Source organism: Kitasatospora sp. NEAU-CNBT7 (assembly GCF_057220535.1).
The window spans coordinates 30691-76376 of sequence record NZ_JBXQQB010000037.1; the positions used below are offsets into that span (position 1 = coordinate 30691).

Below are 45686 nucleotides of genomic sequence, written 5' to 3' on the forward strand. Positions count from 1 at the left end.
TGCGGCCGGGCGGACCCGCGACCCGTGGCCGGGGCGGGACCCGTACTGACGGGCCCGTCCCGGCCGCGGCCGTACGGCTGACCACCCGGCCGCAGGCCGACCGGCGGGCTCGGCAGGGCCGGCTACGGACGGCCGCGGCAGATGCTGGTGCCCGGTGCGGTTCAGCGGCTGGGTCGTCCCGTCCGGGGGGTGTGAGGCGGCCTGCGGACTGCAACCGTGACAGGCGGCGGTGTTCGCGCCCGGCCCGGTGCCGTACCCGGCCGGGTTCCAGCGCGGTGCCGTGGCCGACGTGGAGCGCGGCGGGTTCGCGGGTCTGCCGGGGATCAGGCCCGTGAGGGAGTCGGCGATCACGTCGCCGGCGACGTGGCCGCCCTGGGCGGTGCGGACGGAGACCGATCCGGCGGTGTGCCCGGGTGTCCCGGCGGGCTCCTCTTGCTGCGGGGGTGGGGCGGGGGCGGGTGGTGCTGATCGGGTGCCCGTGGGCGGCGACGCACTCGCGCAGGCTGCGCCTGCGACGGGCGACGGGCGACGGCCGGCGCGGCGCGGTGCGGCGCAGTTCGGTGAACCGTCGGGCTTCGGGTCGCGTCCTCCCGGTGGGTGGCCGTGTCGGGCGGGCGCCGTGTACGGGGAGGAGGTGACGGATGGCAGGGGAGACGATCGGTGTCGGGCTGGCCGTCATAGCGGGTCTGGTGAGTCTGGGGGCCGGTGTCCGGGAGGCGTGGCTGCAGATGCGGCTGTCGCGCTCCGGGGTGCACGCCGTGGGGGTGGTGGTGGACCAGGAGCACACGTCGGGGGACGACTATTCGACCCCCGTCATCGAGTTCACCGACCGGCAGGGCGGATCCGTCAGGTTCCGGCCTCCCACGACGGGGACGGGGCCTGCCCTCGGAGCCCGCGTACCGGTCGCCTACCTGCCCGAAAGGCCGAAGAGCGCCCGGGTGTTCACCCGGGCGTACCGCCTGCACCGCATCGTCGGCCTGTTCTTCGGTGCCGCGCTCTGTCTGGGTGTCGCGGCCGGGTGCCTGTTCGTGCGCTGAGCCTGCTGCCTCTCCGGCTCTCAGCGCTCGAGCCGGTGCCGGATGTGTTGCGGCCGGGCCGCACCGAGCTCGAGACGGTTCTCGTCGAGGCCGTTGACGATCCGTAGACGGCCCTCGGCGAAGGTGAACTCCACCTCCACCGTGCCGGTTGCCAGGTCGTGCTCTGCCGGACGCCACTCGAGCAGCGCGACCTCGAGCAGTTCCTGGCCGACCAGGGGTTCGAGGCGTTCATCGCCGTGTGACCACCGCGGGGTGAGCTCGAACCACTCCCACCCGGTGATGGCGGCCGTGGTGTCGATCGTGTTCCAGCCGATCGAGAGCCGGTCGAGCTGCGTGTGGCAGACCTCCACCTGGAGGCCGTCGAAGTCGAGCACCACCGGGCAGTCGGCGAACCAGTCTCCGTCCTCGACGAAGCGGACCAGGGCGTACCCCGTCAGCGGCCTGCCGACGAGCGTCGCCAGCCGTGATCCGTGAGCTTGCCGAACCGCCTCGATCCCGGTCAGGAACGACGGCGTGAAACCGGAGATCCCCATGTCCACGGGGGCCGAGTCTTCCAGCCCGCGGCTCGATCGACCAGCAGTTTCCGGGAGCGGCAGGCCTCTCGGTGCCACCGGGCGGCTCGGATCCCACAGCGCGATCCGGTTGCGTGGCGCCTTCGACGATGCCGGGGTTCAGCACAGGGTCATGCCTGCGGGCAGGGTCCCGTACGAGGCCGTCGGGTGCAGGCGTGGGAGCCGGTCAGGTCGTCGGCGCGTGCCGCGTCGATGGTCCCGGTCGTTGTCGTCCCCTGTCAGCCCTTGCCGAAGTGCTGCGCGGGGAAGGCGCCTGCTGCTCGGAGGGTGGTGGAGAGCCGGTCCGCGAGTTCGGTGAGGCGTGCGGTGGCGGCCGGGCCCAGGTGGTCGTACGGGGCGGCGTCGAGGCGGTCGGTCAGTGCCTCGGCCTCCGCGCGCAGGGCGGTGCCCGCCCCGGTGAGATCGCCTGCTGCGTCCAGCAGGCCGCGTTCACGCAGCCGGTCCCGGGTGGTGTCCCACTGCAGGGCGGACCACCCGCGGGTGCGCATGAACAGGGCCGAGGTGGGTGCCGTGCCGGTGGCGTTGTGCAGGACCAGCGCCTCGATGCCGGACAGGCCGGCGATCGTCAGGGCGGCGACGTGGCCGTCACCGCGGTGTTCGCGCAGCAGCGTTGCGGCGTGCCACAGCGCCAGATGCGGTTGCTCGGGGACGGGGAGGTCGGCGTTGGCGGCGTACAGCGGCCGGGCCTCGCGGCGGCAGGCCTCGGTGGCGTGCAGGGCCAGCTGGGCCGCCTCGGTGATGGCCGTGGACGTGACGGTCTCCTTGCCGAGCAGCCGTCGCAGTGTCCGGTCCACGCCGCGCAGCCGTGCGGTGAGCACCTCCCTCGGCGTGGTCACGGCCCACGCGGCGGGGATGTACCGCCGTATGTGCGCGTGGTCGAAGTTGTGGAACGTTGCTGTGACGGTGCCCGCGCCGACGGCCCCGAGCGGTGCCGCGCGGCCGGCGAGGTAGGCCATGGGGCCGTGATCCAGGCCGAGTGCCGTGAGTGCTTCCGTGTGTTCCGATGCGAAGTACACCGATGCGTGCAGGGGGCTGACGGCGTGGTGACAGCGGCGGCGTGCGCTCGCCTCGACGGAAGTCATGCCGTGGCTCCGATCTCTGTGGTCAGGTGCGGTGGTGCGGACGGGGGCGAGGCGCATCAGGCTTCGGCCGTGGATCCCGTGGATCCCGTGGGTTCCGTGGGTTCCTGGGTTCCGTGGGTTCGTGGTCTCCTGCCGGCGGTGGTCGGAGAAGGCCGGGACCGCGAAGCCGCGGGTGGGCAGCCGGTCGGCGAGGCCCGCGCCGACCACCCGGACGAGTGCCTCGCGTACGACGGCCAGGCTCACGCCCTGCTCCTTGGCCAGGTCATGGGGTCTGAGGGCGTCGCCGGGGGCGTGGTACCCGCGCATGATCGCGTCCCGTCGTGTGTGTGGACCTGCTCGGGCCATGGCGAAATGATAGACGATCAGATTGATAATCGATTATCAGGTTGGGTGGTCGGTCCCGGGATCCCCACCGGTACCGGGAAGATCCGCCACCCCGGCCACCTGACCAGCCGGCCTGCGGAGGACCGGACCGCCTCGCCCTGCGCGGTGCTGGGGCTCAGTGCCGCCACCCTGCGCGTGGTGATCTCACCGGTCGCGCGGTCGCGCGGTCGCGCGGTCGTGCGGCCGCGGGACGGCGGGTCGGCCGGGGCCCTGTTCCTGCGCATCCGGGTCCTGCGGGGGAGACCCGACACGATCGTGGCCGCGCTCGTGGCGCGCGAGCACATCCCGTTCGTCGACGTCACCACCTCGGGGGACGAGATCCTCGCGGCCGCCCGCACCGAGCCGGGCCCACGCGACCCGCTGGTCGTTCGTCAACTTCCGTCCACGCAGGCGGTGACGTGGCCGGAGAGCGCCACGATCCTGCACGTCTTCCGGCTCACCTCCGAGTGGCCCCACCGGGTGCCGACCGGGCCCGAACGCGCGGCGGCCGAGCGCGGCGGCCCTGGCCTCGCGGACCGGCCACCCGGAGAGCACGGTGCGCCGCCGCCTGGCCCAACTGGCCGCCCAGGGCAGGCTGGTCACCCAGGCCCCGGTCGAGCCGAGCCGCCTCGGGCTGCCGATCGAGGCCAAGCTGCTGCTGGCAGAGTTCCGCCCAGCGGAACCGGTGGGTCCTGCCAGCCGGGCGGCCGGACCGTGCTGCGTCCTCCCACTCGCGCCCGTGGCTTCGGGTCTCGGTGCCAGGGCGGGGCCCGGCGTGGAACGGGCAGAGCTTGCTCCGTTCGGGTGAGGTTCGGGTTCGTCGGCGGGTGGGGATGGGCAGAGCCAGCGGTATGACGACTCCCACCACCAGGCGCCGCCGTCGCCGCCGTCCGGCCTCGCTCGCCGTGCCTGCTCCCGTCGCCCCGGTCTGTGCCGCGAGGCCGTCGGCCGCGGTCCGGCGGCGCGGCGCAGGCAGGTGCTGCCGGACCTGGTCCAGCGAACACATCCGTCCGGGCGGCCAGGTCGTCCGCACGGTCTGGCACGAGCCCGTCTGCCCGACCGGGGCCCGGCCGTGACCGACCCCGCAGGGCGGACCCCGACCGCCCGGTTCCGGGCGGGCAGCACGGTGGTGCACCGCGACGTCCACCGCGGCCGGGTCTGGACCGCGATGCCGCAGCGGGTCATCGACGACACCGGCGAGAACCTCCAACTCGCCTACTGGCCCGGCATCACCTCCCTCGCCCCGACCACCTGGATCGACTCCCTCGCCACCGGCGACACCGCGCTCCGCGAGAGCGGCCTGGACCACCTCGCCGCCGGCACCTGGACCCTCGCCCCCTACCGCTGGACCGGCACCGCGCTGCGCAGCACCTTCCTGGCCGGGGAGCACTTCTCGGTGCACCGGTTCCAGGACGCCCGCACGGGGGAGCCGCTGCACTGGTACGTGAACTTCGAACTGCCCCACACCCGGCGCCCGGCCGGGATCGACACCTTCGACCTGTTCGTCGACCTCGTGGTGGAGCCCGACCTCTCCGCCTGGTCCTGGAAGGACGAGGACGAGTACGCGCACGGCCGACGGCTGGGCCTGGTCGGCGACGACCTCCACACCCTGGTCGAGCAGGCCCGCCAACGCGCGCTCGGCCTCCTCCAGGGCCGGGCCGGCCCGTTCGCCGACCCGTGGACCGCCTGGACTCCCGACCCCGCCTGGCCGCTACCGGTCCTGCCCGACGGCACGGACGGCACGGACGGCGTGGACGGCACGGAGGGCACGGCTGCGCACTGACCCCCGCGGTCGGGAGCGCGGCGTCGCCTGCTCCACCCGGTGGGCCGCTTCTGACGGTGCTCGGCGCGGATGGTGAGCCGGCGCAGGAGGGCGGTGGCACTGACGCGGCCGCGCCGGCGGAAGGTGGTCTCCCGTACTGCCTAGCTCCGCGCGGTCGTTGTGTGCACCGTCTCACGGTAGGGCGCCAGGAAGGTGGTCAGTGCCGACAGCATCGCCTCCGGGGCCTCCTCGGCAGGGTAGTGGCCGCAGTCGGGGAGGACGATGCTCTCCACGTGGTCGGCGGCAAGCTTCATCGTCGCGCCGACCGATGCGCCCAGGTTCTGGGCACCCCCGATCGCCAGGACAGGAAGGGTCAGCCGTCGTGTCGTGCGCTGCTGGTTCTGTTCGATGGTCGTGTCGAGAGCACGGTAGAACTCGAAGCTGGCCCGCCGGGCTTCCGGGTCGGCGGCGAGGGTGTCGACATAGTGCCGGACGGCGTAATCCGGCAGTGCCTTCGCGGATTTCGTGGCGAACTGGTGGCCGAAGAAGAGGTGCTCCCGTCCGCTGATCAGCTGCTCGTTGATGCCCGTCAGCCGGTTGAAGGCGAAGTGCCAGAGACGGTCGTTGGCCTCCTGGCTGCCGAAGAGAGGGGGCGTGGGGGAGAGCCCGGGGATCGCGGCTTCGGCGACGGCCAGGCGGTCGATCCGGTCGGGGTGATCCGCGGCGAGGGCGTAGCCGGTCCACATCCCGATGTCGTGGCCGACCATGGCGAAGCGCCGATGCCCGAGCGCGTCCATCAGTGCCACCATGTCGCGGGCGAGGGTGCGGGTGTCGTACCCGGCCAGGGGTTTGTCGGAGAGCCCGACGCCGCGCGGATCGACCGCGACGACCCGGAAGTCCTGGGCGAGCGCGGGCATCAGGAGGCGCCAGGCGTACCAGGTCTGGGGCCAGCCGGCGAGCAGCAGCAGCGGGGGGCCTTCGCCGCCGGTGACGGCGTGCAGGCGCAGCTCGCCAATGTCGACGTACCGACTGGTGAAGGTGTCGGCGAATCGGTCCGGGAGGTTCGGCGCCCGGGAGGCGGAACCGGGGCCTTCGGGCAGGGGCAGGTGGTCCGATGGCAGTGTCATGATCATCCTTTGCGGCAGGGCTGTCGGGACCGACAGCGGAATCGGCGGCGTCCCGTCCGGCACTACCCGGTGTGCACGCGGGCCATGGGCCAGAACCCGACGCGTTGCGGGGGTCCGTCGACGGGCGGGACGACGGGGGTGTGGACGTCTGATGCGGTGTCATCGATCCTCGTGCGGCCTTCCGGTGGGAAGCGCCGGCTCACCACGCTAAGCATCTTGGATCGATCAGTCAAAGATAGTTTGACCGATCGATCCAAGATGGGGGTAGGCTCGCACCGGAGATCGCGGAACGAGAGGTGCACCCATGTCCGGCCGGAAGCAGTTCGACGTCGGGGCGGCCCTCGACCAGGCGATGCGCGTGTTCTGGCAGCGCGGATACGCGGACGCCTCGCTCGACGCCCTCGGGTCCGCCACCGGTCTCGGCCGCGGCTCCCTCTACGGCACCTTCGGGACCAAGGACGCCCTGTTCCGCCAGTGCCTCGACCGCTACGCGTCGATCTACGGCACGCAGTACGAGCAGGCGCTGACGGCGCACCCCGGTGATCCGGTGCGCGCGGTCGAGGCGTTCCTCGACGTCACCCTGCGCCGCATCGCCGACCCGAGGGTCCCCACGGGGTGCCTCATCGCCCAGTCCGCCACGCTGTCGCCGACGCTGAACGAGGAGCACAGCCTCCAGGTCCGTGGCCTGCTCGACACGCAGCGCCAACGGGTACGCGCAGCGCTGGCGGATTCCTCCGCCGACACCCGGACGCTCGACGAACTCGCCGTCTTCGTGGTCGCCGTCAACCAGTCGCTGGCCGTCCTGAGCCGCGCCGGAACCCCGGACACCGAGCTGCGGTCCGTCACCCGGCTCGCCTGCACAACGCTGGCGGACACCCTCGCCCGGGCAGCATCGAAGGACGCCACCATCGAACTCCCCGGGCCCGGGCCATCCATGCCGTGATCCCGGTAACGACCTGCGACGTTCAGGATCCCGAGAACCGCCGTGCGATCCTCCGGGCAGGCGGTCCTGCAGTACGACCGCTGACCGCAACTGGACAGCCCTGATCGACAGCAGCATCGTCGCCGAAGCCGCCGAAGCCGCCGAAGCCGCCGAAGCCGCCGAAGCCGCCGAAGCCGCCGAAGCCGCCGAAGCCGCCGGAGACGAACCGGGTGCCGGCGGTCCGGGGTGGCCTGGGCCGGGAGGCGCAGTGCGGGCTCGCGTCGGTTCGGAGGGCTGCGGCTTCTACGCGTTGTCGAGGAGGAAGTCGTAGTAGTCGGTCGGGCCGGCAAGGACCGCCTGGAAGTACAGGGGTTCGCCGTCGGCGTCGAGGGGCACCTCGTGGCCGGCGGTGCGGGTGAAGCCGAGGGAGAGCCTGGGGACGGTCCGGAAGCTCGGCTCGTCGTGGCGAACGGTCAGGCCCGCCTCCTCCAGCTGTCGCACCAGTTGGAGGGCAGGGGTACGGAACACGTCGGTGCCGCGGAACCGGACCGTGATCTCCTCCGGGCCGGGCCGGGGGATCCACACCTCGGCGGCGCGCAGCGTCCGGGCCTTCTCCAGGTGGAAGACGATCTCGAACTGCGGGTGCAGGGCGGTGATCCGCATCGGGCGGAAGGGACTGGTGGAGCCCTCGTTGGACACCTTGACCCGGCCGAGACGGGCGGCGGCGGTCCTGACGTCCTCGGCGGGCATGCCGATGGGGAAGCCGGTGATTCCGTTCGGCGGGTCGAGTTCGATGTCCATGGAGATCACTCTAGGAGGGTCGGCGCTGGGCGGTGTGGACCCGACCGGTCGCTGCCCCGACAAGCGCGTTCTGGCGGCAGGTACTGCGCTGCGAGCCGTGTTCGCCCTCTCCTACGCCTGTGTGAGGGCCTGCGCCGGAATCTCGATGGCCCGGCGGTCAGGTCTCGTCATCGACGCCTCGGACCGGGCGGAGAACCAGTTCTCAGGACGCCGACGCAGGTTTCGAGGCCTCGGCTGCTGCTCCTGCCACCACGGCAAGGCTTGTTCGTCGGCGCGGCGGTGGAGTGGAAGACCTCTCGCGCGACCCTCCCGGTGCTGGTCCCCGTGGCCGCGATGTGTTCCCGGCTGGACGGATCGCGCAGGACGATCTCGTAGCCGCGAGCGTGTTCTCCTCGCTGTCCAGCCCGCTGAGCAGAGTGTGTATCCCGGCTTCGGGACGCCCTTCTGGCTCTCGACCTCTTGTGCGGGGACGAGGACCTTGACCCGATGTACTACCAGGAGCTCATCGACTCTTCGCCGGCACGCGAGTTCCGCAGCACTCCGGCCGCCGTCCATGATGTGCACGCGAATCTGTCGATCGGGAACATGGACTTCGACGAGTTTGCCGAGGAGGCGCTCGCCGACCCCGAAGGCATCCTTCGCCCCGCGAGATGACGCCGTCGGCGACCGACCGGAAGCAGGGCCGGCGGGTGACCCCGAGGCCGATTCAGTTGCGGCGGATGCGGAGGTGGGTCTTCGCGCGCGGCGCACCGGCAATACGGTGGTGGTGGTAGGAGAAGGTGGGCTGCTTGGATCGGGAATGGAGAACTCGATCTGGGACGCACTACTGCCGGAGGTCCGGTGATGTGCGAGCGCGAGGCAGAACTGCGGTGCTGAACCGGGTATCGGGGGCCTCAAAATCGAGTGCGAGAGTTCCGGTCCGGGTGATACAAGGTCTGCGTGACTGAACATCTCGACTTCCCCACCCTGCTGCGCATGCTCGACGAGCGGTCCGCCGCGTTTCGCGCCGCCGTCGCCGCAGCCCCCAGCCTGGACGCCGACGTCCCCTCCTGCCCGGGCTGGACGCTGTACGACCTGGCGAACCACCTCAGCGAGGGGGACCGCTTCTGGGCCCACATCGTGCGGAACACCGCGCCGGGCGACGAGCGGCCGAGCAAGGACGGGCTGGCGGCGCCCAGGGAGCGCGAGGCCCTCATCACCTGGCTGGCCGACTCGACGGAGCAGCTGCTCACCGCTCTGCGCGAGACCGGCCCGGACCGGGGCTGCTGGGCCTGGTGGGAGCCGCTGGCCTCGCCGCACACGGTGGCCGCCGCGGCCCGCCGCCGCGTCCCGGAGACGCTGATCCACACCTACGACGCCCAGCTGGCCTCCGGCACCCCGCAGGAGCTGCCGACGACGGAGGCGGTCGAAGCCATCGACGAGTTCCTCGCCACCGTCTGCACCGTGACGGTCCCGTGGACGGGCGAGCCCGCCACCATGGACTACCACGCAGCCGAGGCCGGCACCTGGCGCCAGACGGTGGACGCCGCCGGTTCCCGCTTCACCCGCCTCACCGCGGCGGAGGCCGCCGACAGCAAGCCCACCGCCGCTATCCACGGCACGGCGAGCGAGGTGGCCCTGCTCATGTACATGCGCATCCCGGCCGGTTCGGTGCGGGTGGAGGGCGATGCCGACCTGCTCCAGCAGCTGCAGAACTGGGGCTGAGAGGACATCATCTCGCCCGGAGCGTCTGCGGGTGCAGACGCTGCTGCTGCGATGCCTGCTGCGATGCCGGCGAGGCCGCGGAGTGGTCGGCCCTGCGTTCGTAGCGGCGGTGGAGCCGGCGGGAAGCCGCCGAGCCGGGCGACAGTGCGCTCGCCCAGCCGGCAGCTCCTCCGCTGCCGGTCCCTCGCCCCTGGTCCATGGTCCCCGGTCCGACGGGCCTTCGGCCGGGCGCCGGCCGGATCAGGAGAGTGTCGGGATGACCGCCTGGACCTTGGAGGCGACTTCCTGCGGCAGCGCGACGTAGCCGACGGAACCGATGGACTGCTGGGCGGGGGCGCTGCTGGTGTAGGTCAGGAAGGCCTTCAGGGCGTCCAGCGACGCGGACTTGTTGCCCTTGTCGCAGACGACCTCGTAGGTGACCAGGACGATCGGGTAGGCGTTCGGCGCCGTGGTCGCGTAGTCGAGGTCGAGGGTCAGGTCGCCGTCGGTGCCGACGACCTTGGAAGAGGCGAAGGTGGTGGCGGCGTTCGCCGCGGTGGCCTCCACGGGGGAGGGGGCGCCGGTGGAGATCTGCGCGCTCTTGAGGTTGTTGGTCTGGGCGAAGGAGAGCTCGACATAGCCGATCGAGTTCTTGACCTGCTTCACCTGGGCCGAGACGCCCGCGCTGCCGTTGGCCGACTGGCCGCCCTGGCCCGCCCAGGCCTTGCTCGACGGGTAGGGCCACGCGCCGTTCGACGTCGCGGCGAGGTAGGCGGTGAGGTTGGCGGTCGTGCCGGAGTCGTCCGAGCGGTGGATGCTCTGGATATCGGCGTCGGGCAGGTTCACGCCGGGGTTGAGGGCGGCGATCGCCGGGTCGTTCCAGTTGGTGATCTGCGAGTTGAAGATCTTGGCGATGGTCGGGGAGTCCAGGGTCAGCTTGTCGACGCCGTCCACGTTGTACACGATCGAGATCAGTCCGGCGACCATCGGCAGGTCGATGGCCCGGCCGCCGGTGCAGACCTGCTTGGAGGCGTCGACGTCGGCCGGTTTCAGGGCCGCGTCGGTACCGGCGAAGGCGACCTTGCCCTCGTTGAACTGCTGGACGCCGGCGCCGGAGCCGACCGCGCCGTATGTGACGGTGACGGACGGACAGGCCGCGCCGAAGGCGGCCTTCCACACGTCGATCGCATTGCCTTGTGCGGTGGAGCCGGCCCCGAGCAGCTGGCCGGACCCGGCGCAGGCGATCGAGGTACCACTCGCCGGCCCGGAGGGGGCCGCGCTCGGCGAGCTCTCCGACCCGCAGGCGGAGGCGGATGCCAGAACGGCGAGCGCGGCGGCGGAGGTCATGAAACGGAAGCGGAAGGTAGCCCGTCGGGGCATGGCGGTCTCCAGGACGACGTCAGCGGCGGACGCAGCCATCATCGACGCGCGCCCGCACACTCCGTCCCCGACATGCCGTCACCTCCCTGCTCTCACCCGCCCGGGGGATCGGTGACACGAGAGACGCACCGGCCCTTGCGCGCGCCGGCCGCTGGTCCGGACGCGGATCGGGATCGACACCGTGGACCTGCTCGGGTCGACCAGGTGGTCGAGCCCGACTCGTCCTCGGTCGCGTGGACAGACGAGGACGGGCAGGCGCACGTCCGCCGCCGCCTCGGCTTCACCGCCGCCGACGACCACCGGGCGGTCGAGCACACCTGCGGGCGCGCCCTCGGCCTCCTCCAGGAACCGCAGCCACGTTTCCACTGCTGGACCGGCGACGACCGCGTCGACCGCACGAAGCCCTGCCCGGCATGCTCGGTCTGCTGTACGGCGCCTCAAACGCAGAGGTTCGCAGGCTCCAGATCACCGACATCGACCCGCTCGCGCAGACCGTCCGACTCGGCGAACGTCCGCACCCCGTCCCGCTGGATCCTGCTTCCTGGGCTGTGCTCCAGCGATGCCTTGCCCACCGAGCGGCATGGACGATGGCCAACAACCCCCACGTCAGGCCCTGGTCGTCCTTCAGCAGGTCGACGTCCGGCGCTTGCGGTGCGGACGACACCCCTGTGGTCCGACGCCGGGCCGCCGCCCTGACGGCGCTCGGTGGCGTACCGGGTGGGGTGGGTTTGGTGTTCGGGGTGTGTGTCGGTGTAGGCCGGGGGGCGTGGCGGCTTGTGTCAGGGCGTGTGGGAGGGGGTGTGGGTGGTTTTTGTCAGGGTGCTGATCACGGTGGAGAGGACGAGGGTCACCGCCAGGCTTGCGGCCGCGACCATGGCGACGCCGATCAGGTAGAGGCCGGTGGAGTCGTCGGACCAGTCGTAGGAGGCGGCGGCGGTCAGGCCTGTCGTGGTGCCGAGGACGGCGTCGGTGCCGTGGTTGCGGTAGGCCGCCCAGGCCACGGGTGGCAGGAGGGTCAGTACCAGGGCGATGACCTGCCAGGGTTGGTAGGGGCCGGTCTGTGATCCGTCGGGGTGGACGTCGTAGTGCTGGTCCCAGCCCAGCCAGGCGGCCCATGCCGCGGCCGCGGCGAGGAACAGCAGGAGGGACAGTACGGGGTTCGGTGGTGTGGGGCGCATGGTCCAAGCGTGGTGGTGTGCCCGGGCCCGGGACCAGAGTGCGCGTACTCATGACGTACGGCGGTTTCCTGTGATCGGTGCCGTCCTGCTTGTGCGGCAGGTGGTGGCGTTGTTGCTGCCGGTCGTCGTGTCGGCGCTGTCCTCGTGCGGGCCGGATGCCGGACGGCGGGCAGGGTGTTCGTTGTCGGTGGGGTGCGCCTGCGTTTCGGGGTGTGTGGTGGTCCAGTAGCCGTGTTCGGGTGGGCGGTTCCTCGTTTTCGGGGTGTTGTCGGGTGTGGGTGGTGGGTGGCTGTTCAGGTGAGCGGCTTGGCGAGTACGGCCTTGCGGTGGCTGAAGGTCTCGATGGAGTACCGGCCGTGGTAGCTGCCCATGCCGCTGGCGCCGACGCCGCCGAAGGGCAGGTCCAGGACCATGACGTGGGCGACGGGCAGGCCGTGGGCGAGGGCGCCGGAGGAGGTCTCGGCGGCGATGCGGTGCCGCGTCGTGTCGGAGTCGGTGAACACGTACAGGGCGAGGGGCTTGTCGCGGTCGTTGACGAAGTCGATCGCCTCGTCGAGGCCGGCCACGGTGACGACCGGCAGGATGGGGCCGAAGATCTCCTCCTGCATGACGGGGGAGGCGGGGTCGACGTCGGCCAGGACGGTGGGGGCGATGTACCTGTTCGTGCGATCGCCGTCCCCGCCGACGACGGTGCGGCCGGAGTCGAGCAGGCGGGTGAGGCGGTCGAAGTGGTGTTCGTTGACGATTCGTCCGTAGCTCCCGGAGGTTGCGGGGTCGGTTCCGTAGAGGTCTTCGACGGCGCGGGTGAGGGCGCCTTCGAGGGCGGTGGCGGTCTGCGGGTCGGTCAGCACGTAGTCCGGGGCGATGCAGGTCTGTCCGGCGTTGAGGAACTTGCCGCGGGCCAGCCGCTGTGCGACCACGCCGAGGTCGGTGCCGCGGTCGACGAAGGCCGGGGACTTGCCGCCCAGTTCCAGGGTGACGGGGGTGAGGTGTTCGGCGGCGGCCCGCATGACGATCCGTCCGACCGTGCCGTTGCCGGTGTAGAAGATGTGGTCGAAGTGTTCGGCCAGCAGCGCCGTCGTCTCGGGGATCGCGCCTTCGACGACGGCCACGGCGGTGGTGTCGAGGTAGGCGGGCAGCAGCCTGGCCAGGGCCGCGGACGTGGCCGGGGCCAGCTCGCTCGGCTTGGCGACGACCGCGTTCCCGGAAGCCAGCGCGCCGACCATCGGGGCGAGCAGCAGCCCGGCGGGGTAGTTCCACGGGGCGATGATCAGTACGACGCCCAGCGGGTCGTACTGGGTCCACGCCGACGCGTCCGGTCCCAGCTGCGGCGGGACCTCCACCGCCTCGCGGGCCAGCCACGTCCGGAGGTGCTCGAGGGTGTGGTCGATCTCGCGGATCGTGAAGTCGATCTCGGTGCGGTACGCGTCGGCGGAGGGCTTGCCGAGGTCGCTGTGCAGGGCGGCGGCCAGGTCTTCGCCGCCTTCGGTGAGCATCTCGCGCAGGGCGCGCAGCTGTGCGGTGCGCCATGGGAGGGGCTTGGTGCGGCCGGTGCGGAAGGTGGCGCGCAGCCGCGCGACGATGTCGGCCGGCGACTCGGAGCCGATGTGGTTCATGGGGACCTCGCTGGGGGTGCGGCGCGGCCGGGGTCGGCCGCGCAAGGGGGATGAAGGGGAGTGGGTTGCTCGTGCAGCCCTTCGATCGGCCGCCCTGGCCGGGCGTCGTTCGATGTGACGAAGACTTGACGGGGTGCTGTCCGCTTCCGGGCCGGCGGTGGCGGGCGGTCCGCCGGGTGGTGGACCGTGCCGACAAGGTGACGGGGTGACGGGGTGACGTGCCGTCGGGGTGGCCGGGTGGCCGGGTGACGGCGTTACACGGTCTCGTCGTCGGCGGGCCGGGCCGGTGCGACGGACGTCTGCAGGGGGGCTTCCTCGATGAGGAGGCAGAGCAGGAGGGCGAGGAGTGCGCAGGGGGCGGCGTAGAGGAAGACGTCTGCAATGCCGTGGCCGTAGGCGCCCTGGAGCCAGGTGCGGACGGGGGCGGTGAGCTGGTTCATGGCGGGCAGTGCGCCGCTGCCCGTGGCGTGGGCGGCTTCGGTCTGTGCTTCGCGGGTGAGGCCGGTGATGGTGGCGGTGGCGTGGTGGGCGATGCGGGAGGACATCAGGGAGCCGAGGACTGCGACGCCCACCGCGCCGCCGAGTGAGCGGAAGAAGGTGATCACGGAGGAGGCGGCTCCGAGGTCGGCCGTGTCGACCTGGTTCTGGGTGGACAGGACGAGGTTCTGCATCATCATGCCCACGCCGGCCCCGAGCAGGGTCATGGGGAGGGCGAGCTGCCAGTAGGGGGTGTCGTGGCGCATCAGGCCGAGCAGGCCCAGGCCTGCGGTGAGCAGGACGCCGCCGGCCACCAGCCAGCCCTTCCAGCGGCCGGTCGAGGTGATGAACCGGCCGGAGAGCGTGGAGGAGACGAACATGCCGGCGATCATCGGGGTGGTCATGATGCCGGACATGGTCGGTGACTCGTCGCGGGCGAGCTGGAAGTACTGGGAGAAGAAGACCGATCCGCAGAACATGCCGACGCCGACGAGCAGCGAGGCGAGCGAGGCGAGGGTGATGGTGCGGTTGCGGAACAGGCGCAACGGCATGATCGGGTTCGCGGCGCGGGTCTCGGTGACGATGAACAGCAGTGTGAGCAGGGCGGTGGTGCCGACCATGGTGAAGGTCTGCCAGGACAGCCACCGGTATGCGTCGCCGGCGAAGGTCACCCAGATCAGCAGCAGCGAGGCGGCCGCGGTGACGAGGAACGCGCCGGTCCAGTCGACCTTGACCTTCTGCCGGGTGACGGGCAGGTGCAGGGTCCTGTGCAGGACGGCTATGGCGATCAGTGCGAAGGGGATGCCGACGAACAGGCAGTAGCGCCAGCCGTGTTGGTCGGCGTCGGTGATGACGCCCCCGAGCAGCGGGCCGCCGGCGGTGGCGATGGCGATGGTCGCGCCGGTGTAGCCGGAGTAGCGGCCCCGCTCGCGCGGGGAGATCATCGCTGCCATGACCACCTGGACCAGGGCGGTCAGACCGCCCGCGCCCAGGCCCTGCACCACCCGGGCGCCGATCAGCATCGCCGGGCTCTGCGCCAGACCCGCGATGACCGAGCCGGCGATGTAGATGACCAGGGACGTCTGGACCAGTGCCTTCTTGCTGACCAGGTCGGCGAGCTTGCCCCACAGCGGGACGGAGGCGGTCAGGGATAGCAGGGCCGCCGTGACGACCCAGGTGTAGGCCCACTGGCCGCCGCCGAGGTCCTTGATGATCGTCGGCAGGGCGTTGGTCACGATGGTCGAGGACAGGAGTGCGGCGAACAGGCCCACCATCAGGCCCGAGAGCGCCTTCATGATCTGGCGGTGCGTCATGGACGCACTCCTGTCGCCGCCCCCGTGTCCGGGCGCGCCCTTGGGCTCCGCGTGGATGTGCACACCGGCCGGTGCGATCGTTGCCATGGTCTTCCTTCTCCGACGTCCCGGATCGACCCGAAGCGCGGATCCGCGCTTCTTCGTGCCGGGCGCGTTCGCCCGGCCCCCGACCGACCGCCCCTTTTGCGGTGCGTCGTTCGGACGTGACCGAGACTCCAACGGAAGACTGTCCACCTTCCAGGCCAAATACGGGCGATCGGCTTCCACCCGTGTCCACTCGTGCCCACCCGTCGGCGGGTGTCGGTGGCCGGTTCGGATTCCCCGTGCGCGGCCGGTTGGTTGGGAGCATCCGGCCGCGGATGTCACGGCACGTGGGTCGCCGACGGGTCGGCAGGTCGATGTGGTGCTCGCGGAGGCGCGTTCGCCGATTCCCCCGGTTGGCCGTGGGTCTGCGCACTGCCCGGGCCGCTCGGTCATCGGCGCAGTTGCCGTGGGCGCCGGGTGGCGGCCCGCCGGCGGGGCTTGCCGGGCCGCGCGGCGGTCAGCGGGTGTCGGTGCGCCGTTCGAGGCGGGTACCGCGGCGGAGGGTGATCGACATGAGGTCGCTGGGAGCGTCCAGTTCCAGGCGGTGCCAGCGGCCGCGGGCAACGATCACAGCGGCGCCCGCCGGCAGGTGCACTGCCTCACCGGATTCGCCGGGTCCGGCGGGACGGAAGTGGAGCCGCGCGCCGCCTGCCAGGCAGCACACCGCCTCGTCCGCCTCCGGGTGCATTTCCCAGTGATCGGCGTGGACGTCGGCATCCGTCTCGACGTGGAAGGTCGCGATCTGCCATGTGCCCGGGTCGCTGCTCGTCATTCGGCGTTCGGCGGCCCGGACGTCGCCGTCGGGGTGGAACAGCAGCGCCGAGGCGAACAGGTCGATGGGTGTCGTCGTCATGACGGCGTTCCTTCCGGTTGGTTCTCTGCGGGGGTGGTGGCTCGCAGGATGGTGGTCGTGGCGCGGTGGCGGGGGACTGCGGCGATGGCCACGGCTGTGGCGAGCAGGAAGAGCGCGGCGGCGACGGCCAGGCCCGAGGCGTAGCCGTCGTTCAGTGCGGCGGGGCCGGTGGCCGTGCCGGTGCGGTGCGCCGCGACGGTTGCGAGGACGGCCAGCCCGACGCAGGCGCCGAGTTGGCGTGAGCTGTTGAAGACGCCTGCGGCCATGCCGGCCTCGCGGGGCGTGACGCCTGTGGTCGCGGCGGCGGCGACCGGCGCCAGGACCAGTCCGGTGCCGATGCTGGTGAGGACGGACGGGCCGAGTACGTCGGTGAGGAAGCCGCCGTCCGCTCCGATCGTGGCGAACCAGGCCAGCCCCGCGGCGGCCAGCAGCGCGCCGGGTACCAGTGCCGCGCGAGGGGAGCGGGAGGAGGTGATGCGGGTCGCGGCGATGGTGCCCACGATCAGGCCGCCGGAGAAGGGCAGGAACGCGGCACCGGTGGCGGCGGCGCCCATGCCGAGGACCTGTTGCAGGTAGAGGGACACGAAGTAGAAGGCGCTGAACTGCCCGGCCGCCGCGAGGAACACCAGGACGTTGGCGCCGGCGACCTGGCGGCTGCGCAGCAGCCCGAGGCGCAACAGCGGTGCGGGGGTCCGGGATTCGGTGACGACGAAGGCAGCCAGCAGGACGGCCGAGGAGGTGAGGACCAGCAGCGTGGCCGGGGAGGTCCATCCGACGGTGTCGGTACGGACGACGCCGAACACCAGCAGGCCGGTTCCGCCGGTCGCCAGGACGGCGCCGAGCACGTCCTGATCCTTGTGCCGGGCGGCGGGTGCGTCGGCGGGTACGCCTGCGGGGACCAGCAGGAGGGCCGCGGTGACGATGGGCAGGTTGATCAGCATGACCCACCGCCAGCCCGCGTACTGCGTCAGCAGCCCGCCCGCGAGCACCCCCAGTGCGCCGCCCACCGCGTTCACCGCGCTCCACACCCCGAGCGCGCGGGTGCGCCGGGGGCCCTCGGGAAACGTGGCGGTCAGCATGGCCAACGCGGCCGGGGCGGCCGCGGCGGCGCCGAGGCCCTGGCCGGCCCGGGCGGCGACCAGGTGCCAGGGCGCCTGGGCCAGGCCGCCCGCCAGCGAGCACAGTCCGAAGACCGCCAGGCCCAGCACGAAGAGCCGGCGTCGGCCGTAGAGGTCGCCGGCCCGGCCGCCGAGCAGCAGAAGTCCGCCGAGGGCGAGCGCGTAGGTGTGCACGACCCAGGAGAGGCCGAGCGGGGTGAATCCCAGGGCGAGGCGGATCGCGGGCAGCGCGACGTTGACCACCGACAGGTCCAGGGCGAAGACGAACTGCGCGACGGCAGCCGCCGCCAGCACGGCGCCGGGGCGCCCCCGTAAGTTTCTGTACATGTACGAAAACTAGCGCCCGGTACGCCCCGCTGTCGACACCCGGGGGAAGATGGGGGACATGCCGCAGACGCCCGCACCGCACAAGACCCCCGGCCGACCTCCCCGGATCTCCCGCGAGGAGATCATCGGGACGGCCCTTCGGATCCTGGACGAGGAAGGCGTGGCCCGGCTGACGATGCGCCGACTGGCCACGGAGATCGGCAGTACGCCCATGGCGCTCTACCATCACGTCCGCAACAAGGACGAGCTGCTCGTGCTGCTGCTGGACGACTACGCGACGCGGACACTGCACCGGCCCGACCTGCCCGCCCACCCGCGCGAGCGGATCATCGTCGCCGCGGAGGCGATCCACGAGGTACTGGCCGCCTGCCCCTGGATCGTGGCGGTGCTGACCGCCGACGACCTGCTGTCCAGGACCGCGCTGTGGTTCGTCGAGCAGATCGTGGACGGGCTCGTCGACTGCGGGCTGACGCTCGACCAGGCCGTGCACGGCTACCGCGCGATCTGGTACTACACAGCCGGGGAGATCACGGTCCGGGCGGCAGCGGCCCGGCGACGCGCGCACGACGACCGGCCCGTCCACCGAGAGAGCGTGTTCGCCGGCCTCGACCCCGTCGAGGTTCCCCGGCTGGCGCAAGTCGCCGACCGATGGGAGGCGTTGACCGCCCAGGACACCTACTCGGACGGGCTCCGGGCCCTGGTGGACGGATTCGCCACCCGGTAGCGACACACCACCGCCACCACGCCGTCCCGACGGGCGGCGCGGCCGGGGGCGAGGACGCACCGACGCGAACCGGAAGGCGCCGGCCGGACAAGCCGCCACGAGCCCACCGCCGACGAGCTCCCGCGGTCACCCACCGTGACAACCGCAAACCGGCCGTCCGTGGGGAAGTTCCGGTGACCGCTGTGTGTTGTGGCGTGCCTGGCGGCGACCGGGTCGCCTGTCGGGCGCTGCCACCGCGGTCCCCGCGCCACCGCCACCACCACGACCGCCGGCGGGCCGGGTCTGCCGGGGCTCGCCCGTTCCCTGCCTGAACTCCCGGCCCGCGCCCGGGGAGCACCCCGCCTGTGAGCCGTGGCCCGGCAGCCCGGGCCGGGACGGTCGCAAACCTCGGTGGTGGTGGCCTCACGAGTCCGGGCTCAGGTCCAGGGCGCTGTGCCGTAAAACGCCTCGCTCAGGTGCCGATCGATCCGGCCTCCGGCGTGGGTGTCCGCGTCGAGGATGAGCTGGTGCTCCTGGCTCAGCATCAGCTCCCGGAACCCGCGCAGCTTGTAGCCCCGGTCCCGTGTCCAGAGGGAGATGAGCCGAGTGAGGTGCTGGGCCATGCCGTCCGGTATGACCATGAGAAGGGTGAAACGGTCCGGTTCGAGCAAGGAGGACTCCTGTGCGGGCGCGGTCTCCTGGGCGCTCCGACTGCACTTGGAGTCCAGGCCGAGCCAATTCGTCACTCTGCGTGGCCATTTCGCGGAAGTTGAGGCAGCACCGCTTCACGTGGACAGAGCTGGTGGACCCCAGGTGGAGTGCCCTGGTCGTGCCGCAGATGTCGAAGGCCGGGCGGTACGCCGCGATCCGCCAGGCCGTCGTCCGCGACGCCGGTGCGGCGATGTCCGCCACGGCCTCGTAGGAGGCCTCCAGGGTGGGCCAGTGCCGCAGGGCTCGGAAGCGGCTTCCGGGGATGTGCCCGGTGCGTGACGTCGGGACAGCTCTGGAGCCACGGGCGCTAGCCGGCCAGGAAAACCCGTTCACGGCTCCGCGGCCGAACGGTACGATCTTCGCCGAATGCACACCTGTGCGACGAAGTTCCGTAGAGAAGCAGGTCCATGGCCCACCCGCTCGTCATCGTCACCCTCCTCGTCCTCCTCATCAGACTGGGCCTCTGGCTGAACAAGCACCGCAAGGCCACCGCGGGCCACGATGCGCCCGCAGCGGGCTTGGTGCCGCGCGCCGGACTGGTCGAACTGGGCAGTGAACCCGCCGGGCCGGCGGGGCGGGCCGCGTTGGATGCGGCCAAGGCGGGGGACTGGCGACCCGTTGCCGCCTACCTCTCGGACGGTGACGGTGACTGGAGCACCCGCTACGCCCGGATGAACCCGTTCGGTGACCTCGCGGCCACCGACGACATCTGGCTCTGGCAGTGGCGCAAGGAGCAGCCGGACAGCCCCGAGGCGGCCCAGGTGCATACCGACGCCCTGGTCAAGCGGGCGTGGAGGATCCGCACCGGGAAGTACGCTTCACAGGTGACCCGCGAGCAGGCCATGGGCTTTCACCAGGTGCTGCAGGAGGCGGCGGCGGTGTCGTACGAGGCGATCCGACTCGCCCCGGCCGGGGACCCGAACGCCTGGGTGATGCAGCAGCCGATCGCGATGGGTCAGGGCTGGTCGCACGAGCGCTACCGCGCGCTGTGGGCGGAGATCGTGGCCCGCGAGCCCCACCACTTCGGCGCGCACACCGCCGCGCTGCAGTACTGGTGCGAGAAGTGGCGCGGCAGTAACGAGTTGATGCACGAGTTCGCGGACGAGGCGATCGCCGGAGCGCGAGCGGGCAGCCTGCTGACGGTGCTGAAGCTGCGGGCGTACTGGGAGCAGGTCCTGCGCGACAAGTCCGCGGCCTCGCTCTACCGTTCCGCCGAGTACACGGCCGCCCTGGACGCGGCCCTGGCCGACCTGGCGGCCGCCGACCCCGCCCACCCCGGCATCGTCCCGGCGAGTGGCTGGATCGCCCATGGCCTGATCGAGAATGGCCGCCCGACGCAGGCCCTGAGCCTTTTCCGCAGGATGGGCCGGGAGATCGCCGGCCCGTGGACCTACTACGGGAACCCGGCCGCGGTCTTCGACGCCGCCCGCATCAAGGCCGCCCGCGCGGCGGCCTGACACGGCCGCGCCGACTGGTCGCGGGGGCGGCCGACGCCCGCCGGACGGCTCTTGCGGGTAGGGCCGGTCCGCCACGGCCGGGGCCGGGTTCGCGGTCGTCCGACCGTTGCGGGCTCCCGATCGACGGCCCTCCGGGCGGAGGACCCTCGCCGTCTTCCGATCTCTTCTTCCGATCTCCTCTTCCGATCTCTTCTTCCGGACCCGCGCCGGCGGGCCACAGGGGCACTCGAGGGAAAGTGCCAGGTGAGCGGCTTGACGCAGAGGAGGTCCGATCCTGGCGGGAGCGGGCTGACGCGGCGCTGACGACGCTGACGCGGTCGTTCCGCCCGACACGGGGTTTCCCTGCCTGGCTGCAGCGCTGTGATGCCACGGCCGGTCCGGCGCCGGCGGGCGTTCTCGGTGCGGCCGGGGTCGGCGGCCCCTTCGGGGTGGCGACCAGGTCATGGGGGATCCCGCCGGGGCGGTAGCGGTGCGGCTCGGTGCGGGCAACTCGGTGCGGGTGGTTCAGCGTAGGCAGCCGGTGATGCGGACGGTGGTCTGCGTTCGGCCGGTGAGGCCGTCGGCGGGGTCGCGGGCGGTGAGGACGAGCGGGTAGGTGCCGTCGGCGAGCAGTGGGACGGTGAAGGTGGCGGTGGTGCCGTGGCCGAGGGTGAGTGGTCCGTCGGGCCCGATCAGCTGCCAGGTGGTGGCCTGCGGGTCGGTGATCGGCTGGTTGCCGGGCCGGGTGCGCGCGGTGCCGCTGAAGTGCTCCTCGCAGCCACGCCGTAGGGTGCCGCCGGTGGTGGGCTGCTCGATGGTGACGGCCGGTGGTTGCGGTTCGGGGTTCGCGGTGGGCGAGTTGCCCGGGGTGGTCGGAGTGGTCGGAGTGGTCGGTGGGGCTCCGGACGGGCTGTGGCTGCTGGGCCGGCCGGACGGGGTGCTCGGTGCGGCGGAGGGGCCGGGCGGGGGTGACTGCGGCGGGGCGGACTGCGAGGGTGAGGCCGACGGCGAGGCCGACGGCGGGGCGGAGGGCGGGAGCGTCGGTACGACGGTGGGTGGGGCGATGGTGCCGGGGATGTCCACGGCGGGCGGCGGTTGCGGCAGCCCGGTGGCGAGGTGGACCGTGCCCGGTTCGGTGGGTTGGGCGTCGATGGTGGCGCAGACGGCGGCGGCGACCAGGTGCTGGCTGTCCGGTGCGGTGGTGCCGCGCAGGAGCTGGTCGTCGGGGCCGTGCGGGTGGGTGTCGAAGTAGACGTTGCCGGTGGAGGTTTCGCGGTCGCTGTGCTCGATCCACACCGAGTCCTCGTACTGGGCGCCGGCCTGCTGCCGGTTGCGGCCGGTGACCTGCCAGTCCTTGACGGGGTGCCCGCCGGCGCCGGGGGTGGGCCCGGAGGCCGGGGCGTACAGCCAGCCGTCGCTGTGGAAGCGCTGGGCGCCGCCGACTGCCTTCTCGCGGAAGCTGTACCCGCCGCCCACGACGAAGCGGCCCTTGGGGCAGGCGACGGCGGCCGTGGCGGTTGCGCCGGCGGGAACGTCCACCGCGCCGGTCACGATGGTGGCGGAGGGCAGTTTGGCGCAGATCGGCCGGACGCCGACCGCGTAGTTGGCCTCGGGCGGCTGCGGATCGACGATCCGGGTCATGCGTTCCGCGCCGTCACTGTCGCCCAGCGGGAACGGGCTGGTGCTGAGCGCGGTCCCGGGGTTGGTTTTGGCCGCCCAGTAGCTGGGGTCACCGGAGCCGGTGTCGGCGGAGGCCGAGTTCAGTTCGGCCAGGGGTACGGGTGCCACCGCCCGTCCGGTGACCAGGCGGGTGGCCCGGAACTCCACGCCGAGCTGGATGAGTCCGGCGCCGTCGCAGTAGGGCCGTGCCAGCGACTTCGCCGTCAGCCCGGCGAACGGGCCCTGCTCGGTCAGGTCGCGGTCGCCGCTCCCGAGCTTGTCGCCGATGCGGTCCTGGAAGGCGTGCGCCTGCATGGTGTACTCGCCGCGCGGGGCGAACTCCACCGCTGCGTTGACGCACAGCACGTAGGCGGTGAGGGTGACGGAGGTGCCCCCGGGGTTGTACGCGGACACCAGCCAGGCGGAGCTGCCGACGAACTCGCTGGTGGTGGCGAACCCGTCGCCGTCGACGGCGTACCCGCCGCCGAGCGCGGTCTCGTGCTTGGCGCAGCCGGCCACCGCGGCCTGTTCGCCGCCGCCCGCCACCACGACCTGCGCACTGCGCTGCACCACCTGGAGCGCGGGGCCGTGGACGGCCCACCAGACGCCGGCGCCGGCTGCCGTCAGCCCTCCGGTGACGATCAGCGCGGCCGTCCGCCCGCCGATCCCTGTGCCGAGCTTCGCCAGGACCCCCGAGACCATCCCCGCCGCCTCCCGCCCGCACCCGTTCCGCAAGCCCCCTGCGGTGTGGGAACTGTAGCGCCGGTGTGACGCCGGGCACAGGGTCCGCGCACGGCGGTTGCGGAGGGCCGCACGTGCGGCCCGGGGCCGTGACCCCCGGGGCCGCCGTGCGCCCGTCTCCCGGCCTGCGCCGCACCGCCGTTGCGGGCGGCCCCGGGCCGGGTGGCCGGCGCGGGGGCGACCGGTTCGTGGTGCAGCTGCGGCGTGAGGAACGGGTGCGCGGCGAGGAAACCGGTGCTGGTGGCCGCAGCGGCGACCGTCGGCGGCGGCACGGGTGCTCTCCGGGGCTCGGCGTGCCCGCCGCCGGCTCCTTGGCAGGAGGTGGCGCCGGGCCGCACCCGCGGCCGCAGGCCAGCGCGGTCCGGCTCCCGGCGGGAGCGGGCAGCGTGAGGTGGAGGCCGGCGAAGCCCCGCCCGGGGTTCTCGGGGAAAGGATCTGACCACGGGTCGGCCCCCGCGGGGAGCATGCGGGAGGGGGCGGGAGCATCATTCCGGACGCGGCGGCGGCAGATGAAGTGACATGTGGCTGATCGCTTCAGAGGGCCGGTGAGCGGTCGGGCCGGCCGGGCGTTCGGTGTCAGGTGCCGGACGTCTCCAGAGGGTGAGGTCGCTGCTGGTGGCGACGGCGAGAGTGCGTCCGGACGGCGAGAAGCCGGCGGCCCGCAATTCCGAGTAGTCGGAGTCGAAGATGTGCCACCAGCCTTCGCCGTGCGGCCCGTCATGAGGCATGCCTCCGTCTTCGGACAGGAGGACGCGGTCGTTCGGCCACTCGGGACTGACCACCTCCAACGTCCAGCCGTCCCAGGTGGTGGTGTGCAGACCGCCCCCGAAGAGTCCCGCGATGCGCACCCGGGTCTCGGCGACGGGGTCGAGCCCAGGGCAGGAGAGATCCGGCTCCGCGTCCGGGGTGCTGCCGTCGGGGTCGGGATCACGGTCCCGGGCGAGCTTCTCGCCGGTGACGGCGTCGAAGAGCCCGTGGCCGTCGGCGGAGACCACCATGACCAGGTCGCGGCCGTCGTCGGGAGCGACGGCGAAACCGATGCCCAGCAGCCCGCCGATCGGGGTGCGCCGGTCCAGGACCGGGCACCAGGGAGCGGGCGGCGCAACGAGCGGGACGGACAGGAACCGTTCTCGCAGGCGTCGCTGGTAGTCGGAGATCAAGGTGCCTCATCGCCTTCCACCGGGAGGTCGACCGCCTCGTCGAGGCGATGGCGGGAAGCCTGCCGGATCCGTCCGAGGATATCCTCCGCGCTCGACCGGCCCACCGAAGCGCCCGGTCACATGAAATGCGACCGGGCAGGCCCCGGGCCCGGCGCCCGTGCCCGGCCTCCGTGCTGCTCACCGGCGGCCGCGGCCGCTCCCCGGTCCGGCCGACGGGAGACCTGCCGAGGTGCACCCGCCGCGACACGGGAAGTTGGGCGGCTTTGCGGCCATGTGTCAGGGGCGGGCGCGAGGATGGGCGTCACAGCGATCGAGGTACCGCGGTCCGGCGGGCGCACCACCCCGGCCGGTCGGTGGAGGTAGCACAGGGAGGCAGTGATGGACGTCGACGACCGCGGGCCGGAGCGCGCGATCCGGACGGGTGAGCCGGGGGCGGCGGTGCCCGGTCCCAGGGTGTTGGTGGCGGGGGCCAGCATCGCGGGACCCGCCCTCGCCCACTGGCTGCGCCGGCGGGGGGCGGAGGTGACGGTGGTGGAGCGGGCCCCGGGGCTGCGTTCCGGCGGGCAGGCGGTGGATGCGCGTGGGGTCGCCAAGGAGGTCATCGGGCGGATGGGCCTGGACGCGGAGGTCCGGGCGGCGTGCACCGACACCGCCGGCGCGCACACCGTGGACGCGGACGGGAAGGTGCTGGAGACCTTCCGCGCGGACGACGACGGTGGCGACGGGTTCATCGCGGACATCGAGATCCTGCGTGGAGACCTGTCCCAGGTGCTCTACGACGACACCCGCGACGACGTCGAGTACATCTTCGGCGACCGGATCACCGAGCTCGCCCAGGACGCGGACGGGGTCGACGTGGTCCTCGCGGGCGGCGCCCGGCGGCGCTTCGATCTGGTGGTCGGGGCCGACGGGCTGTACTCGGAGCTGCGGGCGATGGTCTTCGGGCCGCACGAGCGATTCGTGCGCCCCCTCGGGCACGTACTGGCCTTCTACAGCGTGCCCAACGAGTTCGCCCTGGACCGCTGGCTGCTGGAGTACCAGGACCAGGAGTCGGGGCGTTCCGTCCTGCTGCGACCCATCCAGGACGCCACCCGGGCGATGGCGATGTTCTACTCCGCCTCGCCCGGCGGCGACGTCGGTTACCGCGACGTCGCGGCCCAGAAGCGCCTGCTGCGAGAGCGGATGGCGGGTCTGGGCTGGCTGGCCCCCGACATCCTGGCGCACCTGGACGACACCCCGGACTTCTACCTCGACCAGGTTGCCCAGGTGGTGATGGAGCGCTGGTCGAGCGGACGGGTGGGGCTGCTCGGGGACGCGGCGTTCAGCTCGTCACCGATGTCCGGACAGGGCACCGGGCTGGCACTGGTCGGCGCCTACCTGCTGGCGGGGGAACTGGCCGCCGCCGGATGGGATGCCGACGCCGGGTTCGCCCGCTACGAGGCCCGGATGCGCTCGTTCGTCGAGGCCAACCAGGAGATCGGCCGGCTCAACGCCCGCAGCCGCCAGGTACCCGGCCCGGACGCCGAGCCGCTCCCCGACTTCGCCGGCGAATGGTTCGCCGAGCTGGTCGGGCGGGCGATCAACGGCGTCGAGCTGCCCGACTACGCCGGGGTGCCGGACTCCGCGGCCCCGGCCGGATCCCCGACCACCCCGCCCGCCGGACCGTAGGTGTCACCTGACAGCCGTCCGAGGTGATCGCGCAGCGCCTGGACGGGCTGCGCTCCCGTTGCCGGGCCGGCCCCGACGGCGCCGGTCCCGCTCGCTGACGGCCTCGCCCGCCGCGTCGCGTCCCTGCGCGAGGCCATCCGTCAGGGGCCCGCGAGGGCGTGGGAGGGCCTGCGGGGGACCGGGTGAAGTGCGGGGACCGGGTTCCGGACCGCTGGGCGGGCAGGACCGGTCGGAGGCCTGCGGGAGCGGGCCGCGGTGGCCGGAACGGTCAGGGCCCGGGCCGGAGCCCCGGCGGTGTGCGGGGGCTCCGGCCCGGGTGGGCCGTCCGGCCGTCGGACCTGACGGCGCCGGTGCGGCGGGCGGCCTCGCTGATGTTCCAGCCGGCGGCATCGGCCCGGGGCAGGCCGCAACGCCACGTGCTGTCGGGCTGGTCGAACCGGAGCATGGCACCGCCGACCAGGTCGCCGTCCGCGGAGAGCCGTCGTCGCGGCCCACCGTGCCTGTTCACCGCGTCAGGAGGGTTTTCAGTGTCCGCGCGGTGGCGCGCGGGAAGGCGGTGTTCCCGTTGTGGCCGCCGGGGAAGATGGCCGGCTCGGTGTCCAGCAGTTCCGCCAGCGCCAGCGCGCAGCGGTAGGTGTGCAGGTCCGGCCGGGTGTCCTCTCCCGTCGCAGGGACGATCCGGGCAGTGCCGGTGGCTGCTGCGGCCCTTGTGATCTCGGCGGGCAGGAGGTCGTCCGCCGTGATCGCCGGGAACTCCGTGCCGATGAAGAACCCGAAGTTGGCCAGCCGGCGGGGCGTCAGCGGCTGCGGGGTGAGGCTGTTCTCGGTCCGGTCGTGGGCCGGGTCGATCCCGAGGTGGCGGGCGATTGCGGGGAAGGCGGCCGCTGTGCCCCCGTCGAGGTAGGCCGCCCGGATGGCCGCCAACTCCCCGAGGTGCTCGGCCCGGCCGTCCGCCGGCAGCAGATTCGGCACGACGGGCTCGTGGGCGATGAGCGTGTCCAGCGCTCCCGGGTGTCGGGCGGCGACCCGCAGGCCGATCGCGGCGCCCATGCTGAACCCGGCCATCAGTGCCGGTTCGTGGGTCACCTCGGCGAGTACCCGGACGACGTCATCGGCGTGGTCGGCCATGGTCACAGGGGTGGCCGGGTCGTCGAGGACGCTGCGTGACAGGCCTCGGCGGTCGTAGGTGACGACGGTGAAGGCGTCGGTGAGGTGCGGGACGAGGTCGACGGTGCGGTCCGCGTCGCCCTCGCCGCTCTGCGAGAGCAGCAGTGTCGGGCCCGTGCCCTCGACCCGGTAGTGGAGCGTGGCGCCCGGGACGGCGAGTGTGCGGACGGTGGCCATGCTGGTTCCCCCTCGGTCGGTTGCCGGCGGTGCTGCCGCCCGGCACGGCGACGATAAACAATCGAAGTAGATATATCAAGAAAGATGCATCTACTTCGATGTACTCTTGGGGCATGAACGGAGTCGAGCTGTTCCTCCTGGGCCGCACCCTGATGAAGATCGGCGAACAGGCGATGCCGCAGCCGCAGACGGTGGCCGGCGGCTCGGTCCGCGCGGTCCTGGTCACCCTCGGCGACGTCCTGGCACACCCCGGGGCGACCGTCGGGGAGATCGCCGTCCGCACCGGCCTGCCGCAGAGTCAGGTCTCCACCGCCGTCGCCCGGCTGGTCGAGGCAGGCTCGGTCGATACCGAACCCGACCCCGCCGACCGCCGCCGCCGGCGTGTCCGTGCCGCCGCGCACCCGTCCGCCCGGGTCGAAGAAGTGCGCTCCACGACCATCGACGACGCCCTCACCGCAGCTCTCACCGCCCCCGACGGCAGCGCCCCGGACGAGCCGCTGCTGCGCGAGGTGTCCGCCGCTCTCGACACCCTGGCCCGCCACCTCACCCCCGCCGCCGCACGCCCCCGCTGAGTGACCCGCCCGATCAGTGACCCGCCCGACGCCGCAGGCGAACCGGGTCAGGAGAACATCACCGCCGTCGGCACGTGGGGGCGGGTACGCCGGCGGGTGGTGAAAGCGGAGTCGCATCCACCTCGCCGAGGCCGTGGTGGTGGGCATCGTCCGGCCGGCCCCCGGCAGCAGTCCGCTGTGCCGGCTCGGCCCGACGTCCGCGGCAGGCGCCGCCCGGCTCGCTCCTTCCGGCCGCCGGCCACCGGCCGCCGGCCCGCAGCTTCGCATGCCGGCCTGCGGGCCGGGTGGCCGAGTCCTCCGGGGGTCAGACGACCCCCAGAGGGAGGAGGTACTGCAGCGGCTGGTCGAGGTCGTCGAGGCCGAGCAGTTCGTGTGCCAGGTCGTCGTGGAAGCCGCCCAGGGGTGTGGTGCGCAGGCCGAGGGCGGTGGCGGTGAGCAACAGGGTCTGGGCGAGGTGGCCGGCTTCCAGCAGGCCCAGTCGCAGGGCCCGCAGGCCGTACCGGCGGCGCAGCAGGCCGAGGTCGAGGTAGAGGGCGAGTACGGCGGGGGCGCGGTCGATGCCGATCCCGTCCGGGTCCTCGGGGGCGCGGGTGAGGTAGGAGGAGAGGGCGGCGATCTCTTCGGTGCTCGGGGCCGGGCCGAGCGGGCGCAGTGCCCGGTGCTCGGGAACGCACTGGTAGGTGCCCGAGCGCAGGCCTGGGACGTCGAGTGCGATGAGCCGCAGCCGGGCCGTGTACAGCGCCCCCGCACTCGGGTACGGGCGGTGCACCAGCGGGCGGACGCCGCCGTCGGCGAGCGGCTGCTCGGAGCGGTGGCTCTGCGCGTGCGAGCCCCAGAGCAGGGTGCCGAGGGTGCGGGCGTCGAGCGGGCCGGTCAGCGGGCCGCGTGCGGAGGTCCGCGCACCCAGTACGGCGGCCAGCGGGACGTCGGGCAACGGGCCGGCGGGCAGCGGGAGTTCGGTGGCGGAGGCGGTGGATGCCGGAGCCGGCGGCAGCGAGCGCAGCGCGGTGTCCTCGGGCCGGCCGACCTGGAACTTGCTGCGTTCCAGATACTGGCGGTCCGGCGCCCGGTGCCCGGCGGGGAAGAACGACGGCGGTTCGCCCGCGTCCAGCATGGTCCGTGCGGCCAGCCGGCAGACGGCCCGCTCCTCGTCGGGGGTGATCCCCAGCCGGTTGAACAGCATGTGCAGCTGGGAGGCCCACACCCAGGGCAGCCGGACCTCCGAGGCCCGCACCTCCCGGGCCCAGTCCGCCAGCCAGGGCGCCGCGCTGCCGTCCGCCAGCGCGGCGCGCAGGGCCCGGGCCCGCTGCGCCAGCGCCTCGTGCTGCCCCGCGTACACGGAATTGACCTTGGCGTGCACCACCGCCCCGGGCAGCAGGGTGACCTCGGTGATCCACCGCCAGCTCGCCGCGTGCCGGCGCAGCCACTGTGCGGCCGCCAGCCGGTCCAGGCCGAGCGCGGCGGCGGTGGCGTGCGCCAGGTCGGCCGCCAGTGCCAGCCGCCGGGCCCCGCGCGGCTGTTCGCGCAGCGCCCGGACCGCCACCCGGGAGGAGACGGTGAAGACGTGCTCGGCCGCCGGCAGTGCGAGCGGTCCGCCGTAGCGTTCGGTCTCCGGCTCGTACGGCACCTCCCGGACCTCGCCGTGACGCGACGGCCACGTCCCCGCCACCGCCGGCCGTGCGACGGCCAGTTCCGTCAGGGTCGCGGGCAGCCCGGCCGCCGCCTGCGGATCCAGGGCGCGCAGCCGGATCCGCAGGTGCGGACCGCCCTCGCCGTAGCGGATGAAGAACCAGGCGGCGGCCTGCCCGGCGGCCACCAGGGCGTCCAGCAGCGGCGCCAGGTCCTCGGTGAGGAAGGCGTCGGTGTCCTCGGTGCCGCTGTGCAGGAAGAGGTGCAGGCTGTGCCAGCCGGCGGGGTCGGCAGCGTCGGGGTCGGCAGCGGCCGGGACGGGGGCGGCAACGTCCGTGGCGGCGGCGGGGCCGGTGGCGGCGGGGGATCGGTCCGTCACGTCAGGTCCTCGGGGTCCGGGCCGGGCACCGGGGTGTCGGCGAGGCGGTTTCGGGCGGTCGGCACGGCTCACGGGAAGGGGTGCGGATGGATCGTCAACTCGTCGTACTGCAGTGGCTGTTCGGTGCGTCCGAGCCGGTACGGCACCTCCAGGAGCCGGGGCAGGCCGCGGGTGCGGTGGTTCACGTGCCCGAACGTCATCGGCAGCGAGCCGGGCACCACCACCTTCACGCAGTGCAGGCCGAGCCCGTCCCGTACACCGGGCTCGTCCTGGGTCACCGCGATCACCTCCAGGCCCTCCCCGGCCAGCCGCCGTACGGTGGCGGCCAGCAGTTCCGTCAGGTCGGCCACCGGCTCGGGCGCGCCCGGCCAGGCCTGTCGCAGGTCGCGCTCCGGGGTGTCCGCGAACAGGAAGTCCAGCCGGGCGCCCGCCTCGGGGAGGGTGTTGAGGCCTACGTGGTCGTCCAGCGAGCGCACCAGCTCGGGCCGGTCCAGCATCGGCCGCAGCCGCTCCGGTGCGCGCGGCCCGCCGGGCGCCAGCGCCCGCTGCGCCGACTCGTGCACGTTGGTGACCACCTCCGCGACCGCCGAGCGGATCGCGGTGCGCGGGTCGTGGTGCGCCCCGGCGGCCAGGAACACCCTCGGCGCGTCCGGATGGCCGCCCGTGTAGCGGCAGACCGCGAGCACCGCCGGGATGCCGAAGTCGTTGGTGGCGTCCAGCAGGCGCAACCGGTAGCCGGCCAGCTCGGCCCGGTCGGCGAGCTGCGCCACCTCGGGGTCGTCGGCGGGCACGGTGATCCGCGGCAGCGGGGTGGCGGTGTACCAGGCCATCAGGAAGGCGTCGCGCTCCGCCACCTCGAACAGCCCGTACAGCGCGGCCTCCTGCGGGCTGTTGCCCAGCCCGCAGCCGTTCGAGGACTCGTACACCACCCGCGGCCGGTCGGCGCCGGGGACGTCCCAGTAGGCCACGTGCTCGGGCACGGCGATCGGGCGGTCGTGGGTGAGCGACCAGCCGTGCACCCAGTCGAGTTCCAGCTCCGGGGTGTACGGCACGGTGCGCGAGGCGGGGTGCCCGTGGTGGCGGGGGTCGGGCAGGCCGAGCCGCTCCGGGTCGAGCGCGCGTTTGGCGCCAAGCGCGGCGAAGGAGGAGCGCAGCACCGTCCGGCGGCCGGTCGGGCGCATGCCCGCGAACCGTTCCACCGCCTCGAACAGCGCAATCCGCTCGCTGCCCGCGAAGTCCGTGCCGCGCCCGTAGCCGCCGTCGTCCACCAGCCGGCCGTCGGTGACGTGGGCGGTGGTCAGGCCGGCGGCCGAGTCCTCCGACCTGACCAGCCGGCGTACCGGCCCGAACCGCTCGTCGTGCAGCTGCGCGCGCAACGCGCCGCCGCTCGTACGGGAGTTGGCGCCGCGCAGCACAGCCAGGTCCGGCAGCGGCCGCGGCCGGTACGGCAGCCGGGCGGCCGCGGCGCTGTCCGGCGGAAGCGGCCGGCAGACCGGGCAGCCGCCGACCGGGCGGATCCGGTGGGTGGACCAGGTGGCCCGGCCGGTGTGCACCAGGTGCACCGTGCCGTCGGCCGGCTCGCCGCCGGTAGCCAGCTCCGCGGCGAGCAGCCCGACCGCCTCGGCCAGCGCCGGTGAGCCGACCCCGGCCAGTGCCAGCGTCGGGCTCTGCCAGGGCACCCGGCCGCCCGTGGTGGCCAGCCGCTGGTACTCGGTGCAGCTCAGGCAGGCCGCCGCGTCCGGCGCCAGCACCGGCCCGACCACGGTCAGCGGGCCGTCCAGGCGCACCGGGACCAGACGCACCGGGTGGGCCAGCGCGTGCCGGCTCAGCTCCTCGGCCAGGCCCAGCGTCCAGGATTCCAGCAGCACCACGGCGGTGCCGCTGCCGGCGGCCAGCGCGGCCGGGGCGTCCAGCACCGGCAGGCCGAGCGGCGCGACGGCGGACGGGGCGTGGGCGGTTGGGGCCTGGACGGTTGGGGCGTGGCTCGTGGGGGGCGGTGCACCGGTCATCGGGGTCCTCCGGGTGTGGGCAGGACGGTGAACCCGGCGCCGTGCAGGGCGGTGGCCACGGTGCGGGCGTCCGGGCCGGCGGGCGCCCAGGGGGCGGGGCGCAGGCCGGTCAGTCGGCGCAGGCCGGCCTGCAACTCCGGCTCCCGGGAGGCGACGTCGGCGAGCCAGCCGGCCGTCCAGCCGCGGTCCTCCCAGCCGGCCCGGCGGACTCCGGCGGTGGCGAGCGGAGCGGCGGCGCCGCCCGAGCAGGCGACCGGGCAGGCGGCCGGGCCGCCGGCCGGGCCGGGTGCGGCCTGCGCCTGCACCCCGGCGGTGGCCGCGAGGGCGGCGAAGGCGGCGGCGTCCGCCGCGGTGGCCTCGACCGCCTCGGCCAGCAGCCGGCCGCCGGTGCCGAGCACCGCGGCGTGGAAGGCGGCCGCATCCGGGGCGAGCGGGGTCACCCGCAGTTCGGCGTGTACGCCGAGCCGGGCGGTGAGCGTGGTCCACCAGTGCCGGGCCTGCGGGTCTGCCGCCCAGCTCGCGGCGGGCAGCGCCGCCGGCCGGCCGCCGGTTCCGGCGCGGGCCGCCGCGGCGCGCCGCAGCGCGCGGCCCCAGGCGTGGCCGGCGTCGGCGCCCACGGTGACCGCGCCGAGCCGCAGTTCGGCCGCCCGGCAGAGCGCCTCCAGGCGGGCCAGGTCGGTCCTGGGCGCACCCGCGAGCAGGGTGCCGCCGGTCACCGCGCAGCCGGCCAGCGAGACCGGGAGCTGCGGCAGCGCACCGGGTTCGGCCGTCGGGAGCACCCCGATCCGCTCGTCGCCGAGGGCCGCCACCCGGTGCATCGCCTCGGCAAGCGTGGCCGGGGCGGCGCCGGGCGCCGACCGGTCGGGGTCCAACGGTTCGCCGCCCAGCCAGGGGCGGTGGTCCGCCCGCAGCGGTCCGGTGCCCGCCACCAGTACGGCGGGCCGACCCGGCAGCAGCCGCGGGTCCTCGCCCTCGCCGGCCGGGTCCGGCAGGCCCGCCACCGCGCACACCAGCCGCTGCGCGGCCGCCCCGGCGACCAGCGCGGCCAGCACCGCGGCCGGGGGCTCGGCCGGGTCCAGTCCGAGCCGGGCGGTCAGGGCGGCGGCGTCCGCGAGCGCCTGCTCGGGCCCGGCCGGCGCGGTGACGAAGCCCGTTCCGCCGCACACCCGGGCCGCCACCGCGAGCGCCGGCCGGCCGGCCGTGCGCAGCAGCACCTGCCCGGGCGTGGCACCGGCCTGCCCGGCGCACGAGGGCGCGGCGCCCGCCCGGACCAGGGCCCGGACCGCGGCCGGGGCCAACGGCCCGCCGGGCTCGGCGCCCAGCACCCGGGGCCGGGCGGCCGCCAGGGCCGCCGCGGCCGCGCCCGGCCGTTCGGCCGTGTCCAGCAGCCAGGGCCCGGCAGCGGCATCGCCCGGCTCCACCAGCAGGTCGTGCGCGCGGAGTTGGGCGAGCACGGTGCCGAGCGCGGCACGCACCGGCGAGGCCGGCGGCGCCTGCCGGTCGAGCGCGCCGGTGTCGCCGGTGCGTAGTGGTTCGGCCAGCAGCTGCCACAGCGCGGGCAGCGCGGCGCCGCCCTCCAGGGTCACCGCGGCCCGCCGGCCGCGCAGGTGCAGCCCGGCCCGCAGCGCGGTGACGGCCACGCCGGGGCGCAGCCGCAGACCCGCGAGGCCCCGGAGCGGGTCGGGCGTCGCCGCCGGGTACGCCTCGGGCCCGGCCCCGGCGACCGCACCCTGCGCGAGCGCCCCGGCTGATGCGTCGAGGGGTGTGGTCCGGCCCGGCGTCACGAGGCCCGCTCCACGGCGTCGATGACGGTGTCGACCTGGCGGCGCCAGTCGTGCCCGGTCACGGCGGGGACGGCGCGCACCACCAAGTGGGCCGCCAGGTAGCGCTCCAGCGGCCGCAGATCGCAGATCGCGAACAGCCGGTACAGCGCGTTGGTGCTGGCGCGGTGGATCAGGTACTCCGGGCGGCTCCACATCGCGCCCTGCGGGTCCGAGCGGCGCAGCAGCCGGTGGAACTCGCTGTACCGGGTGCGCACGTCCTGGTTCCAGCGCTCGGCCGCTGCGGCGTCGCCGGTGGCGGCGGCCCGCACCCGGTACTCGTACGGGTGCCCGCCCAGGTCCGCGCCGGCGGCGTGGCGGCGCTCGGCCAGCTGCCAGGCTGCGGCCGACCAACCGGCCCAGGCCTGCTCCCAGCCGGTGGCCCCGCCCGCGCCGATCCGGGCGACCAGGGCGGTGACCGCCTCGCCGGCGGCCTCCCAGCGGTCCTCGAAGGCGCGGCGCAGCCGTCCGTCCGGGTCGTCGTGCACCAGGAAGTCCTCCAGGTGGGAGACGTACGAGTAGTGGCCGCCGACCAGCCCGCCGGGGTGCGCGGCGGCGTGCGCGGCGAGCGCGGCCACGGCGAGCTGCACCCGGGCCGCGGCGCCGTCCCCGCACCGGCCGAGGAAGTCGGCCGCCGCGTGCAGCGCCGGGCGGCCCATCCCGAGCAGATCGTCGCGCAGCAGCACGCCGTCGGCGCCGATCAGGGCCCGTAGTCCGGTGAGGTCGACGCGCTCCACCCGGACGGTGTTGTCGGGCACGATCGGCCCGTACGGCGGTGCGATCAGCTCGGCGCGGCCGGCCTCGGCCGCGGCGGCGAGCAGTTCCCCGGTGCCCTGGTCGCTCACCGAGGGGTGGCGGCGCAGCCAGTCGCGCAGCTGCGCGGCGCCGCGGGCGGCGGTGTCGGCGACCTGCGCCGCCGGGCCGCGCAGTCGCAGCCGCAGGTGCGGGCCGTGCAGCCAGTGCCGCTCCACGTGGACGGTCAGGCCCTCGGCGGCGCAGCGGTCCGCCAGCGGCAGGACCGCGCCCCGCAGCAGCGGCCCCTTGACCGGATGGTGGTAGTAGGCGACCACGTCACGGGCGGCGCCGTCGGCCGGGTCGGTGGGGGTCTCGGTCACCGGGGCTGCTCCCTGCTCGGTCGGGTCCGGGGCGGTCATCGGGGCCGCCCGGCGCGGTAGGTCTCCACCACCAGCTCGACGGCCCGGCCGGCCGTCGTACGGGCGCCGGGGGCGGGCAGTGCCTCTTCCAGCACCGCGCCGTCGTCGTGCCGGGCCAGCCACCTGGCCAGGGAACGCAGGTGCAGCGCGTTGCCGAGGTCGAGGAACTGCGGCTTGGGGCGGCGCAGATGGGCCAGGAAGTCGTCCGTCGGGCGGCCCGCCGGGGCGGCCGGGGCCGGGTGCAGGAAGAGCTGTTCGGGCAGGTCGAGCAGGGCGCGCCAGCGGGCGGTGGTGGCGGCCGGCACGGCCCGGTCGGCGGCGAGGTCCGCGCGCAGCGCCTGTACCACGCCGGCCGGCAGCTGCCAGCGCCGCCGCTGCAGCACCAGGTGGCGGTGGCGCAGCCGGGCGGAGCGAACCACCTGGCCGCCGGGGGCCGGGACGGTGTGGCGGTGCACCAGGGCCCGGAAGTCGGCCACTCCGTGCGGCTGGTCGGACAGGAACGGGGCGAGCCGCTGCGGCAGCATGATCGGGGCGAGGAAGCCGCTGTAGAGCACGTCGAGGAGTTCGCCGGTGGCCCGCAGCCGCAGCCTGAGCTGGTCACCGGCGAGGTCGTGCACCAGGTCGACCTCGGCCTCGCCGATCGACGCCCAGCGGCGGTCGGGCCCGATCTCGTCCGGGACGAGCAGCGGGTGCAGGTTGGCGTTGAACCCGCCGACCGGACGGATCTGGGCGGGCCGGGCCCCCTCGCCGAGGCCGTGCCGGATCTGCTCGCGGACCGCGGCGGCGGCGGCCGGGTCGAGCGCGTCGAGGAAGCGGCTGGTGAAGCGGCCCCAGCCGCCGTACACGTGGTTGACGCAGAGCAGGCCGCCGGCGGCCTGCTCGCGCTGCACGAAGTAGGCGTAGCCGGCCGGCCGTGCGGTCGTCCAGGCGGGCAGCCGGTCGCCGAGCCCGGCGATCAGGTCGGCCGGCAGCACCAGGTCGGCGGCCGGGTCCTGGGCGCGGGCGGTGGCGTGCGCGGTGCCGAGCACCTCCCGGCGCAGGGCGGCCAGTTCGGCCGCACCGGTGGGGAAGCGGTCGCGGTCGTGCGGGTCGAGGGCGGCCAGCCGGCCGGCCTCCTCCCAGGCCTCGGCGAAGGCGGAGCCGAACTCCCACGGGTGGCGGCAGGTGCCGCCCGCGCCGTAGCGGGCGACGAAGCGGTCCCGGGTGATCCGACGCATCAGGTGGCCGAGGTCGAACAGTTCGGCCAGTGCGGTGAGTTCGCCGAGCGCCCGGTGGTCGGCGGCGGTGGGCGCGCCGGCGTGCGGCACCGGCCGGGGTGCGACCACGTCCTCGGAGAGCACGCTGAGCGGCGCGCCGCCGACCGGGACCGGGCGGCCGGCCGCGGCGAGCAACTCGCGCCAGCGGGTCGCGAGTTCGGCGAGCAGCGCCGGGCGCCGGCCGGCTTCCACGGCGGCGAGGTCCGCGCCGAGCCGGGCGATGTCGTCGATCCGGCCGGCCAGTGCGGTGTCCTCGGGCCAGGTGCGGAGCCAGTCGGCGAGCCGGGCGAGCGGGTCGGTGTCCTGCGGGGCCACCGGGTCGGTCGGCACCAGCAGTCCGGCCTCGGCGAGCCGGGCCAGGTACCCGGCGGCCGCCTCGTGGGCGCCGGGGCCGCCCAGCGCGCCGGCCAGCCTGCCGGTCAGCTCCGCCAGGGTGGCCGGTGCGCCGTCGCCGGCCGCGAGGAGTTCCAGCGGGCGCCCGGCGGCGAGTTCGGCCTCGTCCTCGTTGGTCACCAGGTAGCGGCCGCCGGCGAAGACCACGCGGCTGCGGGCGTACGCGGCCCGGCCGGCGGTGATCCGGGCGGTGCTGGTCATCCGGTGCGGCAGGCCGGCCCGGCGGTGCGGGGCGTCGAGCAGGGCCTCGGTCAGCGCGCTCACCAGGGTGCGGTTGGCGCGGACCACGGTCCGCAGGCCGTCCGCCTCGAAGCCGTCGCCGGTCCCCCCGTCGGGGGCGTGGCCGGTCTCCGTGCCGGGTGTGCCGCCGGCCAGGCCCCAGCCGACGGCGGTGAACCAGGACAGCGGGCTGGTCCTGGTGCTCGCCCGCAGCGCGTACCGGAGGACCCCGGGCTCCTCCTTGCGGGCCCGGCGGTCGTCGGAGCCGCGGCCGGCCCGCTCCACGGCCCGGAGCAGGTCGCCGCTGGTCAGGGCGACGGCCCGGGCCAGGGCGGGCTCCCGGCACAGCTCGGCGAGGGCCGCGCGCTCGGCGGCCAGCGCGGCCAGAGTGGTGCCGCCGGACGATCCGGTGCCGGTGTCGGTGCCGCAGTCCAGGTCGGCCAGGAGAGCCGCGCGGCGGGTCCGCAGCGCCAGCCAGGCGCCGAGCTGCGGTACCCGGACGGGCAGGTCGCCGAGGCGCTCCAGCAGGGCAGGTCGCGGCTCGCGGCCGTTGTGCAGCGCCCGCCGCAGCGGGAGCACCACGTCGCGGTGGAAGGCGGGGGAGTGGCCGGCCCGGGCGGCGTACAGCGCGTCGCACAGCTCGGGGGCCGACGCGGCGGCGTCGGCCTCCAGGTCGGCCAGTTCGGCGAGCCGGGCACGGAAGGCCGCGGCCGGCCGGCTCTGGGCCGGGTACCGCAGCACGGTGGCCCGTACGAGCGCGTACGGCGCCGGCCGCACGGCGTACCCGTCGGGGTCGGGCGGCGGCGTGCCTGCTGCGGCCGCGGGCCCTGCGGTGTACGGCATGCCTGACGCTCCCGGGGTCGGTCGATCGGGGGGCTGCGGGGACTTGGGGGATCGGGGGTCGGAGGCGGTCGGGGGTCGGAGGCGGTCGGGGGTCGGAGGCGGTCGGGGACCGCGCCGGGGCGCGGCCCCCGACCGCGCGGGGTCAGTACGGCAGCGTCGGCAACTGCGGCTGGGCGCAGGAGGACGAGCCGCACGAGCAGGAGCTGCCGCCGTTGGAGGCGCCGGTCTCCGGGAGCGCGACGGTGTCACGCATCGAGGTCACGGTGAGCTCGCCGAGGTCCAGGTCCTCGAATTCGAAGCTCAGGCCGTTCTGGTGATCGGTCATCTGGTCTCCCTGGGGTCGGAAGGGTGCCGGTACGGACCGGTGGTGCCGGTCAGAAGGCGAGGGTGTCCACCTCGGGCTGGGCACAGGAGGACGAGCCCTGGCAGGAGCAGGAGCCCCAGGAAGCACCGGTCTCGGGCAGCGCGGCGGTGTCGCGCAGCGAGCTGACGGTGAGGTCGCTGAGGTCGAGGTCCTCCAGGTCGAAGGCGTGCTGCGCAGCGGTGTCGGACATGTGGATCTCCCTTGCTGTGGGATGGACGCCGGTCCGGACGCCCGGGGCGGACCCGGGCGGCGGCCCGGGCGGCTGAACTCCCGGACCGCCACCGGGCCCGTCGGGGCGCCCGTTGCGGAGGTGGGTGACCGCTCTTGCCGTCGGCGACGGCGGAGCGGCACCTGATGGACCGTCAGCCCGTCAGGTCGAGTACCGCTCGACCCTCACTCGGGCCGGACCCCAGGCGGACACGGGCCTGGTGAGACCTGCCGGCCGGACCGGAGCCGCCCGCTGACCGAGGAACCGGCGACCGGGAGGCCCGCAGCCGCGTCCCACCACAGTTGCCGTGGTCCCCGAGAGCTTCTCCCTCAACAGCTTCGAACGTGGCAGCGCGGCCGACCCTGTCCGGGCATCACGCGACCGGTCCGGCCGCACCTGTACGGCATCCTCGGCGACGAGCCGGTCAGGCCGGCGCTCCCGGCGCTCCCTGCGTTCCCGGCGCGGGCGGCCCGGACCACGTGCGCGCCGCAAATCCGGTTCCGGCGGGATCGGAGCGGCCGCTACCGTGATCCACTGCCGCGGCCGGGACACGCCGGCCGGCCGGGGAGAGGAGCCCAGCGCCCATGGACGACATCCGGACCGCGCTGTACCGCGGCACCGTGCCGCGTTCGGTGCCGGCCACCCAACGGCCGGGACCGGGTCTCCCACTGACGCTGCGCCCGGTCGACGACGCCCGCGCCACGCAGGCCGCAGTGTTCGATCCGGCGCTCACGCAGCACCCCAACGCATTCCGTGCCGCAGACCCGAGCTTCACCGACCCCGTGCTGTCGGCCGTCTGGTACGCGACGCGCCGACGCGCCATGGACCTGCTGCTCGCGGCCGTCGCCGACTCCCCGTGGGCCGGGCACCTGGTCGTGCGCGGCAGCGTGGTACTCCGCGCCTGGTACGGCGCCGCCGCCCGCGAGCCCGGCGACCTGGACTTCGTGGTCGTCCCGCAGGACTGGCGGATCGAGGAGGACCGCACCACCGACCTGCTGCAGGGCATCGCCTGCGCTGCGGAGGCGGCGAGCACGGCAACCGTGCGGTTCCGCGCGGCCGAGGCGGTCAGCGAGGAGATCTGGACGTACGACCGGGTACCCGGGAGGCGGCTGGTCCTGCCCTGGCACGCCGACGGGCTGCCCGGCGGCGCGGTGCAGCTCGACTTCGTCTTCAACGAACCACTGCCGGTGGCTCCCGAAACCGTCCTGCTGCCCGCCCTGGACGCCCCCGGAGCCCGCCTCGCCGCAGCGACCCGCGAACTGTCGCTCGCGTGGAAGCTGATGTGGCTGGTCACCGACATCCACCCCCAGGGCAAGGACCTCTACGACGCCCTCTTGCTCGCCGGGTCGACCCCGCTGCGCCACCGGGTGCTGCGGGACGTCTTCGCCACCGGCGAGGCCCACTACGCCGAACACCCGGTGGACGCGGACACCATCACCGCCCTCGCCGACCGTCTCGAACCCGGGCGACACCACTTCGAGCGGGAGTACCCGCACCTCGCCGGGACGACCGCCGACGCCCTGCCGCGTCTGGCCACGGCTCTCGCCCCGACCTTCGCCCGGACCGACCCCACCCGGCTCGGGCCTTGGTGGGCACAGGGCTGGATCGAACGCCTGCGTCCGGTCCACGCGGCAGGGGGAGTGGAGGCGGTCCAGGCTCTGCTCCTCCACTCGGGAGCATCCTTCCGTCTCGCCCACCGTCTGACCCGAACGCTGCTCGACGCCGCCTGGGCCGCGCCCGCGGACGTGTCCGGGGCCCCGCAGGACGGCACGGCACTCGCCGAGGCGATGCTGCGTTGCCCGGCGTGGCAGTACTGGGCCGAGCGGGTCCGCGACGGCCGGACCACCGTCGACCGGCTGCTGGAACGGCACGGTAGCGGGACGTGAACGAGTCATGGGCCTCGCCCTCGCCCACGAACGCGATCTGGCGGTCCGTCGTCGGCCGGCGCGCGCTCGGCCTTCTCCCAGGGTCGGGCCGGTCAGGACCGAACGCCTCGCGCGTGGCTGTGAACGGGCCGACCTGCGACATCATGTGACGGGTGTTCGCACATCTGTGTTCAAATGCGCCGTCACGCCGTCCCCGCACCACCTACGGGTGCGCCCTCGGACCGGAGCATCACCGGCCGATGAACGCTGTATGCCCCCGCCGTACCGAGTCCGACCGACCGTCAGCGTGCCGCACGCCCTGACCGACGCCGGCCACCCGTTCAAGGCGGCGGAGCACAATCTGCTCCTGCCGCCCCGGTGCGGGCGACTGCCCGGCGCAGCAGGCACGCCGTGGGTCTCCGAACGCGTCGTCGGGGTGGGGCAGCGTACCGGCCGGGTCTGCCGCACGCGGGTCCGTGCCGTCGTCGAGCCGTCGGCAGGCCAGCTTCAGCATCCCGGCACGAGCGTCGATGGCGCTCACGAGGGTGCCACGCCCCGCCCGGCGTGGGTCCGGTCCTGGGTGCCGGGTTCGTCGCTGTCGGCGCGGCGGCCTGGCTGTCTGCCTGCCTGTCTGCCTGCCTGCCTCGATGCCGGTCGGTCCGTCCCCGGGGTGGTTTTCGATCGCCAGTTCGGTCGCCGGCAGGCCCGGCCGGCTCCCGCCAGTTCGGCAGAGATCAATCATTGGCATGTTCCCGCCACGAGTACCGGCTGTTGACGATCCGTCACCTTCGCTACCGTTCTGCCGCTGGGCGGCCACCGCCGTCCCGCACCCCCACGGCTGTGGCAACCCCCGGCCACACTGCGCCCGTTCACCCTGATCCGGTGACGCCCGGGGAGCAGGTGGCCTGCCGCGGTCCGCTCTGCACGTGCGCGAGTTTCCCGTTCCCGGGCCGGCACCGATCGAGGGCGACTCATGACGCCGTTCCTGCGTGCCGTCCCCCATCCCCCAGGGAGGGCCGCCAGTTGCACACCCATGTCAGAAACCCCCGGCGCCGCGGCACGGTTCGCTCCGGCACGGCGGTGCTCGCCGCCGCCGGGCTCGTGATCGCCGCTCTGACCGCCGCCGGCACGGCGGCCGTGGCGGCGCCGACGCCGACGCCGCCCGCGCCCGAGTCCTCCCAGCAGTCGGCCGCCACCAGCGCCGACGCACTGGTGGCCAGCCGTCCGGCCTTCCTGCTCGCCGGCCCGCAGGAGCAGTTCGTCCGAGGCCAGGTCGCTTCCTCGAACGGGGCGCAGTACGTGCCCTACGAGCGCACGTACGCGGGCGTTCCGGTGGTCGGCGGCGACTTCGTCGTGGTGACCGACAGCGCCGGGCACGTCACGTACAACTCGGTCGCCCAGCAGCACCCGATCGGCACGCTGTCGACCAGCCCGAGCCTGAGCCGTGCCCAGGCCGAGAAGGTGGCGTCGGCGCAGCTGAAGTCGGTGAACAAGGTCGAGGGCACCCGGCTGGTGGTGTACGCGCTCGGTGACGCCCCGGCCGCGCTGGCCTGGGAGTCCACCGTGAACGGCGTCGGCGACGACGGCTACAGCCGGCTGAGCGTGGACGTCGACGCGAGCACCGGCGCCGTGCTGCACACCCAGGAGCACGTGCTGCACGGCAGCGGCACCGGCGCCTGGAACGGCCCCGCGCCGCTCACCATCAGCACCACCTCCTCCGGTGGCAAGTTCACGATGAGCCCCACCAACATCACGAACATGCCGTGCCAGGACGCCGCGAACAACACGACGTTCAGCAAGACCACCGACACCTGGGGCAACGGCGACGCCACCAGCAGGGAGACCGGCTGCGTCGACGCCGAGTACGTGGCGCAGGGCGAGTTCCGGATGCTCGCGCAGTGGCTGGGCCGCAACGGCATGGACGGCAGCGGCGGCGCCTGGCCGATCCGGGTCGGCCTGGCCGACGTCAACGCCTACTACGACGGCTCGCAGGTCCAGGTCGGGCACAACAACGCCAACCAGTGGATCAGCGCGGTCGACGTCCTCGCCCACGAGATGGGCCACGGCATCGACGACCACACCCCCGGCGGCATCTCCGGCGGCGGCACCCAGGAGTTCATCGCCGACGTGTACGGCGCGTCGACCGAGGCCTTCATGAACGAGCCCGCGCCGTACGCCGTACCGGACTTCCTGGTCGGCAACCAGGTCAACCTGGTGGGCACCGGCCCGATCCGCAACATGTACAACCCGTCGCTGATCAAGAGCAACCCGAACTGCTACTCCAGCAGCATCCCGAGCACCGAGGTGCACGCCGCGGCCGGCCCCGGCAACCACTGGTTCTACCTGCTCGCGCAGGGCTCCAACCCGCCGGGCGGGCCGGCCAGCCCCACCTGCAACGGCTCCACCGTCACCGGCGGCGTCGGCGTGCAGAACGCCCTCAAGATCGTGTACAACGCCCAGCTGATGAAGACCACGGCCAGCTCGTACCTGAAGTACCGCACCTGGACGCTGCAGGCGGCCAAGAACCTCGACCCGTCCTGCGGCCAGTTCAACACCGTCAAGGCCGCCTGGGACGCCGTCAGCGTCCCGGCCCAGTCCGGTGACCCGACCTGCGCGGCCACCGGCAACGACTTCTCGATGGCGGTCTCGCCGGCCTCCGGTTCCGTCAACCCGGGCAGCTCGCTGACCGCCACCGTGTCCACCACGCTCACCAACGGCTCGGCGCAGACGGTGAACCTGTCCGCCTCGGGCCTGCCGGCGGGCGCCACCGCGTCCTTCAGCCCGGCCTCCGTGTCGACCGGCGGTACCTCCCAGCTGACCGTCAACACGGCCGCCTCGACGCCGCCCGGCACCTACCCGGTCACCATCACCGGCGCCGGGGCGTCGACCACCCACACGGCCGCCTTCTCGCTGACCGTCAACGGCACCGGCGTCTGCACCCCGGCACAGCTGCTCGGCAACGCGGGCTTCGAGACCGGCTCCGCCGCGCCCTGGACCACCACCAGCGGCGTGGTCGACAACTCCGCCTCCCAGGCGGCGCACGGCGGATCGTGGAAGGCGTGGCTGAACGGCTACGGCTCCGCCCACACCGACAGCGCCTCGCAGACCGTCACCATCCCGACCGGCTGCCGGGCGACGCTGAGCTACTGGCTGCACATCGACACCGCGGAGACCACCACCACGACCCAGTACGACAAGCTGACCGTCAGCGTCAACGGCACCACGGTCGCCTCGTACAGCAACCTCGACAAGAACACCGGCTACGCCCAGAAGTCGGTCGACCTGTCGTCCTACGCGGGCCAGAGCGTCACGCTCAAGTTCAACGGCGTGGAGGACTCCTCCCTCCAGACCAGCTTCGTGATCGACGACACCGCCGTCCAGACCGGCTGAACCTGAACGGCTGAACCTGAACGGGTGAACCTGAACGGGTGAACCACGAGGGCCTGGCCGCCGCAGCCGCCAGGCCCTCGTCCCGTCGGGGAACGCGTTCGCCGTCCCGTGCGGCCGGAGGGTGGGGTACCCCCAGGTGTTCGGTCAGGGCGGGTGAGCGGCCGACCGGAGATCCTCCGGCAGTCCGACGGGCACGGCGGACGAGTCGACCGTCCCGGTGTCCGCCGGTGTGCGGCCGTGCAGCTGCTGCGGTCACCCGGCGGGCATGGAGTCGCAGGACGAGTACGGCTGTCCGGTCTGTGGGGATCCTGAGTCCCGGTGGCCGAGGTCGAGGCGGGCGCGGATCCGTGGAAGGTGCCGTCGTGGAGCATCGCGAAGAGCGCATCGGCCCGACGTCGGGCGAGACGGAGCACGGCCTGGGTGTGGTGCTCGCCCTGGGCGGCGGGAGCCCCGGGGATGCCGTTTCCGCTCGACGAACTGGGCGAGCGCGGCCGGCCGCCACCGCATCGCGCCCCCTGCGGGCGCTCATGAGGCCGGGTGGGCAGCTCGGGTGGACCCCGGTGCCGCGGGGTGGGGAGTGCGGGGCCGGTGTTGCTCGTCGGTGAGGTGGTCCAGGGCGATGGCGGCGCCGACTTCCGCGAGGTCGTCGCCACCGGCGAGCGCATCACCGAGGGCGACCACGACACAGCTGGCACACCGAGTGGCCGGCCACCGCGGACCGGGTCGCCGGCGAGGCCGGGCGCGCACTGAAGGCAGGTCACAAGGTCAGCGCCGGGACGGGTTCCCCAGGGTGGCCGGTCTGGGGAGGTGGAGGGTGGCGACGGCTCCGCCGTCGGGGGCGTTCGCGAAGGTCAGGCGGGCGTCGAGCACGGCGGCTTGGCCGGTGGCGATGGTGAGTCCGAGCCCGTGGCCCTGGCCGCGTTCGGCGGCTGCTGTGCGGAAGCGTTGCGGGCCGTCGGCGAGGAGGGTTTCGGGGAAGCCGGGGCCGTGGTCGCGTACGGTGATCCGGCTGCCGGTGACGGTGACCTCGACGGGGGCGTTGCCGTGCTGGTGGGCGTTGGTGACGAGGTTGGTGACGATCCGCTCCACGCGGCGTGGGTCGGTGCGGACGGTGGCGGGTTCGACCAGCCGTAGCCGGGTGTTGCCGGCGCGTCCGGTGATCTGGGTGATGAGGTCCGCCAGGGGGACTTCGTCGAGTCGGGCGCTTTCGGCGCCGGCGTCGAGACGGGGGATCTCCAGCAGGTCCTCGACCAGGCCGCGAAGGGCGCGGACCTGGGTGCGGACCAGGTCGGTGGCCTCGTCGCCGTCGGGCAGCAGGCCGGCGGCCGTGACGAGGCCCATCAGCGGGGTGCGGAGCTCGTCGGCGACGTCGGCGGTGAAGCGCTTCTCGGCGGTCAGCCGGGTGTGCAGGGTGGTGGCCATCTCGTCGACGGCCGTGGACATCTCGGTGATCTCGTCGCGGGCGCGGCCCTGGTGGCCGATCCGGGCGTCGAGATCGCCGTCGGCGATCCGGCGGGCGATCCGGGATCCGTGGCGCAGACGGCGGTTCATCCGTTCGGCGGCCAGTGCGGTGACGGGGACGACGACGGCCAGGGCGGCCAGGGCGGCTCCGACGATGCTGCGGTCCAGCAGTTGGAGGCTGCGTACGGTGGTGCTCATGTCGGTGCGGACGGTGAGCACCTGGCCGTCACCCACTCAGGGCTGATGCAAAGTCGGATTTCAGTCGTGAATATGCAGGTCACCGGGGATGCCGAAGAGGTCGAGCGGGGCTGTGTGCGGGTGCGAGTGCCAGCCGGCGGCGGGCGTCGGCGATGGAACTTCCTGTCCTGCGCAGGAAGTTCATCGTGACCGATCTCAACGTGGCCATGTTCTGGGCTCCGTGGCCGGTGCGGATGCGGGAGGCGTCCTCGCCCAGCGTCACGTCCCGCACGTAGTGGACCTTGTTCTCGATGCCCCAGTGCCCTCGTGTGATCTCGCCGATCCGCTGCGGGCCGGCCTGTCGCGAGGTGAGGTCGGTGATCACGTACACGCGCTCCCGGGACCGCTTCCCACTCGCACGAACGGTGCGGTACCGGGTGACGCGCGCGACCTGCCGCAGGTGCGGGAAGTCCAGATCATCCCAGGTCATGGCCTCGATGATCCGGGTCTCCACTCTGCCGTGGCCGCGGACGGTGGAACGTGAGGCCGACCGCACCCGGTCCCAGGGCACCGCCCGGCACGCCTGCCACAGGTCGGGCTGATTGCGCTTGACGACGAAGACGTAGTGGGCGCCGAACTCCTCGACCAGTACCCGCGCGTACTCACGCTGAGTGTGCAAGGCGTCCGCGGTGACCACCGCACTCCTCAGATCGAGGGCCGCGAGCAGGGCGGCGAACCCGGTGATCTCGTTCGTCCCCTCCGGGACCCGCTGCTGCGCGACCAGCGTCCCGTCCTGCAGCATCGCCCCCAGCACGGTCACCGCGGCGGCC

General features: G+C 73.9%; 33 protein-coding genes and 2 pseudogenes. 11 read left to right on the forward strand and 24 right to left on the reverse strand.

The annotated features are described in order from the left end of the window. Positions 1–641 precede the first annotated feature (641 nt). Positions 642–1037 carry a DUF3592 domain-containing protein gene (locus AC2TEW_RS32820; RefSeq protein ID WP_484626921.1) on the forward strand — a complete coding sequence of 132 codons (396 nt, stop codon included), beginning with the start codon at positions 642–644 and terminating at the stop codon, positions 1035–1037. A 20-nt stretch (positions 1038–1057) separates the two neighbouring features. Here AC2TEW_RS32820 and AC2TEW_RS32825 read toward each other — a convergent pair whose 3' ends face one another. The 3 genes and pseudogenes from AC2TEW_RS32825 to AC2TEW_RS32835 all read right to left on the reverse strand — a co-directional run. After that, the gene (locus AC2TEW_RS32825; RefSeq protein WP_484626955.1) at positions 1058–1570 is read right to left on the reverse strand and encodes a hypothetical protein; all 513 of its coding nucleotides are present in this window, start codon (positions 1568–1570) and stop codon (positions 1058–1060) included. A gap of 257 nt (positions 1571–1827) precedes the next feature. After that, positions 1828–2691 carry an SCO6745 family protein gene (locus tag AC2TEW_RS32830; protein ID WP_484626956.1) on the reverse strand — a complete coding sequence of 288 codons (864 nt, stop codon included), beginning with the start codon at positions 2689–2691 and terminating at the stop codon, positions 1828–1830. Positions 2692–2859: 168 nt separating this feature from the next. Further along, positions 2860–3036, reverse strand: a pseudogene (locus AC2TEW_RS32835) (GntR family transcriptional regulator); the annotation flags it as partial. A 1090-nt stretch (positions 3037–4126) separates the two neighbouring features. On the opposite strand from AC2TEW_RS32835, the gene AC2TEW_RS32840 reads away from it, so the two are divergent. Continuing rightward, positions 4127–4837: a ribonuclease FAU-1 family protein gene (locus AC2TEW_RS32840; protein WP_484626922.1), complete on the forward strand. Its 711-nt coding sequence runs from the start codon at positions 4127–4129 to the stop codon at positions 4835–4837. A gap of 140 nt (positions 4838–4977) precedes the next feature. On the opposite strand, the gene AC2TEW_RS32845 is transcribed toward AC2TEW_RS32840, so the two are convergent. Then, a complete protein-coding gene (locus AC2TEW_RS32845) occupies positions 4978–5943 on the reverse strand; it encodes an alpha/beta fold hydrolase (RefSeq protein ID WP_484626923.1) in 966 nt (321 codons plus the stop codon). Between the two features lie 304 nt (positions 5944–6247). On the opposite strand from AC2TEW_RS32845, the gene AC2TEW_RS32850 reads away from it, so the two are divergent. Beyond that, entirely contained in the window at positions 6248–6886 is a 639-nt protein-coding gene (locus AC2TEW_RS32850) for a TetR/AcrR family transcriptional regulator (RefSeq protein ID WP_484626924.1), read from the forward strand. A 282-nt stretch (positions 6887–7168) separates the two neighbouring features. Here AC2TEW_RS32850 and AC2TEW_RS32855 read toward each other — a convergent pair whose 3' ends face one another. Then, a complete protein-coding gene (locus AC2TEW_RS32855; protein WP_484626925.1) occupies positions 7169–7666 on the reverse strand; it encodes a hypothetical protein in 498 nt (165 codons plus the stop codon). A 444-nt stretch (positions 7667–8110) separates the two neighbouring features. Here AC2TEW_RS32855 and AC2TEW_RS32860 point away from each other — a divergent pair, with 444 nt between their 5' ends. After that, positions 8111–8320: a DUF6924 domain-containing protein gene (locus AC2TEW_RS32860; RefSeq protein ID WP_484626957.1), complete on the forward strand. Its 210-nt coding sequence runs from the start codon at positions 8111–8113 to the stop codon at positions 8318–8320. A 285-nt stretch (positions 8321–8605) separates the two neighbouring features. Continuing rightward, positions 8606–9370: a maleylpyruvate isomerase family mycothiol-dependent enzyme gene (locus tag AC2TEW_RS32865; protein WP_484626926.1), complete on the forward strand. Its 765-nt coding sequence runs from the start codon at positions 8606–8608 to the stop codon at positions 9368–9370. A gap of 240 nt (positions 9371–9610) precedes the next feature. On the opposite strand, the gene pstS is transcribed toward AC2TEW_RS32865, so the two are convergent. The 6 genes from pstS to AC2TEW_RS32895 form a co-directional block, all read right to left on the reverse strand. Then, on the reverse strand, positions 9611–10729 hold the full coding sequence (pstS, locus tag AC2TEW_RS32870; protein ID WP_484626927.1) for a phosphate ABC transporter substrate-binding protein PstS: 1119 nt from the start codon (positions 10727–10729) through the stop codon (positions 9611–9613). A gap of 779 nt (positions 10730–11508) precedes the next feature. After that, positions 11509–11907, reverse strand: coding sequence for a hypothetical protein (locus AC2TEW_RS32875; RefSeq protein ID WP_484626928.1), 399 nt, complete (start codon positions 11905–11907; stop codon positions 11509–11511). Between the two features lie 293 nt (positions 11908–12200). Continuing rightward, a complete protein-coding gene (locus AC2TEW_RS32880; protein WP_484626929.1) occupies positions 12201–13523 on the reverse strand; it encodes an aldehyde dehydrogenase family protein in 1323 nt (440 codons plus the stop codon). A gap of 254 nt (positions 13524–13777) precedes the next feature. Next, positions 13778–15313, reverse strand: a complete 1536-nt coding sequence (locus AC2TEW_RS32885) for an MFS transporter (RefSeq protein ID WP_484626930.1) — start codon at positions 15311–15313, stop codon at positions 13778–13780. 541 nt (positions 15314–15854) lie between these two features. Further along, a complete protein-coding gene (locus AC2TEW_RS32890) occupies positions 15855–16250 on the reverse strand; it encodes a cupin (protein WP_484626931.1) in 396 nt (131 codons plus the stop codon). After that, a complete protein-coding gene (locus AC2TEW_RS32895; RefSeq protein ID WP_484626932.1) occupies positions 16247–17695 on the reverse strand; it encodes an MFS transporter in 1449 nt (482 codons plus the stop codon). The genes AC2TEW_RS32890 and AC2TEW_RS32895 overlap by 4 nt, the downstream gene beginning before the upstream one ends. Positions 17696–17753: 58 nt before the next feature. Here AC2TEW_RS32895 and AC2TEW_RS32900 point away from each other — a divergent pair, with 58 nt between their 5' ends. Beyond that, positions 17754–18419: a TetR/AcrR family transcriptional regulator gene (locus tag AC2TEW_RS32900; protein WP_484626933.1), complete on the forward strand. Its 666-nt coding sequence runs from the start codon at positions 17754–17756 to the stop codon at positions 18417–18419. Between the two features lie 416 nt (positions 18420–18835). Here the strand turns inward: AC2TEW_RS32900 and AC2TEW_RS32905 are convergent, their stop codons facing one another. Then, positions 18836–19069 (reverse strand): hypothetical protein, encoded by a 234-nt coding sequence (locus tag AC2TEW_RS32905; protein ID WP_484626934.1) that lies wholly within the window; start codon positions 19067–19069, stop codon positions 18836–18838. Positions 19070–19516: 447 nt separating this feature from the next. On the opposite strand from AC2TEW_RS32905, the gene AC2TEW_RS32910 reads away from it, so the two are divergent. Next, positions 19517–20566, forward strand: a complete 1050-nt coding sequence (locus AC2TEW_RS32910) for a hypothetical protein (RefSeq protein WP_484626935.1) — start codon at positions 19517–19519, stop codon at positions 20564–20566. A 504-nt stretch (positions 20567–21070) separates the two neighbouring features. On the opposite strand, the gene AC2TEW_RS32915 is transcribed toward AC2TEW_RS32910, so the two are convergent. Both AC2TEW_RS32915 and AC2TEW_RS32920 read right to left on the reverse strand, forming a co-directional pair. Further along, positions 21071–22906 carry a hypothetical protein gene (locus AC2TEW_RS32915; protein WP_484626936.1) on the reverse strand — a complete coding sequence of 612 codons (1836 nt, stop codon included), beginning with the start codon at positions 22904–22906 and terminating at the stop codon, positions 21071–21073. A gap of 524 nt (positions 22907–23430) precedes the next feature. Next, on the reverse strand, positions 23431–24105 hold the full coding sequence (locus tag AC2TEW_RS32920; RefSeq protein ID WP_484626937.1) for a hypothetical protein: 675 nt from the start codon (positions 24103–24105) through the stop codon (positions 23431–23433). 378 nt (positions 24106–24483) lie between these two features. Between AC2TEW_RS32920 and AC2TEW_RS32925 the strand changes: the two genes are divergently transcribed. Continuing rightward, on the forward strand, positions 24484–25773 hold the full coding sequence (locus tag AC2TEW_RS32925) for an FAD-dependent monooxygenase (RefSeq protein ID WP_484626938.1): 1290 nt from the start codon (positions 24484–24486) through the stop codon (positions 25771–25773). A gap of 504 nt (positions 25774–26277) precedes the next feature. Here AC2TEW_RS32925 and AC2TEW_RS32930 read toward each other — a convergent pair. Next, positions 26278–27117, reverse strand: coding sequence for an alpha/beta fold hydrolase (locus AC2TEW_RS32930; protein WP_484626939.1), 840 nt, complete (start codon positions 27115–27117; stop codon positions 26278–26280). 113 nt (positions 27118–27230) lie between these two features. On the opposite strand from AC2TEW_RS32930, the gene AC2TEW_RS32935 reads away from it, so the two are divergent. Further along, positions 27231–27689 carry a MarR family transcriptional regulator gene (locus AC2TEW_RS32935; protein ID WP_484626940.1) on the forward strand — a complete coding sequence of 153 codons (459 nt, stop codon included), beginning with the start codon at positions 27231–27233 and terminating at the stop codon, positions 27687–27689. A 304-nt stretch (positions 27690–27993) separates the two neighbouring features. Here AC2TEW_RS32935 and AC2TEW_RS32940 read toward each other — a convergent pair whose 3' ends face one another. From AC2TEW_RS32940 to AC2TEW_RS32970, 7 genes are all read right to left on the reverse strand, one after another. Then, positions 27994–29697, reverse strand: a complete 1704-nt coding sequence (locus AC2TEW_RS32940; protein WP_484626941.1) for a thiopeptide-type bacteriocin biosynthesis protein — start codon at positions 29695–29697, stop codon at positions 27994–27996. A 68-nt stretch (positions 29698–29765) separates the two neighbouring features. Further along, positions 29766–31706, reverse strand: coding sequence for a TOMM precursor leader peptide-binding protein (locus AC2TEW_RS32945; protein ID WP_484626942.1), 1941 nt, complete (start codon positions 31704–31706; stop codon positions 29766–29768). Continuing rightward, on the reverse strand, positions 31703–33490 hold the full coding sequence (locus AC2TEW_RS32950) for an amino acid adenylation domain-containing protein (protein WP_484626943.1): 1788 nt from the start codon (positions 33488–33490) through the stop codon (positions 31703–31705). The genes AC2TEW_RS32945 and AC2TEW_RS32950 overlap by 4 nt, the downstream gene beginning before the upstream one ends. Continuing rightward, positions 33487–34641 carry a hypothetical protein gene (locus AC2TEW_RS32955; protein WP_484626944.1) on the reverse strand — a complete coding sequence of 385 codons (1155 nt, stop codon included), beginning with the start codon at positions 34639–34641 and terminating at the stop codon, positions 33487–33489. Before AC2TEW_RS32955 ends, AC2TEW_RS32950 begins: the two co-directional genes overlap by 4 nt. Positions 34642–34676: 35 nt before the next feature. Next, the gene (locus AC2TEW_RS32960) at positions 34677–37391 is read right to left on the reverse strand and encodes a lantibiotic dehydratase (protein ID WP_484626945.1); all 2715 of its coding nucleotides are present in this window, start codon (positions 37389–37391) and stop codon (positions 34677–34679) included. A gap of 142 nt (positions 37392–37533) precedes the next feature. Then, positions 37534–37716, reverse strand: coding sequence for a thiazolylpeptide-type bacteriocin (locus AC2TEW_RS32965; RefSeq protein WP_484626946.1), 183 nt, complete (start codon positions 37714–37716; stop codon positions 37534–37536). Between the two features lie 49 nt (positions 37717–37765). Next, positions 37766–37945 (reverse strand): thiazolylpeptide-type bacteriocin, encoded by a 180-nt coding sequence (locus tag AC2TEW_RS32970; protein WP_484626947.1) that lies wholly within the window; start codon positions 37943–37945, stop codon positions 37766–37768. A 602-nt stretch (positions 37946–38547) separates the two neighbouring features. Here AC2TEW_RS32970 and AC2TEW_RS32975 point away from each other — a divergent pair. Together AC2TEW_RS32975 and AC2TEW_RS32980 are read left to right on the forward strand one after the other, a co-directional pair. After that, positions 38548–39849, forward strand: coding sequence for a nucleotidyl transferase AbiEii/AbiGii toxin family protein (locus AC2TEW_RS32975; RefSeq protein WP_484626948.1), 1302 nt, complete (start codon positions 38548–38550; stop codon positions 39847–39849). Between the two features lie 1002 nt (positions 39850–40851). Then, entirely contained in the window at positions 40852–43218 is a 2367-nt protein-coding gene (locus AC2TEW_RS32980) for a M4 family metallopeptidase (RefSeq protein ID WP_484626949.1), read from the forward strand. A 765-nt stretch (positions 43219–43983) separates the two neighbouring features. Here the strand turns inward: AC2TEW_RS32980 and AC2TEW_RS32985 are convergent. Both AC2TEW_RS32985 and AC2TEW_RS32990 read right to left on the reverse strand, forming a co-directional pair. Further along, positions 43984–44913, reverse strand: a pseudogene (locus tag AC2TEW_RS32985) (sensor histidine kinase); the annotation flags it as partial. A 43-nt stretch (positions 44914–44956) separates the two neighbouring features. Beyond that, a partial coding sequence (locus AC2TEW_RS32990) for an ISAs1 family transposase (protein ID WP_484626950.1) occupies positions 44957–45686 on the reverse strand: 730 nt, incomplete at its 5' end.

Coding starts and splice junctions, on each gene's coding strand:
- AC2TEW_RS32820 (WP_484626921.1), top strand. CDS start 642: ATGGCAGGGGAGACGATCGGTGTCGGGCTGGCCGTCATAGCGGGTCTG.
- AC2TEW_RS32895 (WP_484626932.1), bottom strand. CDS start 17,695: ATGTACAGAAACTTACGGGGGCGCCCCGGCGCCGTGCTGGCGGCGGCT.
- AC2TEW_RS32890 (WP_484626931.1), bottom strand. CDS start 16,250: ATGACGACGACACCCATCGACCTGTTCGCCTCGGCGCTGCTGTTCCAC.
- AC2TEW_RS32935 (WP_484626940.1), top strand. CDS start 27,231: ATGAACGGAGTCGAGCTGTTCCTCCTGGGCCGCACCCTGATGAAGATC.
- AC2TEW_RS32900 (WP_484626933.1), top strand. CDS start 17,754: ATGCCGCAGACGCCCGCACCGCACAAGACCCCCGGCCGACCTCCCCGG.
- AC2TEW_RS32850 (WP_484626924.1), top strand. CDS start 6,248: ATGTCCGGCCGGAAGCAGTTCGACGTCGGGGCGGCCCTCGACCAGGCG.
- AC2TEW_RS32930 (WP_484626939.1), bottom strand. CDS start 27,117: ATGGCCACCGTCCGCACACTCGCCGTCCCGGGCGCCACGCTCCACTAC.
- AC2TEW_RS32825 (WP_484626955.1), bottom strand. CDS start 1,570: ATGGGGATCTCCGGTTTCACGCCGTCGTTCCTGACCGGGATCGAGGCG.
- AC2TEW_RS32880 (WP_484626929.1), bottom strand. CDS start 13,523: ATGAACCACATCGGCTCCGAGTCGCCGGCCGACATCGTCGCGCGGCTG.
- AC2TEW_RS32875 (WP_484626928.1), bottom strand. CDS start 11,907: ATGCGCCCCACACCACCGAACCCCGTACTGTCCCTCCTGCTGTTCCTC.
- AC2TEW_RS32855 (WP_484626925.1), bottom strand. CDS start 7,666: ATGGACATCGAACTCGACCCGCCGAACGGAATCACCGGCTTCCCCATC.
- AC2TEW_RS32830 (WP_484626956.1), bottom strand. CDS start 2,691: ATGACTTCCGTCGAGGCGAGCGCACGCCGCCGCTGTCACCACGCCGTC.
- AC2TEW_RS32960 (WP_484626945.1), bottom strand. CDS start 37,391: ATGCCGTACACCGCAGGGCCCGCGGCCGCAGCAGGCACGCCGCCGCCC.
- AC2TEW_RS32845 (WP_484626923.1), bottom strand. CDS start 5,943: ATGACACTGCCATCGGACCACCTGCCCCTGCCCGAAGGCCCCGGTTCC.
- AC2TEW_RS32910 (WP_484626935.1), top strand. CDS start 19,517: ATGGCCCACCCGCTCGTCATCGTCACCCTCCTCGTCCTCCTCATCAGA.
- pstS (WP_484626927.1), bottom strand. CDS start 10,729: ATGCCCCGACGGGCTACCTTCCGCTTCCGTTTCATGACCTCCGCCGCC.
- AC2TEW_RS32965 (WP_484626946.1), bottom strand. CDS start 37,716: ATGACCGATCACCAGAACGGCCTGAGCTTCGAATTCGAGGACCTGGAC.
- AC2TEW_RS32945 (WP_484626942.1), bottom strand. CDS start 31,706: ATGACCGGTGCACCGCCCCCCACGAGCCACGCCCCAACCGTCCAGGCC.
- AC2TEW_RS32970 (WP_484626947.1), bottom strand. CDS start 37,945: ATGTCCGACACCGCTGCGCAGCACGCCTTCGACCTGGAGGACCTCGAC.
- AC2TEW_RS32925 (WP_484626938.1), top strand. CDS start 24,484: ATGGACGTCGACGACCGCGGGCCGGAGCGCGCGATCCGGACGGGTGAG.
- AC2TEW_RS32885 (WP_484626930.1), bottom strand. CDS start 15,313: ATGACGCACCGCCAGATCATGAAGGCGCTCTCGGGCCTGATGGTGGGC.
- AC2TEW_RS32975 (WP_484626948.1), top strand. CDS start 38,548: ATGGACGACATCCGGACCGCGCTGTACCGCGGCACCGTGCCGCGTTCG.
- AC2TEW_RS32915 (WP_484626936.1), bottom strand. CDS start 22,906: ATGGTCTCGGGGGTCCTGGCGAAGCTCGGCACAGGGATCGGCGGGCGG.